Raw genomic sequence first — 56,458 nt, 5'->3', positions numbered from 1 at the left:
TCGTCGGTGAGCAGGATCTCGCCGTACGAACTACGGGCAGCGGCGGCGGCGTCGGAGACGTAGATACGAGGGTCGTCCTCGCCGTCCACGCGCACCACGCCGAACCACGCGTCCTCCTGCTCGATCAGGACGAGCACCGTGTCGTCGTCGGCCGAGGCTTCCCGGGCCAGGTCGGCCAGGTCGGCCAGCGTCTCCACATCGTCGAGCTCTGTGTCGCTCGCTTCCCACCCGTCTTCGGTGCGCGCGAGCAGTGCGGCGAAGTACACCGTGACTCTCCCACTGGTCATAGGCGTGCCGGTTGGGGGTCCCCCCGGCGGAGGTTCTGGGCGGGGGAGCTGGGCTCCGAGCCCCACCCACTCGGAATCGTGGCAGAAACAAGGCCTTCAGGGGACGTCTTCGGCTCCCTGTGTCCGGCAGTTTTGATCGCACACCGGTAAAGGACTCACCAGCGCACACGTTGCCGCCACCAGCGGATCGTACGCGGCTTTCCCCCGACGGCCACGCACACCCACCGTCGGAGACGTCCGTGCGGGTGCAGCTCTGCTCCCGTGTGCCTTCCGCGCGTGTCTGTCTTGCGTGTGTCCAGCCCCGCGCCTTCCCCGGGGTCCTCGCCGGGGTCTCGGCGGGAGCCTTCCGCGACCCGCGCCCATGGACCGAGTGCGTGACCCGGCGCGCGGCGGGGGTTCTACGTGTCCCGATGGCGCCCGTGTCCCGATGGTGTCCGTGTCCCGATGGTGTCCGTGTCCCGGTAGGTGTCCTACCAGCGGAACGTGCGCATGCGCATGGCGTGCCGCAGCCGGGCGGTCTTGGCGCGCCGGGGCTGGACGCGGTCGCGCAGGGCCCGGGCCTCGGCGAGATCGCGCAAGAACCGGGCCCGGCGGCGGCGCCGTTCGGCGTCGGCGTCGGCGTCCGCCGCGCCGGCCGTCCCCGGGAGGTCCGCCGTGTCCCGCCGCACGCGCGGCGACGGGTCCTTGTCAGGTTCCCGTTCCCGATCAGGCATCGGCTCACCACCCCAGTCCGTCACTCCCACTTTCCCCCGGATGCCGGGTTTGATGCCACAACAGCGCACGCCGGCGGGGGTGCGGCCGGGCCGCCCGCCGACGGGACAGCGGGCGGGCGGGCCGGATCGGGGCCCGGTTACTGTTGGCCCATGCGTCTCCACGTCGTCGACCACCCGCTGGTCGCTCACAAGCTCACCACGCTGCGCGACCGCCGCACCGACTCCCCGACCTTCCGCCGGCTCGCCGACGAACTGGTCACCCTGCTCGCCTACGAGGCGACCCGCGACGTGCGCACCGAACAGGTCGACATCAACACGCCGGTCGCCCCGACCACCGGCGTCAAGCTCTCCCACCCGCGGCCCCTGGTGGTGCCGATCCTGCGGGCCGGCCTCGGCATGCTGGACGGCATGGTGCGGCTGCTGCCGACCGCCGAGGTGGGCTTCCTGGGCATGATCCGCAACGAGGAGACGCTGCAGGCCTCCACGTACGCCACGCGCATGCCGGAGGACCTCTCCGGCCGCCAGGTCTACGTCCTTGACCCGATGCTCGCCACCGGCGGCACGCTGGTCGCGGCCATCCAGGAGCTGATCAAGCGTGGCGCCGACGACGTGACCGCGGTCGTCCTGCTGGCCGCCCCCGAGGGCGTCGCCGTGATGGAGCGCGACCTGGCGGGCACCCCGGTGACCGTCGTGACGGCCTCGGTCGACGAGCACCTCAACGAGCACGGCTACATCGTCCCGGGCCTCGGAGACGCGGGCGACCGGATGTACGGCGCCGCCGAGTAGTACCGGCCACCGACTGACGCCTCTCCAGCCGCCCCGCGGGGCGGCTGGACCCGGCTGCGGAGCCTCAGCAGCCCTTCTTCGGGGCGGTTGCCGAGGGCTGGGGGGCGGTCAGGGCGGTCAGGGCCTGATCGGCGGCCGTCTGCTGGGTCAGCGCCTTGAAGCCCGTGCCGATGATCAGGTCCACGTCGGTGCCCTTGCGGGTGTCCGTGCGGCTCTCCGCCCCGGCGAGCTGGGTGGCGAGGACGGGCAGCGAGGTGTTCAGCGACGAGGCCGGGCCGAGGAGCAGCCCGGCGCCCTTGACCTTCTTGTCGAACTGCCCGGTCGCGTTGCCCACCTGACCGATGCGGAAGCCGCGCTTCTTCAGCTCGTCGGCGGTCTGCTTGGCCAGGCCGCTGCGGGGCGTGGCGTTCAGGACGTTGACCGTGATCTGGCCCGGCTTGGGCAGCGCCCGGGCCGCGCTCGTCGCCGACGGGCTCGCCGCGGGCGACACCTTGGCCTGGCAGTCCCCGCCGGTGCCGGCCGCCGAGGCCTTCCGGCCGCCGGTGAAGACGTCGATGAGCTGCCACGTGCCCCAGCCGATCACGCCAAGGACCGTGACGGAGGCGACGGCGAGGAACACGAGCCTGCCGCGCCGCCGGGGCTTGCGCATCCGCGGGTATCTGTTCCCCGTGATCCGGTACTTCCCGCCCATGCCGGGGGGAGTCAGCATGCTCATGAGCGCAGCGTAGTGGGCATGAGCGGTGATTCCTACCAGATGATCATCGGAGCGGCTCAGCAGAACCCGAAAGGTCCAAGCCGTGACCGAACGGCGGGTCCGGACGGCTCAACTCCCGGTTCACGGTCCCGGCTCGGTGCCCTGGCTCAGGGGCGCGGCTTCAGCGGCGTGGGCCCGCGGCCCGGATGCTCAGTCCAGCTCCAGCACGCGCGCGTGCAGCACCTGGCGCTGCTGGAGCGCCGCCCGCACCGCGCGGTGGAGGCCGTCCTCCAGATACAGGTCGCCCTGCCACTTCACGACGTGCGCGAAGAGGTCGCCGTAGAAGGTCGAGTCCTCCGCGAGGAGGGTCTCCAGGTCGAGCTGCTGCTTGGTGGTCACGAGCTGATCGAGGCGGACCGGGCGCGGCGCGACGTCCGCCCACTGCCGGGTGCTTTCCCGGCCGTGGTCGGGGTACGGCCGGCCGTTTCCGATGCGCTTGAAGATCACACGGAGAGCCTACCGGCCCAGACCTTCCGGGCGCAGCCCGGCCGCTGGAGTGCGGCGCTGGAAATGCCGCAGCAAAACCGGGCGAACCGGGAACGGGGGCTTGAGATCGGCGACAGCGGGTCCGTGCCCGGACCGCGGGGTGCGGGAGTTCCCGCCGCACGCCCGTTGTGCACAGGCTGTGGACAACGGGTCACACGATGCGGGGGGCGCGTTCGGCGTGCCCGCGGATACGGAAGGCGGTGACGATCTCGAAGATGCCGACCACCACCAGCCACCAGCCGCCGAGCACGATGAGCACCGCGGCCGACCGGAGCGGGGCGTCGATCAGCACGACGCCGGCGACGAAGGTGAGGATGCCGAGGAAGATCTGCCAGCCGCGCGCGGGCGCGCCGCGGTCGTGGACGGCGGCGATGGTCAGGGTGATGCCGCGGATCAGCCAGCCGATGCCGATCCACAGCGCGAGCAGCAGGATCGACTGCGTGGCGCCGCGGAAGCACAGCAGGCCCAGCAGGATCGACAGGGTGCCGCTGATGAAGGCCAGCACGCGCAACGAGGTCGTCTTGTGGGTGCCGAACGCGGAGACCAGCTGGAGCACGCCACTGACCAGCAGGTAGATCCCGAAGAGGATTCCGGCGGCCAGCAGGGAGGCGCCCGGCCAGAGCAGTACCAGGATGCCGAGGACCAGGGCGGCCGCACCGGTGGCGAGGACCGCCTGCCAGGCAGCGTGGGACAGAAGGTGCAGGGGCCCTTCCAGCGGCGGTTCGTACTGCGGGGGCGGCGATGTCCGCGGCTCCCGTGGGTCACGTAGGGCGTGGACGCGGCGATCGTCGTACGCCGGGCCTGCGGGGCCGCTGCTCGGTGGCTCGGTCATGGTCCATGCTGGGAGCGGGCGCGCGCGTACCGCCACCTGGGACCGGCCGTTCGGCTGACGTGCGCCGCACGGCCCGTCCGGGCGGCACCGCCGTCCCGGTCACTTCCCGGAGGACTTCGTCCCCTTGCCCGCTTTGGCTGCTTTGGCCGCCGCCTTCAGCTCCTGCTTGTGCGCCCGCACTCTGGCCTGCGACTCGGGCCCGGTGATGTCCGCGACGGACCGGAAGGAGTCCGGCTCGCCGTACGCTCCCGCCGCCTCCCGCCACCCCGTGGGCCGCACACCGAGCTGCTTGCCGAGCAGCGCCAGGAAGATCCGTGCCTTCTGCTTGCCGAAACCGGGCAGCTCCTCGAGGCGTCGCAGCAGTTCGCGCCCGCTGCCGACATCCCGCCAGATGGTCTCGGGGTCGCCGTCGTAGTGTTCGACGAGGTACTGGCACAGCTGCTGGATCCGCTTGGCCATCGACGCCGGGTATCGGTGTACGGCCGGCTTGTCCGACAGGAGCCGGGCGAACGTCTCCGGCTCGAAGGCCACGATCTCGTGGGCGTCCAGGTCGTCGGTGCCCATGCGCCCGGCGATCGTCGCCGGCCCGGTGAACGCCCACTCCATCGGGATCTGCTGGTCCAGCAGCATGCCGATCAGCGCGGCGAGCGGACTGCGGCCGAGGAGCGCGTCGGCCTCGGGGTCCTGGGCGAGGTGGAGGGTGACGTCCATGTCCCGATGGTCGCCCGCCGGACGGCGTGACGCAGCCGGAGGACGGCCTTCCCGCGGGACCCTGGTTGAGCAAAGTGCCGTCTTCGCCCGTACCCATCCAGAAGCCGGCGAGTTCCAAGACGGAGAAGTGACGTGACCGGACGGCGGGGCGAAGGTCGGGAGGGCGCTGTGCGCCGTGGACGCGTACGGCGGCGACGACTTGGGAAACTGACGCTGCTCGGCGCGGTACTGGTCCTGTTCCTCCTCGGCGGCGCCGGACCCGCCTCCGCCCACGCCGCCCTGCGGGGCGCGGACCCCGCCGACGGAACCGTCGTCGAGACGGCGCCCGGCACGATCACTCTGGCCTTCACCGAGTCCGTCAGCCTGCTCGACGACTCCTTCCGCCTGTTCGACCCCGAAGGGCGGAGGGTGCGCACGGGCGAGCCGCAGCACGCGCCCGGACGACCGGACACGGCCCGGGTGGCCTTCCCGGAGGGGCTGGGCGAAGGCACGTTCACCGTGGCGTGGCGAGTGGTGTCGGCCGACAGTCACCCCGTCTCCGGCGCCTTCACCTTCTCCGTGGGCAAGCCGTCCCCGACGCTGGCCGTGATCGACACCGGCCCGTCCGAGAACCCCACGACCCGCGGCCTCTACGACCTCGCCCGCTACACCGCCTACGGCGCCGCGGCCCTGCTCATCGGTACGGCGGTCTTCGCGCTGCTGTGCCGCCCGCCGAACGCGAGCCCGCTGCGCAAGCCGCTGGTGGCGGGCTGGTGGGCACTGCTGGCCTCCACGCTCGCCCTGCTCGTGCTGCGGGCGCCCTACGAGACCGGGACCGGTCCGGTGTCGGCCTTCGACCCCGCGGCCGTCTCCCGCACCCTGACCGGCCGTCCCGGTCTGATGCTGCTGGCCCGCCTGGCCCTGCTCGCGCCGGCGGCCGTCCTCCTCGTACGGCTGTCCCGGCGCCGGCCGGAGGAGAAGCCCTCGCGCGCGATCCTGGCGGCGGGCGCCGCGCTGGCCCTCGCCCTGGCGCTGACGTGGGCGGGGTCCGAGCACGCCTCGGCCGGCATCCAGGTTCCGGTGGCGATGACCTCGTCGGTGCTGCATCTGCTGGCGATGGCGGTCTGGCTGGGCGGCCTGACGGCCCTCCTGACCATCCTTCAGCACGTCACGCCGGACGAGCCGGAGCCGGGGCACGGCGAGACGGAGCCGGGGCCGAGGTCACGGGCGGCAGTCGCGGTCGCCCCCGAAGGCGGTGGTGACCGTACAGCGGTCGCGGTCCCGGTCGCCGAGGCAACCAGCGCGGTGGCGCCTTCCGCCGACGGTCCCGCGCTGACCGCGGCGGTGGCGCGCTTCTCCCGGATCGCCTTCGGCGCCGTCACCGTCCTCGTCGTCACCGGGGTCTACCAGTCCTGGCGAGGCCTCGGCTCCTGGGCCACGCTCACCGGCACGGCGTACGGCCGGTTGCTGCTGGTCAAACTCGTCGTGGTGGCGCTGCTGCTGGCCGTGGCGTCCCGTTCCCGGCGCTGGACGGCACGGCTGGTGACGGCGGACGCGGAGCCGGACGTACGAGACGGGAAGGCGCCGGCGGTACCCGAGGGGGAGGCACGAGCGGAGGACCCCGGGACGAAGGCACCCGCACCCGCACCCGCGCCCGCCCCCGACGCCTGCCGCCGTGCCCTGCGCCGCTCGGTCCTGGCCGAGGTCGCCGTGGGCGTCGCGGTCCTGGTCTTCACCACGGTGCTGGCCGGCACCCTGCCGGGCCGCGCGGCAGCCGAGGCGGCCCAGGCAGCGCCCGAGGCCGGGGTTCCGGGAGCCTCCGTCACGATCATTCCGTTCGATGTCGGCACCCCGGGCGGTCACGGCAAGGTGCAGATCACCCTGGAACCGGGCCGCGTCGGCCAGAACGCCGTGGAGGCCGTCGTCTACGGCCCGGACGGCGGCCTGACCACCGTCCCCGAACTGCGCCTGTCCCTGTCCCTGCCCGCGCAGAGGATCGGACCCATCGACGCCGGGCTCACCAACAGGGGCGGCTACTGGGGCACCGACTCCCTCAACCTCCCGATCCCCGGCACCTGGGCCGTGAAGGCGACGGTACGGGTGTCGGAGATCGACCAGGTGAGCGTGGAACGGAAGGTGCGGATCCTGCGCTAGCGGCTGCGGGACGCCGGCCGGTGCGCGGGTGCGGAAGGCGGCGGGTCGACATCATTGACATGCGCCTCCGGGGACGTGTCGTCGACGTGCCGCACGCCGAACGGCGGATCACCGGCCCATGCCCGTCTCTTCATTTGTACGGATGAGACATCCCATCGCACATTTAGGGCTGATCAGGGAATTCCTTCACCCATTTGCCGCGCATCCGGGGAAAGTCGGACGGCGTTAGTCGGGACATGACTAAGGCAACCAGGGAAGGGTACTGGGGTCTGTTCGGGGGTCAGGAGCGAGAGGGCCTGGTCGCCGCACACGCGGTGGCGCTGGGTCCCTACACCTACCTTCCCGCCCCGGTGCACTCGTCGGCCACTGTCAACGGCACCCTGACCAGGGGAGGTTTTCCGGTCGCGCTCAAGGTGACGGAACCCCTGCTGCGGGATTTCCTGGAGGCGATGAGCACACTGGAAGCCGACCTCGCGCGCCGCTGGCTCGGTTCGGAAGGCCGGTCCCGTTTCTCGGGAGCGGAATAGCTGCCCGTTATGTACGACGAACGTATCGATCATCGTTCCGGCCATTCGGCTGACTATTCGGATTATCCCGGTTACCCGAGCCATACGGGTGGATACCAGGGGGCGGGCACCGGCCGGCACCGGGGCTCGGCGGAGTTCTTCACGTCTCCCCTGGAGCCGCCGGACGCGGCCTGGGACCCCGCCGAGGAACTGGCCTTCATGCTCCAGGACGCGATGGAGGAGCACCGGGGGCCGGACATTCTCGTCGCCCGGGACGAGGCACCAGTCACCGAGCCCGCTCCGAACACCGGCACGCCTCTGGAGAACCTCGAGGCGATCACGGCGGAACCGCCTCCGCTGAAGGCGGACGCCCGACGCCATCGAAAGGTCCGGGAACGCAAGCGTCCGAACGTCCTGCGGACCGCCAGTCACGTCATCGCCGCGCTGACCGCGGTGATCGCTTCCTCGGTGAGTTTCTTCGGCGGAATGGTTGCCTACGATCCCCTTCGCGTCGTGGCCGTGGCACGGATGCAGGACGGCATCGCGTCCTGGTGGCCGCTGCTGGTCTACGGTCCCTGGCTGGTCGCCTCGCTGTCCGTGCTGCGGTCCGCGCTGCACCAGCGCCGCGCCGTCCACTCCTGGAGCGTGGTGCTGACCTTCTCGTGCATCGCGATGCTTCTGTGCGTGGTGCAGGCACCCAGGACGATCGTGGACATCGCCGCGGCCGCCCTGCCGGGCCTGGCCTCCCTGGCCTGCTTCCAGCAGTTCGTGCGCCAGATCACCCTGACCCGCCCGCCACGGCGCACGTCGCCCCGCCATCGCCAGCCCCGCACTCCCCATGCCGAGACCTCGTCCGCGTCCACCGTCCGCGACACCCGCCGCACCACGACGACGGCGCGACCGGCCGGAGGCACGGCACGCAAGCGGGCCTGAGCCGATCGTTTCCCGGAGCCGGGGCCCCGCGGACGCCACGGACGCCACGGACGCGGTCGCGGGGCCACCATGGAGGTGGACGGAGTGTGGCGGACGCGAAGGAGGCCGCCATGGCAGCCGCGCATCTCCCGGCGTCGCCCCTGGTGGTCCGGGCGACCGACGGCCGACGGGCCGAACTGGCACTCGCCGGGGACATCGGGGCGCAAGCCCTGTGGCCACTGGAGGAACGACTCGGAGCCCCGCCGCTGAGCGAGGCCGACGAGTGGATCGTGGACATGAGCGAGGCCACCCACCTCGACCTCGCGTGCGCCTACGCCCTGCTGAGGGTCGCCACGCGGTGGCCGGCGACCGCGCTCACCATCCGCGGAGCCCGGCGCACCGTGCACCGGACCCTGCACCACGTTGGGCTCGACACGGTCGCGGTGATGGAGGACTTAGGGGTGGCGGAGGGCTGAGAGGACGGCGGCTCAGCGGCGACGGAGGGCAGGCGGCGGAGGGAGGGTGACGGAGGGCAGGTGACGACGGGGGGAGGATCAGACGGATCCCGAATATTTCGGTGACCGATGTAATCTGGAGTCATGGCTTCGGATACGACGCACAGCCCGTCCCGTCCGCGCTGGCCCGCCGTGCTCACCGCGGAGCGGGCCCGCCCGGAGGTGATCCGGTCACGACCGAACGCCTGGTGGCTGGCCGTGGCCACGGTGTGCTTCGGGGCGTTCATGGGTCAGCTGGACGCGAGCATTGTGACGCTGACCTACGGCAGCCTGCGCACCGAGTTCCACGCCTCGCTCGCCGCGGTGGAATGGGTGTCGCTGGCGTATCTGCTGGCCCTGGTGGCGCTGCTGGTGCCGGCCGGGCGGCTGGCGGACGCGCACGGCCGCAAGCTGCTGTACCTGTACGGGTTCGCCGTCTTCACGCTGGCGTCCGCCGCCTGCGGGCTGGCGCCCTCCTTGGTGGCGCTGGTGGGCTTCCGGGTGGTGCAGGCGGCCGGGGCGGCGCTGATGCAGGCCAACAGCGTCGCGCTGGTGACCACCAGCGCACCCCGCGGGCGGATGCGCACCGCGCTCGGCGTGCAGGCCGCCGCACAGGCGCTGGGGCTCGCCCTGGGGCCCACCGTGGGTGGCGCACTGGTTTCCACCCTGGGCTGGCGCTGGGTGTTCTGGGTGAACGTGCCGGTCGGGGTGGTCGCGCTGGTGAGCGGGCACTATCTGCTGCCGCGCACCAGGGCCCGTACGAAGGTCGCCCGCTTCGACTGGGCCGGACTGGCGCTGCTGGCCGTGGCGACGACCTGCGCGCTGCTCGGCGTGTCCGCGGCCTCCGGTCTGCCGGTGCCGGCCTGGGGTGTGGTCCTGCTGTTCGGGGTGGCGGCTCTGGCCGGCTGGGGCTTCGCCCGCCGTCAGCGGCGGACCGCCGCGCCCTTGCTCGATCTCGCTCTGCTGCGGGTGCGCGCGGTCGCGTTCGGGCTGGTCGGGGCGCTCAGCGGATACCTCGTGCTGTTCGGCCCGCTGGTGCTGGTGCCGGTCGTGCTGACCGCGCGGGGGGCCTCGGAGCTGACCGCGGGACTGGTGCTGACCGCGTTGCCCGCCGGGTTCGCCCTCGGTGCCACCGGCGGCGACCGGCTGCTGCCGCGCTCCCTGACCGACCGTGGCCGGTGCCTGGCCGGAGCCGGCGTATTCCTCCTCGCCACGGCCGCGCTTCTGGCCGTTCCCCTCACCATCGCCTGGCTGGTGCCGCTGCTGGCCCTGGTCGGCGTGGGCCTGGGGACGTTCACCCCGGCCAACAATGCCCTGATCATGGGCGCGATCCCGGCCCGTTCCTCCGGCACCGGTGGTGGCCTGGTCAACATGACCCGCGGTCTGGGCACCGCCCTGGGCGTGGCGCTGGTCACCCTCGCCCTGCATCTGGCGGCCGGCGGCGGAACCGAGGCCGGCGCGCGGTGGTCCGCGTCGATTCTGGTGGCGGTGTCGGCCGTCGCCGTCGTCTCGGCCTGGCTGGGGCCGGACCGGGGCGACCACCGTCGGACCCTTCCGGGACTCGGGGCGTGAGAACGATGCGTGAGCCGGTGGACAACCCGCACGAGCCCGTGGACGACTCGCGCGAGCCGGTGGGCAACTCGCGCGAGCCGGTGGACAACCCGGCGGCGGTACGAGCAGAAGGGCGCGCGCGGGGGCCCGGCTACCCTTGCCGCATGTCCGCGCAGCCCCGCTCCGAGCTTCCCCTGCCCGGCCCCGCCATCGAGGCGCCGGACGCCCGGCTGCTCACCGAGGCTGTCACCCGCCTGCGCCGCGCCCTGCGGGCCTCGATCCGCACCGACTATCCATGGGAGAAGCTGCCCATGGCCCAGGTCGAGCTGCTCCAGGTGCTCGGTGAGCACTCGCCCGCCCGGATCAGCGACCTCGCCGCCCGCCAGCGTCTCGCGCCGAGCACCGTCAGCGGACTGATCGGCCAGATGATCACCACGGGCCTGGTCGCGCGCGAGGTCGACTCCGCGGACCGCCGCGCCTCCGTCGTCACCCTCACCGACGCCGGGCGGGACCAGCTCGCCGCGTGGACCACCGCCCACGAACGCCGCATGGACGCCGCGCTGGCCTCCCTGGACGGCGCAGATCGGGCCGCCGTCGCCGCCGCCCTGCCCGCTCTCTTCCAACTCGCCGAACAACTCGGTCAGTTGGACGACGGCGGGGCCGCGGGCTGACACGACGAGGGCTCCCACCGGAATCCGGTCGGAGCCCTCGCCCGTCCTGCTGGGTGCCCTTTCGTCGTGGTGGGTGCCCTTCGGTGTCAGGCGGTCGCGCAGACGGCCTCGACGAAGTGGCCCACCTCCGTCTCCGGCAGAGTGCGTGAGAGGTCCGACTCGCTGATCATGCCGACCAGGCGGTGGTTCTCGATGACGGGCAGCCTGCGGATCCGGTGTTCCTCCATGGTCCGCAGGACACTGCCGCTGTCGGCGTTCGCGTCGATCGTGATCGGCTTGCCCTGCTCCAGCTCACCCGCCGTCATGGTCCGGGGGTCCCTCCCCTTGGCGAGGCACTGCACCACGATGTCGCGGTCAGTGATGATCCCGTGGAGGCGGTCGTCGGGCCCGCAGATCGGCAGGGCTCCGACGTCCATCTCCCTCATCCGGCGCGCCGCGTCCTCCAGCGTCTCGCTCTCCTGGACGCATGTGGCACCGGTGTGCATGATCTCCCGTGCGGTGGTCATGACCGTCTCCTTCGAGCTTCGGTGGCCGGCACGGAGAGAGCCAAGGTGCTGGCCCGCCCCGGCCAGTTCGGCTTACCACCAGTGTCGGTTCTCCGCAGGCCCGCCGCATGCCGTGGAGGCCCGGCTCCGGCTGAGACTCCGGTCCACTCCAGGTGAGGCGTTTGCATGCGTTTGTGGTGATTCAATACCGTTGGTCGCGGGGGCAACCGACGTTCGGGCAGGGCAGAGCGATGACCTTCAGTCCGTCTTCGCCACGGCCGGCCGCACACCTGGAGCGGGCGCCCGTCCATCTGTCGTCTCTGGTGAAGCGCCCCGTGGTGGACCGGGGCGACCGGTCGCTCGGCCGGCTCTCCGACGTGATCGTCCGGCTGCGTGGCGCCGACTACCCGGTGGTGACCGGGCTCGTGGTCGGCGTGGGCGGCCGTGAGCTGTTCGTCCCCGTGGAGCAGGTGGCCGCGCTCGACGCCGAGGGCCTGGTGGAGCTCGAAAGCGCCCGGCTGGACCTGCGGCCGTTCGAACGCCGCGAGGGCGAGGTGCTGCTCCGGGCGGACGTGCTGGGCCACCGGCTGATCGATGTCGGCGAGGCACGCCTGGTCCGCGCGCAGGACGTCGAACTGGCCGAACGGGACGGCCAGTGGCTGCTGTCGGGCGTGGACACGCACCGGCCGCACCGGCTGCTGGGGATCTTCGGGGACCGATCGACGGGGCACGCGTGCCGGGACTGGAAGGCGTTCGAGCCGCTGATCGGGCACAGCCGCAGCGCGCTGGTCCGCCGCCCCACGGCCCGGATCCGGCGCCTGCGGCCGGCGGAGATCGCCGATCTGCTCGAGGACGCCTCCCGGGACGAGGAACGCGAGATCCTCGGCGATGTCCGGCAGGACCCGGAGCTGGAGGCGGACGTCTTCGAGGAGTTGGAGGAGGACCGGGCCTCCCGGTTGCTCAACGCCCGCACCGACGAGGAGATCGCCGCCGTACTGGCGCGGATGCGGGCGGACGACGCGGCCGACGCCATCGACGATCTGCGGCAGGGCCGTCGCCGTACCGTGCTGGAACTGCTGCCCGCCGGACAGCGCGCCAAGGTGCTGACTCTGATGGGCTTCAACCCCGACAGCGCCGGGGGCCTGATGGGGATGGACTTCCTGGCCCTGCCCCCGGACACGTCGGCGAGCGAGGCCGAGGCGGCGGTCCGGCGGGCGAGCCGGCTCCAGCCGGAGGCGCTGACCAGCGTCTACACCGCCGACGAGGACGGACGACTGCTCGGCTGGGTCCGGCTGGTCACCGTCCTGCAGAGCGATCCCGCGGTACGGCTGGGCGAGGTGAGCGAGGCGGATCCCGTGCGCGTCGGCCCGGACACGGACCTGGTGGACGTTGCCCTGCTGATGACGGACTACAACCTGATCACCCTGCCGGTCGTGGACGACGAAGGGGTCCTGCTCGGCGTGATCACGGTCGACGACGTGCTGGAGGCGACACTGCCGGAGGACTGGCGGCGCCGGGAGGTGGCTCCGCCACCAGACGCCCACCGGACGGCCGAGGCCGGCAGCACCACGGGCGTTGGCGGCACCACGGGGCCTGGTGGCATCACTGAGGTCGGCAGCACCACGGGGGCCGGCGGCACCGCTGACGCCGGCGGCGCGACGGGCCTGGAGGAGCGTGAGGAGCCCTCACCATGAGCGGGGCCCGGCCCGACCGGCGCCCACCGCAGCAGCCGCCGCCCGGCGCACGCCCGGATGACGGTCGGGGCGGGTCGGGCGCGCGCCCGGATGAGGGTCCGCCCCGGCCCAGCGCCCGTCCGGATGATGGTCGGTCCGGGTCCGGCGCACGTCCGGAGGATCGTCCGCGTACGTCCGGTCCGCCCCCGCCCCCGGCCGGGCGCGGGGGTGCGGGCCGGTCCACGCCCGGCCCGCACCCGCACCCGCAGCCGCAAGGCGGTGCCCACACCGTGGCCCCGGGCACGCCACCGGTCGGCGGCCCCGGCGCTCCGGAGCGCGCCACGACGCCCGGACACGACGGCGCCCGCGCACCAAGGCCAACCGGCCACCCTCACCCTCACCCCCACCCCCGTCCCCGTCCCACAGCGGTGCTGGACGATGCCCACCTCGGCGACATCGAAGGTGCCCTGGGACGTATCCGGCTGGAGGAGGCGGACTCCAGCCGCAGCCTGAAGCGGCGGCTGCTGACGTTCCTGGCGATCGTCGGCCCCGGCCTCATCGTGATGGTCGGCGACAACGACGCCGGCGGGATCTCCACGTACGCCCAGGCGGGCCAGAACTACGGCTACAGCCTGCTGTGGGTGCTCCTGCTCCTCATCCCCGTCCTCATCGTCAACCAGGAGATGGTGGTCCGGCTCGGCGCCGTCACCGGTGTCGGGCACGCCCGGCTGATCAACGAGCGCTTCGGCAGGTTCTGGGGCTGGTTCAGCGTCGGCGACCTGTTCGTGCTGAACTTCCTGACGATCGTCACCGAGTTCATCGGAGTCTCGCTCGCCCTGAGTTACCTCGGCGTCGACAAGTACGTCGCCGTGCCCGTCGCCGCCCTGGCCCTGGTCGCGATCACCGCCACGGGCAGCTTCCGGCGCTGGGAACGCGCGATGCTCGCCTTCATCGCCGTCAGCCTGCTGCTGGTGCCGCTGGCGCTGATGAGCCACCCGCGCTACGGAGCGGCCGTCCACCACCTGGTGGTCCCTGGCGTGCGAGGCGGGGTCACCTCCGAGGCCGTCCTGCTGATCATCGCGATCGTGGGTACGACCGTCGCACCCTGGCAGCTGTTCTTCCAGCAGTCCAACATCATCGACAAGCGCATCACACCGCGGTTCGTGGGACATGAGCGCGCGGACACCGTGCTGGGGTCCCTCGTCGTGATCGGCGGTGCCGTCGCGATCGTCGTCGTGGCCGACTACGCCGTGAGCGGTATGGGCGCGGCCGGGCACTTCACCGACGCGCTGGGCGTCGCCGAGGCCCTGGGCGGGCACAGCCGCGTGCTGGGAGTGATGTTCGCCGTCGTGCTCCTGGACGCGTCGATCATCGGCGCCGCGGCCGTCACCCTGGCCACCAGCTACGCCTTCGGCGACGTGTTCAACCTGCGCCACTCCCTGCACCGCAGCTTCCGCGAGGCCAAGGCGTTCTACGGGACCTACGCCGGGATGGTCCTGCTCGCCGCCGCCATCGTGCTCATCCCCGGTGCGCCCCTCGGACTGATCACGACCGCCGTTCAGGCCCTGGCGGGACTGCTCCTCCCCTCCGCTTCGGTCTTCCTCCTGCTGCTGTGCAACGACCGGGCGGTCCTCGGCCCCTGGGTCAATCCGCGCTGGCTCAACGTGGTGGCCTCGACCATCATCGCGGTGCTCCTGATGCTGTCCGGAATCCTCGTCGCGACGACCCTGTTCCCGACGCTGGACACCGCCCGGGTCGCCCTGTGGCTCACCGGGGTGCTGGTCGTGGGGCTGCTGGGCGCGGCCGTGGGACTGCGCGTCGTCCGCGTCCGCCGGGGCACGGCCCTGCCTCCGCCTCCGAGGATCCCCCGCCCCGAACGCGAGAGCTGGCGCATGCCTCCCCTGGCGCTGCTGGAGCCGGTCGTCTGGTCCCCCGGACTCAAACTCGGAATGAGTCTGCTGCGGGGCTACCTGGTGATCGCCGCGCTGCTGCTGGTGGTCAAGGCCATCCAGATCGGCTGAGCCGGGTCGGGGAGGGGCCTGGCCGAGGACCGGAGGCGGAGTGAGGATGGAGGTGTGAGGGAGGCCCTGCGGTGATCCTGTCCTACCCGCACCACGGCGATCGCGTGATGGCCTATCTGCTGCCGGTGTGGACGAGGCTCCCCGCCGCCGATCGGATGGGCGTGGCCGCTGCCGTGCTGGCCGTGGCGTTCGTCATGCTCATCGTCGGCACGAGGGTGCGGCAGGCCCGTCCCCGTCCGTTCAGGCGCCCACGGGCCCGGGCCGCCGAGCCGGTCGACACCTCCTGGTTCACCGCCCACACCCTGGACGGCTTCCCGGAGGAGGCGCTCCGCGCCACCCTGAGGACCCCGGCCGCGCCCTCCCGCGAACGCCTCTACGCCGCCTGGGTCCTCGCCACCCACACCCAGGGCACGGACGCCGTATGGCTGGAGAAGAACCTGGCCCTCCCCGCCGACGCGGCCCACCTGATCGCCGAAGCCGCCGAAACCAGACGCCGCGAGGCGTCGGCTCGCGAGAACCACGACACGGGGGCCGCGAAGGCGACCGCCGTGAGCGGCGACGAGGAAGACCCGCCCGCACGGCCATGAACGGGGGCGTGTCCGAGGCGGAAAAGGGACGGGTCAACGCCAGAGGGCCGGACCACGAAAGTGGTCCGGCCCTCTGGGCTGGCGGGGAGGATACGAGCTTCGAACTCGTGAGGGGGTTGCCCCGAGCTGCGTGCGGAGGTCGAGGCGGCGCGAACGCTCGCCGGAGTGGACGACAAGTAGGGGGTGAGACCGCCGTCGGGCGGTCGGAGACGGAGACTCCGTGAACCCAAGATCACGACGCCGCGACAGCGACAGCGACGCCCAGTTGACACGCGCGGCGAGCGACGCGACGGCGTTCACGCCACCGGTGGAGAAGTATTCGCCCGCGCTGCACGGCTACTTCGCCCGGCGCGTCCCCGGCGCCGCCGACGACCTGCTGGCCGAGGCGTGGCTGCAGGCGTTCGCCGCGCGGCGCACCTTCGACGCCTCACGCGGCTCGGCCCGAGGGTGGCTCTTCGGGGTGGCCCGGAACGTACTGGCCGGGCACGTCCGACGCACCGGGCGGGACACGACCGCGCCGGCCCCCGCCGCCAGCGACCCCTGGCAGGCAGTGGACCAGCGGCTGGACGCCCCGCCGCGATGGCTCCCGCGCTGCGTAAAGCGCTCGCCGATCTGCCCGCCGAGGAACGGGAGTTGATGCTGCTCGTCGCGTGGGAGCAGCTGACGCCGACCGAAGCCGCCGCCGCTGTCGGCATCCCCGCCGGCACCGCCCGCTCCCGCCTGCACCGCGCACGGGGTCGGCTCCGCGAACGCCTCGCGCCACCCCGTCCGGCATCGCGGCAGCTCACGGTGACCGGAGACCTGACATGACCAGGAGCACCCCCAACACGTGCGATCCGAAAGGGACCGGCATGACCGAGCGGCAGGATCTTCTTGACTTCCTCGGCACCGAGGCGCTCCAGGCCGCGGGTCACGTAGAGCCCCCCTCCCGCAGGCGCTCGCCCGGGCCATGGCGGCGGTCCGCGCGGCCGCGCAGGACGAGGCCGTGGTGACCCCGCTCCGTCGCCGCCGCCTCGCGTCCGGCCGGCGGATCGTGGCGACGGTCCTCGTGGCGGCCGCCTGCGCGGCCGGCGTCGTGGTGTACACGAACCAGGGCGCGGGATCGCCGGCCGCACACGCCCCGCAACAGGCCGACGCCACCAGTGCCGCGACCTTCCTGACCGACACCGCCGCAGTGGCCGCAGCCAGGCCGGTGTCGTCCGGGCAGTACTGGAAGGTGCACATGAAGGTGACGTACGGGAAGTCCAGCACGTGGCACGGCAAGTCCAGCACGTTCGACGAGTACATCTCGCGATCCGGGTACACCGTCGTGGACGGCGGCCGGACCTTCAAGAAGCCCAATTCCGGCTGGCGCCTCGGGCCGAAGACGTTCGACTGGAACGGCCTGGACCAGCTGCCCACGGACCCGGCGAAGCTGCTGGAGATCATGGACAGTTCGAAGGAGTACGCAGGCCAGAGCGCCTTCCTCCAGGTGAGCCACCTGCTCGGGGAGTCACCGGCGAGCCCGCAGCTGCGCGCCGCCCTGTTGAAGGTGCTGGCCGGGATGAACGGAGTCAAGCTCGTCGGCAATGTCAAGGACAGCGCCGGTCGCGAGGGTACGGAGCTGGCGTTCGACGGGATCCCGAGCAGCGACCGAATGATCGTCGGCCCCAGGACGAGTCTGCTCCTGGAGGCGACGCAGACTTCGACCAAGGGGCACCTCGGCCTGATCGATCGCCGGACATACCTGTCCGTGGGGCCGGCCGAGAAGATCGGCTGACCGTACACGGGGCAGCTGCCCCGGCGCCGCCAGGGCACCGGGGCGGCTGCTCGGCGCCCGGCGGAAAGCCGGCGCCACCTGGCGCCGAAGACGGCCCGGCGGATGGCCGAGCCGTCTCGTGGGTGGTGTGACTTCTGTTCCGTAGCTCTACAGAGAGCGGTCAAGGCGGTCGCTACCTGGCCGAAGCCGAGGCCAGCTGCAGCTGTCCACGGCCGGGTGTCCCGGGGCGTTTCACATGTATCGCGACGGACGTCCGCAGTCAGCCATCGTCGGCCGACCCACGGCGGCCGTGGAAGTCCTCCCATGCTTGCCGCTGGATCTCCTCGGCGTCCGCGAGGAGCTTCTCCAGGGGTTCCGCGGCCTCTGAAGGGGCAGGGGGCACCCGCGTGAGCTTGTCGTAGAGGTACTCGCAGGCTTCGGCTTCGGTGCCGAAACGCCGCATGACGCTGTCCTGGGAGCGTTGACGCAGGCCGACGGTCCACGCATCCGCCTCACGGCGCAGAAAGAAGTAGGCGTCCGGCTGGACGGGGACGTCGTGGACGCCGGCGATCTCGTAGAACGCCTCCGGCACGTCCGCATCGCGGAGTCTTTCGACGAGCTCTGCACTGTCCACCAGGAACGTCCCGTCACCCGGATCGAGGTGTGCTCCGAGGCGTGGATCCGAGACCGCCCCGGGCCTTGCGGGTCAGGCTACGGGCAACGCGTCCAGATACTTCGCGTTGACGAGGTCGGAGACCGACGACTTCGTCACGTACTGGAGACCGAGGCCGGGCTGGCCGAACCAGGGCCTGATCGGGCCCGCCTCGACGGTGAAGGGCTTGCGGACCCGGTAGAGATGGTAACTGTACGGAAAGTTGTTGACGTAGGTGACGAGATTGCTCGGCGGAATCGCACGCTTGGCGAACGGCGTGCCCGCGGGCGCGAGGAAGTTGCCGAAACCGCTGCCGAAGAGGTCGACCAACTGGCCCTTGTGGAGCGTCAGGGGACGCTCGACCGGCTTGCCGTTCTTCAACACGAAACCGTTGTTGTCCGGATACCACCAACCCGACTTCCCCGTCTGCGGATCCGTCTGCCAGTAGCACCCGAGGAACCAGTACGCCGAGGTGTGGTCGGTGCGCTGATAGCCCCTCAGCATCCGGCCGAGGGCCCCGCTCTGGGGGAGGTACCTCGGTCCCAGGCGCCAGTCGTTGAGGTAGTAACGCTGGTATTCCGTCTGCGGGGCGGTGTTGGTTCCACGGCTGCGATGCGTAGTCGGACAGTGTGCGGCGTTCCTGTCCCGGAGTTGGCCGGCCTGGGCCGTGGCCGGTGAGATGCCGACAAGCAGGAGGAGCGATGCGAGGGCGCTCCCCACGAAGGCGCGCAGTACGCGCATGCGGTGTCCCTTCTCTTCCGGCGCCAACCAGGCGCCGCGTGAGGACAGGCAGCCAGTTCGGGTGACCGGCCGCCGGCCTGATCGTGATACAGGGCTCATTTCATGCGCGGTATGTGCTTCCCGGGCGCGAAGACATCGCAGATGGTCACCCGAACCGATGAGCTCAAGCCCTCGGATAGCCGAAGGCAGGAGACGACCGCCCGGTCCGCGAGGGACTCCTGGATGACAGCACCGCTCTACTGCGGCCTCGTCAGACTGGCCGGCCGTACTGGGAGAACCGTCACGGCCGCCGATACCTGACCAACTGTTGGACGATCGGGTGACAACGGACGATGGGCAGGCGAGCTCGGTCGTGGCCCACGACGCATGGCAGCAGTTCAGCGAGGCCGTTTCGAGGGTGGTTGCCGCCGGCCCTTGGCCAGTGGTTGAGGCGGCCGACTCCCTGCGGCATCGAACCGGTGCTCCCTGGCGCGATGTCCCCGAGCGGTACGGCCCGTGGGGCCGGGCCTACGACCTGTTCCGGCGCCGGCAAAAGGAGCGGCCCGGCGGCATCGCCGCCGGGCCGGCCGACCACGGACTCGGATTTCGGCCTCGGACGGCCCAGAGGCGGCCCGGACCGCGGCTCGACTGGAGCCGTGCAGGCCGCCCGTTCTCACCGCGACGGACGCCTCGGAGGAACCGGTCCTGGGATCACGTCCTCGAGGAAGTACAGGACCGGGAGTGGATCGCGGCCGGTGCGGACCGGGAGGGCAAGGGGTGCGTCTTCGCCTCGCCGATCGGCGGGCCGCTGAGCCCGAAAACGGACTTTCACGTCCGGAAGCGGCTTCTCCGGGACGCGGGTGTACGGGACGGCCGCCTCCATGACGCTCGCCACACCGCTGCGACCGTCCTCCTGATTCTCGGGGTCCCGGACGTCGTGATCGGGGGGATCACAGGTTGGGAGCCTGGGGGAGCGGCGCGGATGCCCGCCCGGAAAAAATCCGACTGAGACGGAAACCGGGACGGACAACGTCGAAGGGCCCCCTGTTTCCAGGGGGCCCTTCGACATCGTGCCCGGTGAGGCACTGGCGGAGGATACGAGATTCGAACTCGTGAGGGGTTGCCCCCAACACGCTTTCCAAGCGTGCGCCCTAGGCCTCTAGGCGAATCCTCCGCCGGAAACATTACATGACTCGGAGGAGTGCTCGCGAACTCGTTGTCGGTCCCCGGGATCGGGTACTCTTTGCGGAGCCCCTCACGCGGCGCTATCTGACTGAACTCCCCCAGGGCCGGAAGGCAGCAAGGGTAGGTCGGCTCTGGCGGGTGCGTGGGGGGCGCTTGCGTCCGCGGCCGGACACGTTGTCGGTGGGCGCCTATAACCTCGTATGCGTGTCGTCTCTCGCGCTGTACCGCCGCTATCGCCCGGAGTCGTTCGCCGAGGTCATCGGGCAGGAGCATGTCACCGACCCGTTGCAGCAGGCGCTGCGGAACAACCGGGTCAATCACGCGTACCTGTTCAGCGGTCCGCGCGGGTGCGGCAAGACGACCAGCGCGCGGATCCTCGCCCGCTGCCTGAACTGCGAGAAGGGGCCGACGCCGACCCCCTGCGGGGAGTGCGATTCCTGCCGTGACCTGGCCAGGAACGGCCCGGGGTCCATCGACGTCATCGAGATCGACGCCGCTTCGCACGGTGGTGTGGACGACGCCCGTGACCTGCGCGAGAAGGCCTTCTTCGGTCCCGCCCGCAGCCGGTACAAGATCTACATCATCGACGAGGCCCACATGGTCACGTCGGCCGGTTTCAACGCGCTGCTCAAGGTCGTCGAGGAGCCGCCGGAGCACCTGAAGTTCATCTTCGCCACGACCGAGCCCGAGAAGGTCATCGGGACCATCCGGTCGCGCACCCATCACTACCCCTTCCGCCTGGTGCCGCCGGGCACCCTGCGGGAGTACCTCGGCGAGGTCTGCCAGAAGGAGGGCATTCCCGTCGAGGACGGGGTGCTGCCCCTCGTCGTGCGGGCCGGCGCCGGGTCCGTGCGTGACTCCATGTCCGTCATGGACCAGCTGCTCGCCGGTGCGAGGGAGGAGGGTGTGACGTATGCCATGGCCACCTCGCTCCTCGGGTACACCGACGGCTCGCTGCTCGACTCCGTCGTGGAGGCCTTCGCCTCCGGTGACGGCTCCGGCGCCTTCGAGGTCGTCGACCGAGTGATCGAGGGCGGCAACGATCCCCGTCGGTTCGTGGCCGACCTGCTGGAGCGGCTGCGGGACCTGGTGATCCTCGCCGCCGTGCCGGACGCCGCCGAGAAGGGGCTCATCGACGCCCCGGCCGACGTCGTCGAGCGGATGCAGGCCCAGGCCCGTTCCTTCGGCGCCGCCGAACTGAGCCGCGCCGCCGACCTCGTCAACGAGGGGCTGACCGAGATGCGCGGCGCCACCTCGCCCCGCCTCCAGCTCGAACTGATCTGCGCCCGCGTACTGCTGCCCGCCGCCTACGGCGACGAGCGGTCCGTGATGGCCCGCCTCGACCGGATCGAGCGCGGTGTCAGCTTCTCCACGGGCGGGGGTGCGCCCGCGATGGGGTACGTGCCCGGACCCGACGTGCACGGGGGAGCGCCGACCGCGGCGGGAGGTCCCGCGCCCGCGGCGCCGGTATCTCCGGCTCCTCCTGTTCCTCCTGTTCCGCCGGGCGGTGGGCCCGCCGCGGCTCGGGCGGCCGTGCGGGGCACGGGGGCCCCTGACGCGCCTCCGGCGCCCCCCGCGCCCCCCGTACCTCCCGCGCGCGCCGTGAGCGACCGTCCCCAGGAGGCGGCTCCGCCCGCCCCGCCGGCCGCTCCCGCTCCCGCTGCCGCCCCGCCGGCCGCTCCCGCTGCCGCCCCGCCGGCCGCTCCCGCTGCCGCCCCGCCGGCCGCTCCCGCTGCCGCCCCGCCGGCCGCCGCTCCCGCCGCGCCCGGTGCCTGGCCCACCGCGGCGACCGCGGGCGGTGGCCGCCGGCCGGGCGGCTGGCCCACCGCGGCAGCCCCGGGCGGCGGGCAGGCACCGGGCGCGGAGGGAGCGCCCAGCGCCCCGGCGCCCGCACAGCAGGCACCCGCGGCGAGGCCTGCCGCCGCACCGGTGTCCCCCGCCCCGCCGGCCCCGGCGGGCGGCGGGCTCGACCCCCGCGTCCTCTGGCCGAACGTCCTCGAAGCGGTGAAGAACCGCCGTCGCTTCACCTGGATCCTGCTCAGCCAGAACGCCCAGGTCTCCGGTTTCGACGGCACCACCCTCCAGATCGGCTTCGTCAACGCCGGCGCCCGCGACAACTTCGCGAGCAGCGGCAGCGAGGACGTGCTGCGCCAGGCACTGGCCGAGCAGTTCAACGTCCAGTGGAAGATCGAGGCGATCGTCGACCCGACGGGAGGCGGCGGCTCCGGGGCCCCACCCGTGGGCGGCGGCTACGGCGCGGGCCCCGGAGGCGGTGGCTACGGCAGCACAGGTGGCGGCGGCTACGGCGGCGGGGGAGGCGCGGCGGCGCAGCGTACGGCGGCTCCCCAGCCCACGGCTCCGGCGGCGCCCGCTCCCGCCTCGTCCTCGAGCCGGCCGCCGTCCGCGGCGGCACCCGCGCCCGCCCAGGCACCCCGGCCCTCCGCCCCCGAGCCGGCTCCCGTCGCCCCCGAGGACGACATCCCCGAGGACGACGACCCTGACCTCGACGAGTCGGCCCTGTCCGGTCACGAACTGATCGTGCGGGAGCTGGGCGCGACGGTGGTCGAGGAGTATTCGACGGAGTAGCGGCGTAACAGACGTGCGGAGCGGCGCAGTGGGGCCTCGGTGCGGTTCCGGCCCGGCTCCGCTCGGAGGAACCTACGAGCGCCCCGCCGCCGTCCTCTCGGCGGCCCGCACAAAGGGTGCCGCGCCGCTGCCGTTAGGCTGACCTCGTGAAGGTCCTCGTCATCGGCAGCGGCGCCCGCGAGCACGCCCTGTGCCGTTCCCTGTCCCTCGACCCCGCCGTCACCGCGTTGCACTGCGCGCCCGGCAACGCCGGCATCGCCGAGGTCGCCGAGCTGCACCAGGTCGACGCCCTCGACGGCGCGGCCGTGTCCGCGCTGGCCGCCGAGCTGGGTGCCGACCTCGTGGTCGTCGGCCCCGAGGCCCCGCTGGTCGCCGGGGTCGCCGACGCCCTGCGCGAGGCGGGCGTCCCGGTGTTCGGCCCCTCCAAGGAGGCCGCGCGGCTGGAGGGCTCCAAGGCCTTCGCCAAGGACGTGATGGCCGGGGCGGGCGTACCCACGGCCCGTTCGTACGTCTGCACGACGGCCGAGGAGGTCGACGCGGCCCTCAACGCCTTCGGCGCCCCCTACGTCGTCAAGGACGACGGGCTCGCCGCCGGCAAGGGCGTCGTCGTCACCGACGACATCGAGGCGGCCAGGGCGCACTCGGCGGCCTGTGACCGTGTGGTGATCGAGGAGTACCTCGACGGACCCGAGGTCTCCCTCTTCGCCGTCACCGACGGCGAGACGGTCCTGCCGCTCCAGCCCGCCCAGGACTTCAAGCGGGCGCTCGACAACGACGAGGGCCCGAACACCGGCGGCATGGGCGCGTACTCGCCGCTGCCCTGGGCCGACCCCAAGCTCGTGGACGACGTGCTGCACAGCGTCCTTCAGCCCACCGTCGACGAGATGCGCCGCCGCGGCACGCCGTTCTCCGGCCTGCTCTACGCGGGGCTCGCCATCACCAGCCGCGGCATCCGCGTGATCGAGTTCAACGCCCGTTTCGGCGACCCCGAGACCCAGGTGGTCCTCGCCCGCCTCCAGACCCCGCTGGCGGGTGTCCTGATGGCCGCCGCCACCGGTGACCTCGCCCATCTGGAGCCGCTGCGCTGGAGCGACGACGCGGCCGTCACGGTGGTCGTCGCCTCGCACAACTACCCCGGCACCCCGCGCACCGGCGACCCGATCACCGGCCTCGACGAGGTGGCCGCCCAGGACGCCCCGCACGCGTACGTGCTGCACGCAGGCACCCGGCGCGAGGGCGATGCCGTTCTGAGCGCGGGTGGCCGCGTCCTGTCCGTCACGGCGACCGGCAAGGACCTGACGGAGGCGCGCGACCGCGCGTACACAGCCGTCGCCCGGGTCCGTCTCGACGGCTCCCAGCACCGCTCGGACATCGCGGCGCGGGCCGCGGCGGACGCGTAGCGCGGCGACCCCGCCCCTTTGCCCGCACCGGTTCTCCTCACCGGCTCCGTTCCTCGCCGGCAGGCCCCGGCTCCACGAGCCGGGGCCTGCTCAATGCGCTCTGTCGTTCGGCTCTGACCAAAGCCATTCCATCGAGTGACCAATGCTCCATCCGGCTGACGCGGGCCGGGGGTCCAACTAGGGTGCGCGCAGGCATTCCGGCACTTGGCCCACCGGCATTGCGATGTCAGTCATGGGTGCCACAGTGGGGGAATGAGCAACGCCAGGACAGTCGGGAGGGGGTGACGGGCGGTCGTGACCGGTATGGGTGTGGAGGTCGCTGTGCAGGCCGCACGCTCCAGGGCCCTGGCCGTGCTGCGCGTACGCAGCCGGGCGCTGGCCCTCGCCCTGCTGCCCGCCGCCCTCGCCGTGATCCTGCTCGCCGGCGGCTCGGCAGGGCACCTCGTGGGCCACGGCTGGGACGTCGCCCGCTGGGTGGTCGGCGCCGTCGCGGTCGTCGTCCTGCTCCTGGCCGCGGGCATCGGGCTGGTCGTGGCCCGTGCCCGCCCCGCGATGAGCCCGACCGTCCCGATAACCGAGGAGTCGGCCCCGGACCTGTACCGCCTGGTGCACGATCTGGCCGACCGCCTCGGCGTCCCCGCCCCGTCGGCCATAGAGCTCACCCCGGACTGCGACAGCTGGCTGGAGGACCGTACGCACCCGGCCCACGGCCTTCCACCGGGGGATGATCACCTCCACGGCGAGCCGGACGCCCAGCGCGGACTCTCCCCGGCCCGCCCGCGTCGTACGGCGGCGACGCCCGTCCTCGTCATCGGCTCCCCGTTCCTGTGGTGGATGCGCGTCGGCGAGCTGCGGGCCGTGCTCGCCCCGGTCGTCGCCGGTACGGGACCCTCGGCGCACCCGGACATAGCCGCCGCCCGGCGTTTCGTCCGCGGTCTGGACGCGGCGGCGGCAGTCGCCTCGGCACCCGGCCGCGGTCCCCTGATCCGCCCGGTGTGCGCCGGACTCGGCTGGGTGGTCCGGCTGCTGCTGCGCGGCTGCCGGGAGCACGCGGCCCAGATGGAGCGCGGCGTGGCGGCCGCGGCGGCGGAACGCGCACAGGCTGTGGACTACGGGCTCAGAATCGTCGCCCAGGAGCAGGTGGGCCTGGCGTACGCGGGCTGGGACCGGTTGCTGACCCGGGTCGCGCTCCCCGCCTGGCGCATGGGCCGCTGGCCCTCCCGGCTCGACGCAGGTGTCGTCGCGGCCCTCACCGAACTGTCCCGCCGCGACCGCCTGGCCGAGGGTTTCGCCTCCCGGCTCGGCGAGCGCCCGGCCTGCGATCTGCTGGAGGAGCCCGGCGCCATCGACGAGGCCGCCTCGCTGCTGGCCGCGCGCCTCTTCCACGGCGGCCCGGCCGAGCGGGGCCCGCACTGGTGTCCGGTGGACTGGCAGGAGTACCCGGACGAGGTCGTCGACCGCAAATGGCGTGCCGACGCCGCTCGCCTCCACCGTGTCCTGGACGCCCTGGGCGTCCGCCGCTCCCCCGGCTCCGCCGCCGATCCGCACGGACCGACCCTGGCCCGGGTCCTGGAGCACCTGTCCGCACCGTCCCCCTCCGGCAAGCTCTCCGAGCGGAGGGGACTCCCGGCCGACGACGTCCGGCCGGCTCACGGCGGCGGCGCGTACCACCCGTACGGCGAGTTCGGCGGGCACGACGACAACCAGGGTCACGGCGACTACCGAGATCCGGCAGAACACGTAGATCACGTAGACCACGTAGATCATGCAGACCGCGACCGGCACGGAAGTCCGGAGAACCACGCCGCCGCCCCCGGAGTGCCCGCCCCGCCGGACGAGGACCCCGGACTCGGCAGCGAGCGCGGCGCCGCACTCGCGGCCGGCATCAGCGCCGAGCTGGCCCGCGAGGAGGCGTCGGCGCCACCGGCGTGCACGGTGTCGGCGGGAGCCGAGCAGCTCGGCGGCACACCCCTCCGGAACGAGGACTCGCTGCCCCTCTTCCCGCTCGAACCGCCCCGCACCGGCCGCGAACTCCTCGCCGACCACGTCACCGCGATGGTGTGCTGCGCCGCGATGGACACCGCCGACGCCTCCCCGGGCCTCGACTGGCTCGACGGCCCCGCCCTCCTGATCAACGGCGAGAGGGCCGCCGACCTCAGCCCCAGGGTCCTCGCGCTGGTCGAGTACGGCGACCCGGTCCCGCTGCGGACCTGGCTGGTCGACTCGGGCATACGTCCGGAGAAGCCCGTACGGCTGGTCTGACCTGGGGCGACGCCGTCCCGGCAGCCGCGTTAGCGGATCCCCCTCTTCCACTTTCGGCCAATTCACAACGAATAGTGACAGGATGCGCGCGTTATGTGATGTGCTGGGACCGATAGCGCACGTGGCAAGCGCGTGCGACATACGACAGCCACAGCCGGACACGCCGACCGTCACACGCCGACCCGACGCGTCGGTCACCGCGGCCACCGACAGACCCGCACCGCCGCATGAGACCACGGGGGCACGAGGGAGGGGATCGGGCATGGGATCGGAGCAGATTCGCCGCTGGGAGTCGGGAGCTCTCGCGCACGCCGTGACGGACCCCTTCGGCCTGGGCCCCGTCCCCTGGCTGCGCGGCAGCGAGACGTACTTCGACGACACCGGCCACGTCGTGCCCTGGTACGTCGACCCGTCCCCGCAGACGCCGTCCGGCGGCCCCCGTGTCCCCGCCCCCCGCACCTCCGGCGTCGGCCCCCGTTCCGCCGACGACGTCCACCGGCAGATCAAGGGCTTCGTCTCGCCCGGCGCCGTCACCCCCGGCGAGGCGATCGACTTCCACATCACCGTCGACCCGCCCCAGCAGTTCGGCGTGGACGTCTACCGCATCGGGCACTACGGCGGCGACGGCGCCGCCAAGATCACCACCAGCCCGCGCCTGTCCGGCATCGTCCAGCCCCCGCCGCTGACCGCCGACCGCACGGTCTCCTGCCACCACTGGTGGCTGTCCTGGCGGTTGCAGGTGCCGTCCTACTGGAGCGTCGGCGCGTACGCGGCCGTGCTCACCACCGCCGACGGATACCGCTCCCACATCCCGTTCACCGTCCGCGACAACCGTCCCGCGGACCTGCTGCTGCTCCTGCCCGACATCACCTGGCAGGCCTACAACCTCTACCCGGAGGACGGCCACACCGGCGCCAGCCTCTACCACGCCTGGGACGAGCACGGCCGACTGCTCGGCGAGGCCGACGCCGCGACCACCGTCTCCTTCGACCGCCCCTACGCGGGCGCGGGCCTGCCCCTGCACGTGGGCCACGCCTACGACGTCATCCGCTGGGCCGAGCGCTACGGCTACGACCTCGCCTACGCCGACGCCCGCGACCTGCACGCCGGCCGCGTCGACCCCAGCCGCTACCGGGGCCTGGTCTTCCCCGGCCACGACGAGTACTGGTCGGCCGGTATGCGCCGCACCGTCGAACTCGCCCGCGAGCACGGCACGTCCCTGGTGTTCCTGTCGGCCAACAGCATGTACTGGCAGGTCGAACTGGGCCCCTCCCCGTCCGGCGTCCCCGACCGCCTGCTGACCTGCCGCAAACGCAAGGGCCCCGGCCGGCCGGTGCTGTGGCGGGAGATCGACCGGCCCGAGCAGCAGCTGGTCGGCATCCAGTACGCCGGGCGCGTCCCCGAGCCGCATCCGCTGATCGTCCGCAACGCCGACCACTGGCTGTGGGAGGCGACCGGGGCCGAGGAGGGCGAGGAGATCACGGGCCTGGTCGCGGGCGAGGCCGACCGCTACTTCCCGCGCACTGCGCTGCCCGAGTACCAGGACCGCATCCTGCTCGCCCACTCCCCGTACACGGACGGTGAGGGCGTGACCCGCCACCAGGAGACGTCCCTGTACCGGGCCCCGTCCGGCGCCCTGGTCTTCGCCGCCGGGACGTTCGCCTGGTCCCCGGCCCTGGACCGCCCCGGTCACGTCGACGCCCGGGTCCAGCGCGCCACCGTCAACCTCCTGGATCGCATCTGCAAGCGCGACTGAGCGCCACCGCGGAGCCACCCCAGCCCGGAACCGATCCCTCCCATACGGGAGAATCGAGCCATTGGACAGAACCACGGGGAGGAACCGTGTCCGGATTCGTCGAAAAGCCCGAGCCGATCCAGGTTCCGGGCCTGGTGCATCTGCACACCGGCAAGGTGCGCGACCTGTACCAGAACGAGGCGGGTGACCTCGTCATGGTCGCCAGCGACCGCATGTCCGCCTACGACTGGGTGCTGCCGACCGAGATCCCCGACAAGGGCCGCATCCTCACGCAGCTCTCCCTGTGGTGGTTCGACCGGCTCGCCGACCTGGCCCCGAACCACGTCCTGGGCACCGAGGTGCCCGAGGGCGCTCCCGCCGACTGGGCGGGCCGCACCCTGATCTGCAAGTCCCTGCGGATGGTCCCCGTGGAGTGCGTGGCCCGCGGCTACCTCACCGGTTCGGGCCTGGCCGAGTACGAGCAGACCCGCACGGTCTGCGGCCTCGCCCTGCCCGAGGGCCTGACCGACGGCTCCGAGCTGCCCGCCCCGATCTTCACCCCGGCCACCAAGGCCGAGGTCGGCGAGCACGACGAGAACGTCTCCTACGAGGAGGTGGCCCGCCAGGTCGGCGCGGAGACGGCCGCCCAGCTGCGCCAGGCGACGCTCGCCGTCTACGGCCGGGCCCGGGACATCGCCCGCGACCGCGGGATCATCCTCGCCGACACCAAGTTCGAGTTCGGCTTCGACAGGGACACGCTCGTCCTCGCCGACGAGGTCCTCACCCCGGACTCCTCCCGCTTCTGGCCGGCCGACCAGTGGCAGCCGGGCCGCGCGCAGCCCTCGTACGACAAGCAGTTCGTCCGCGACTGGCTGACGTCCGCCGAGTCCGGCTGGGACCGCGGGAGCGAGCAGCCCCCGCCGCCGCTGCCGGAGCCGGTCGTGGAGGCGACCCGGGCGAAGTACGTGGAGGCGTACGAGCGGCTGACGGGGACGAGCTGGTCGTAGCAGACGAAAAGACCCCGGTCCGATGGACCGGGGTCTTTTTCCCGAGCGGACGACGAGGCTCGAACTCGCGACCTCAACCTTGGCAAGGTTGCGCTCTACCAACTGAGCTACGTCCGCATTGCGCCGTGGCGCTAGGCCAACTATACCCAACCTCGCTCCCGTGCGAGCCGTACTGCCGCATGTCGATTCTCCGCGCCCAGTTTGGTCACGGCCGACGACAGGTAGTTCCGTACGGTCCCCGGTGACAGCGCGGCCCGCTCGGCGATCTCCGTGACCGGTGCCCCGTCGGCGGCGAACTCCAGCACCTCGGCCTCCCGCGTGGTCAGCGGCGAGTCCCCGGCGGAGATCGCGTCGGCGGCCAACTCCGGGTCGACGTAGCGGTTTCCGGCGTGCACGGTGCGGATGATCTCGGCGAGCCGCTGGGCGCTGACGGTCTTCGGGACGAACCCGCGCACACCCGCGGCAAGCGCCCGCTTCAGGTGTCCGGGCCGTCCGTGACCGGTCACGATCAGCACCCGGCAGTCCGGCAGCTCGGTCCGCAGGGATGTGGCGACCTTCACACCGTCCGCGCCCGGCATCTGCAGATCCAGCACGGCCACGTCGGGCACGTGCGCCCGCGCCATGGCCAGTGCCTCCGGTCCGCTCGCCGCCTCCGCGACGACCAGCAGGTCGTCCTCCAGCGAGAGCAGGGCGGCGAGCGCGCCGCGGATCAGGTGCTCGTCGTCGGCCAGCAGCAGCCGTACGGGCACGGGGGACGTCGTCATCGGGTGGCCTCGCTCAACGGACGGGCGGTCTCGGGATCGGCGGCGGGCGGCGGCAACGGCACCTCGGCGGTCAGCCGGAACCGGTCGCGCCCCAAGGGACCCGCCCGCAGGGTGCCGTCGAGTTCCGACAGCCGTTCCCGCAGACCGGCGAGCCCGGAGCCCGGCCGGTCACCGGCGGGGGACTCGGGCATCCCGTCGTTCTCGACGCACAGCTCGGCCCGGCCGTCGGCGACGCGCAGGGACACGGTGCACCGCTGGGCGTCTCCGTGCCGGAGCACGTTCGTGGCGGCCTCCCGGACGACCCAGCCGAGCGCGGACTGCACCGGCGCGGGCAGACCGGCCGGCGAGCCGGTGACCGCGCACTCGATGCCGGCCGCCGCCAGGACGCCCTGGGCGCCGGCGAGTTCCGCGGCGAGGTCGGCCTCCCGGTAGCCGCGGACCACGGCACGGACCTCGCGCTGCGACTCCTGGGCCAGCCGCTGCACCTCGATCATCTGCTCCACCGCCTCGGGCCGGCCGCGCCGGCCCAGTTGCACGGCCAGCTCCGCCTTCAGCGCGATCACCGCGAGGTTGCGCCCCAGCACGTCGTGCAGATCCCGCCCGAACCGCAGCCGCTCCTCGGCGACCGCCAGCCGGGCGCGGGTCTCCCGGGCCTCGTCGAGCGCGTAGACGGCGTTCAGCAGCCAGACGGAGAAGACGGAGGTGAAGGCGACGAACGCGCCGCCGACCAGCACCGCGCCCGCCGTGGCCAGCGCGGCGACGCCGGGGATGCCCAGCGGGAAGGTGTAGAGACCGGAGCCGGCCGCGAAGCCCAGCACGATCGCGACCACACGCCGCCGGTTGCGCACGCCGAGCGCGATGATGCCGGCGCCCATGACCAGCACGCCCCCGAAGACGGCGCCGGCCGCGGTGGCGACGTCGTCGGCCTTCGGGCCGTGCGCGCGCTCCGACACCGCCATCGCCACGGTGGCGGTCACCGCGGTGACAGCGGCCAGCGTCCACAGCATCCGCACGGGCTGTGGACGGCTGCCGCGCGTCCAGTCCAGTGCCCTGGCCGCGGTCACCGCACAGGTCAAGGCGTGTCCGCACACCAGAAGCAGCAGCCAGGTCCCCGGGTTCGGCCCCGCCTCCCGGAAGGCCGAGAGGCCAAAGGCGACCGCCTCGATCAGTGCGAAGAAGTGGAACGACCACCGTGTGTACGTCTCGACCTTCGCCGGCGTGCTCTTGCTGCGCCACCAGCCCACGGGCCCGCCCACGGCCTGTCCGCCCACCTCTCCCCCCACCTCTCAGCGCCTCGGCTCCCAGCGGAACCGGCGCCGTACAGCAAACACCGCGATCGCGATCCAGGCCAGCGCGACGGCCAGGGCCCGCAGGATGTCGTGGACGCCCAGGTCTCCGGTCCAGCCGCCGCGCACCAGCGTGATCACCGGAGTCAGCGGCAGCAGCTCGCAGAACCGGGCCAGCCGCTCGGGGAGCAGCTCCAGCGGCACGGCCAGCCCGGAGCCCACCATCGAGACCATCAGCAGCGGGAGCGAGGTGACCTGGGAGCTCTCGGTGGTCCGGGTGAAGCCCGCGGTGACGGCCGCCAGCAGCACGCCGAGCAGCAGACCCAACAGCAGTCCGGCGACGGCGAGGTGGGGCGCGCGCGGGGCGTGGACGTGGAGCAGTGCGGTGCACGCGCCGGTCAGCAGCAGGCACTGGACGAGGCCGGTGGCGACGGCCGGCAGCGCGGCCCCGGTGAGGATCTCGGCGTCCCGCAGCTCGCCCGTGCGCAGCCGCTTGAGCACCAGTTGCTCGCGCCGGGAGACGAACACGCCGACCAGGGTGGAGTACACGGCGAACAGCAGGGAGAAGCCGATCGCGGCGGGCAGGATGACCAGCCCGATGGTCAGCCCGGCGTCCTTCAGGTTCATCTGGGCGGCCGCCGACCGCACGCTGAACGGCAGCACCAGCGGCAGGAGCACACCTGCCACCAGGGCGCTCCGGCTGCGGGCCAGCAGGGCCAGCTCGGCGCGCGCGAGCGCGGCCATCCGGCCGGCGGGGGTGGTGACGGTGGCGCTCATGCCGCGTACTCCTTGTGCTCCCTGTACCGGGTCGTCCGAGGCGCTGCGGCGTCCCGCGCGATACCGAGGAAGGCCTCCTCCAATGAGGCCGACCGCACGTCGAGGCCGCGCAGTTCGACTCGGGCCCGCCGGGCCCACAGCAGCAGTTCCGTGGCGGTCCGCTGGAGTTCGCGGGTGCGCAGCCGTACGGCGCGGCCGTCCATCTCGTGATCGCACACGCCCAGTTCGGCGAGCGGGGGCAGGTCGCCCAGGAAGAAGCCCATGGGGAGTTCGAAGGAGATCCGGGACGGCTGCGCGGCGGTCACCTCGGCCGGGGTCCCGGCGGCCGCGACGCGTCCCTCGTGCAGGATCGCGATCCGGTCGGCGAGCCCTTCGGCCTCCTCCAGGTAGTGCGTGGTGAGCAGCACGGTCGTCCCGCCGTCGCGCAGCGCCCGCACCAACTCCCAGGTGTCCCGGCGTCCTTCGGCGTCCAGCCCGGTCGTCGGCTCGTCCAGGAACAGCACCTCGGGCTCGCCGAGCAACGCGAGCGCCAGGTCCAGGCGGCGCCGTTCGCCGCCGGACAGCTGCTTGACCCGTACGTCCGTCCGCCGCTCGAGTCCGACCAGCGCCAGCACCTCGCGGGGCGGGCGGGCCCCGCTGACGCAGCCCGCCCACATCCGCGCGGTCTCGGCGACGGTCAGCTCGGAGGGGAATCCGCCCTCCTGGAGCATCACCCCGGTGCGCGGCCGTACCAGCGCCCTCTCCGCGTACGGGTCGTGTCCGAGCACCCGTACGCGCCCCGAGGTCGGCGCCGCCAGGCCCTCCAGGAGCTCGACCGTCGAGGTCTTGCCGGCGCCGTTGGTGCCCAGCAGCGCGAAGATCTCCCCCGGGGCCACGTGGAAGGAGATACCGCGCACCGCCTCGAATCCGCCCTCGTACACCCGCTGGAGGCCGGTCACCTCAATCACGTGCTCGTCCGTGTCCATGCATCCAGCGTCCCGGCGGCCGGGGGACCGCAGCAGTGCGCGGTGTCATCACCGGGCATGACAAATGTCAGAGCGGACCGGGGGACAACGAAAAGACCCCGGTCCGATGGACCGGGGTCTTTTTCCCGAGCGGACGACGAGGCTCGAACTCGCGACCTCAACCTTGGCAAGGTTGCGCTCTACCAACTGAGCTACGTCCGCATTGCCTCCGACCGGCTCCCACCGATCGGCGCGAGCACCAGCCTACCTGATCCACAGGAGTGGTCGAGACCGGCGGTGCAGAGCGGGTGACAGGAATTGCACACTGCGCCTTCCCCCTGGAAGGGGGATGTTCTACTACTGAACTACACCCGCATGGACTCCGTGGGTCTCGGCCTTCCGGCCTCGCCCCTCGGCGTGCTCCAGACATTAGCTGATCAACGGGGGGTGTGCGCAAGTCGGTTGTCCCCAGGGCCCGCTGACGGGCCCTGGATCACGGCCCGGGCGCTCCGGGAGCGACCCGTCACTGGGCCGCGCTGAACGCCTCGTAGACCTTCTTGGGGATGCGGCCGCGGGCCGGCACGTCCATTTTGTGGGCCTGCGCCCAGGCGCGGACGGCGGCGGGATCGGGGGCGACCTCCGTCTGCCGGTAGGTCTTGCCCGACTTCGACCGTTTGCGGCCTGCTTCCACGTACGGCGCGAGCGCCTTACGCAGTTTCTTGGCATTGGCTTGGTTCAGGTCGATCTCGTAGAACTTGCCGTCCAGTCCGAAGGCGATCGTCTCCGCCGCTTCCGAGCCGTCGATGTCGTCAAAGAGAGTGACCACGACACGCTGCGCCACGAATATCGGTCCCTTCGTGCGGCATCTCTGCGGCTCACCGGCTCCGCCATGCCGATGCATGACGTGCGGAGATGTTCGGAGATGTCGACTGTCCGCCTGTTATCGGGAAAAGTATCGGCTGTTGCCAATTCATTTGTACAGTGCCGGGCATTGCAATGGGAAGCCCGACTAAATCTGTCCGCGTGTCCCGGCTCAATACCGGATCGGTCGCCGAACGCCGAACTTTCCCAGAACTTTTCACGAAGACCGCCCATCGGTGGGAGGCCGTGACGGACGTCACGTAGATTCCTACGAGTCTACTCGCGTAGAAATTTTGTGCGGGTAGTCTGAAGGAACCTGCTCAGCACCACACACCGGGAGTGCCAGTGGCACGCGTCGTAGTCGACGTCATGCTCAAGCCGGAGATCCTCGACCCCCAGGGCCAGGCGGTGCAGCGCGCACTGCCGCGGCTGGGTTTCGAAGGCATCTCCGACGTCCGTCAGGGAAAGCGATTCGAACTGGAAGTGGACGGGCCCGTCGATGAGGCCGCGCTCGCCCGCATTCACGATCTTGCCGAATCCTTCCTCGCCAACACCGTGATCGAGGACTTCACCGTCAAGGTCGAGGACACGGCGGAAGTCGCGGAGGCCGCGAAGTGACCGCTCGTATTGGCGTCGTCACTTTCCCCGGCAGTCTCGACGACCGGGACACCCGGCGCGCGATCGGCCGCGCGGGCGCCGAACCGGTCGCCCTCTGGCACCGGGACAAGGACCTCAAGCAGGTCGACGCGGTCGTCCTGCCGGGCGGTTTCTCCTACGGCGACTATCTGCGGGCCGGCGCCATCTCCCGCTTCTCGCCGGTGATGGAGAGCGTCATCGAGCAGGCGAGGGCCGGCCTGCCGGTGCTTGGCATCTGCAACGGCTTCCAGGTCCTCACCGAGGCCCATCTCCTCCCGGGCGCGATGCTCGGCAACGACCACCTGCACTTCATCTGCCGCGACCAGAAGCTGCGGGTGGAGAACGCGTCGACCGCCTGGACGAGCGACTACACCGCCGGCCAGGAGATCCACATCCCGCTGAAGAACATGGACGGCCGGTACGTCGCCGACACGTACACGCTGGACAAGCTGGAGGCGGAGGGCCGCGTCGCCTTCCGGTACGTGGACGGCAACCCCAACGGCTCGCTGCGGGACATCGCCGGCATCACCAACGAGGCCGGCAACGTCGTGGGCCTCATGCCGCACCCCGAGCACGCCACCGAGCCGCTGATCGGTACGGGACGTACCGACGGCCTGCCCTTCTTCACCTCGATCCTCAAGAAGCTGGTCACCGCATGAGCAGGACGCCTCTGGACACGGTCGAGCACGCGGCCGCGACCCCCGACGTCGAGCTGCCCTGGGCCGAACTCGGCCTGAAGAAGGACGAGTACGAGCGGGTCGTGGAGATCCTGGGCCGCCGCCCGACCGGCGCCGAGCTCGCCATGTACTCCGTCATGTGGTCCGAGCACTGCTCGTACAAGTCCTCCAAGGTGCACCTGCGCCAGTTCGGCGAGAAGGCCCCCGAGAACGACGCCCTGCTCGTCGGCATCGGCGAGAACGCCGGTGTCGTGGACGTCGGCCAGGGCTACGCGGTCACCTTCAAGGTCGAGTCGCACAACCACCCCTCCTACGTCGAGCCCTACCAGGGCGCGGCCACGGGCGTCGGCGGCATCGTGCGCGACATCATCGCGATGGGCGCGCGCCCGGTCGCCGTCGTCGACCCGCTGCGCTTCGGCGCCGCCGACCACCCCGACACCAAGCGGGTGCTCCCCGGCGTGGTGGCGGGCATCGGCGGCTACGGCAACTGCCTGGGCCTGCCCAACATCGGCGGCGAGGTCGTCTTCGACGCCTGCTACCAGGGCAACCCGCTGGTCAACGCGGGCTGCGTCGGCGTGATGCGGCACGAGGACATCCACCTGGCCAAGGCCTCGGGCACGGGCAACAAGGTCATCCTGTACGGCGCCCGCACGGGCGGCGACGGCATCGGCGGCGCGTCGATCCTCGCCTCGGAGACCTTCGACGACGCCAAGCCGTCCAAGCGCCCCGCGGTCCAGGTCGGCGACCCCTTCCAGGAGAAGCTGCTCATCGAGTGCACCCTGGAGGCCTTCGCCGAGAAGCTGGTCGTCGGCATCCAGGACCTCGGCGCGGCCGGACTGTCCTGCGCGACGAGCGAGCTGGCCTCCAACGGCTCCGGCGGCATGCGCGTCATCCTGGACGACGTCCCCCTGCGCGACTCCACGCTCTCGCCCGAGGAGATCCTCATGAGCGAGTCGCAGGAGCGCATGTGCGCGGTCGTCGAACCGGAGAAGGTCGACCGCTTCCTGGAGATCTGCGAGAAGTGGGACGTCATCGCCACCGTCATCGGTGAGGTGACCGACGGCGACCGGCTGGAGATCTACTGGCACGGCGGCAAGATCGTCGATGTCGACCCGCGCACGGTCGCCCACGAGGGCCCGGTCTACGAGCGCCCGTACGCGCGCCCCCACTGGCAGGACGCCCTCCAGGCCGACGACGCGAACAAGCTGCCGCGCCCGCGGACGGCCGAGGAGCTGAAGGACCAGGTCCTGAAGCTGGTGGCGTCCCCGAACCAGGCGTCCAAGAAGTGGATCACCCAGCAGTACGACCACTTCGTGCAGGGCAACACCGTGCTGGCCATGCCCGAGGACTCCGGCATGATCCGGATCGACGAGGAGACCGGCCTCGGCGTCGCCCTCGCCACCGACGGCAACGGCCGTTACGCCAAGCTCGACCCGTACACCGGCGCCCAGCTCGCGCTGGCGGAGGCGTACCGCAACGTCGCCACCACGGGTGCGAAGCCGCTGGCGGTCTCCGACTGCCTGAACTTCGGCTCGCCCGAGGACCCGGCCGTGATGTGGCAGTTCGCGGAGGCCGTGCGCGGTCTGGCGGACGGCTGCAAGCAGCTGGGCACCCCGGTGACCGGCGGCAACGTCTCGCTCTACAACCAGACGGGCGAGGCCGCCATCCACCCGACCCCGGTGGTCGCCGTCCTCGGCGTGATCGACGACGTGTCCCGCCGCACCCCGGTCGCCTTCCAGGAGGAGGGCCAGCTGCTGTACCTCCTCGGCGACACGCGCGAGGAGTTCGGCGGCTCGGCCTGGTCGCAGGTGGTCCACGACCACCTCGGCGGCCTGCCCCCGAAGGTCGACCTGGAGCGTGAGCGGCTGCTGGCCGAGATCCTGATCTCCGCCTCCCGCGACGGCATGATCGACTCCGCGCACGACCTGTCCGACGGCGGCCTGGTGCAGGCGGTCGTGGAGTCCGCCCTCCTGGGCGGCAAGGGCGCGCGTCTGGTCGTACCCGACGGCCTGGACGCGTTCACCTTCCTGCTGTCGGAGTCGGCCGGCCGCGCGATCGTCGCGGTGCCGCGCTCCGAGGAGGTCCGCTTCAACGACATGTGCGGCGCGCGGGGCCTGCCCGTCACCCGCATCGGTGTCGTGGACGGCGACTCGATCGAGGTCCAGGGCGAGTTCGAGCTGCCCCTGACCGAGCTGCGCGAGGCCCACGAGGGAACGATCCCGGCGCTGCTGGCGTAAGTCCCCTCGGCAGACGCGGTGCGGGCCCCGTCCGGTTCAGGGCGGGGCCCGCCTGTGCGTTCCCCGGGGACGCGGTCGCCGGTCACAGGCCGGGGCGGTCGAGCCGTGAAGGCATAGGCTCGCCGCCATGCCCCCGGTCAAGAAGCGCACCCGGACCTACGACCCCGGCAGGACCCGTGCCGCCGTGCTGGCGCAGTTCGGCCATGTGCGGGACGCCGTACGCACGCTGTCCCCCGAACAGCTCGCGCTGCCCACGCGGCTCGGTGACTGGACCGTGCGGGATCTGGTCGCCCACGTCGGCATGACCCTGTCGGCCGTCGGCCGGCTGCTCGACCGGCCCGAGCCGGCCCGGCAGGACGGCGCACTGCTCGACTGGCCGTCGGCCATCGGCGCCGAGGCCCCGGCCATCGCGGCACACGCCCGCGAACTCGCCGAGCGCAACCCCGACCTCGTCACCTACCTCGACGCCGCCGAACGGAACTTCACGGCCGCTCTCGCCGGCCACCCCGGCACCCGGCTGCTCGACACCAGCGCGGGCGCCCTGCCGCTGGCCGACTACGTCGTCACCCGCGCCGTCGAACTCGTCGTCCACACCGACGACCTGAACGCCGCCGTGCCGGGCCTGGACATCCCCTACGACCGTCAGGCGCTGGCCGCCGCCACACGGCTGCTGGCCGACGCGCTCGCCGCCCGCGCGCCCGGCGGATCGACCGAAGTGCGCATCCCGCCGTACGCCGTCGTGCAGTGCGTGCAGGGACCCCGGCACACCCGCGGCACCCCGCCCAACGTCGTCGAGACGGACCCGCTGACCTGGGTCCGGCTGGCCGCCGGCCGACTGGCGTGGCAGGACGCCGTGGCGGCCGCCGAGGTCAGCGCGAGCGGGGAGCGGGCCGATCTCGGCGGGCTGCTTCCGCTCCTGGCCTGAACCCGCTCCCCACGGTGTCCACGGCCCGAATGATGTGCGACACCTCACTCATGTCCACCCCGGAAAAGTACGCAGCGACTTCCCGGCGGCACCGTCGTCAGCGGATGGATCATCGATGCAGCGCTCTGACCTGCTGAAACGGCGACGGTGCTCGGGAAAAGGGGCGAGAGCGGCCCCGGACCGGCGCGCATCCCCCAATTCGGAACAGTGGTCGACCTCGCCTACACTCGGAGCCGTGCCACGTGGTGACGGACGACTCAACCACGACCTGCTCCCCGGTGAGAAGGGCCCCCAGGACGCGTGCGGCGTCTTCGGTGTCTGGGCTCCGGGTGAAGAGGTCGCAAAGCTCACGTACTTCGGGCTGTACGCCCTCCAGCATCGGGGCCAGGAATCCGCGGGTATCGCGGTCAGCAACGGCTCCCAGATCCTCGTCTTCAAGGACATGGGACTGGTCTCCCAGGTCTTCGACGAGACCTCGCTCGGCTCCCTCCAAGGTCATATCGCGGTCGGACACGCCCGCTACTCGACCACCGGCGCCTCCGTCTGGGAGAACGCCCAGCCGACGTTCCGCGCCACCGCGCACGGATCGATCGCTCTCGGCCACAACGGGAACCTGGTCAACACCGCCCGGCTCGCCGAGCTGGTCGCCGACCTGCCGAAGGACAACAACGGGCGCTCCACCCGCGTCGCGGCCACCAACGACACCGACCTCCTCACGGCCCTGCTGGCCGCCCAGGTCGACGCCGACGGCAAGCCGCTGACCATCGAGCAGGCGGCCCACACCGTCCTGCCGCAGGTCAAGGGCGCCTTCAGTCTCGTCTTCATGGACGAGCACACCCTCTACGCCGCCCGTGACCCGCAGGGCATCCGCCCGCTGGTCCTGGGCCGCCTGGAGCGCGGCTGGGTCGTCGCCTCGGAGACCGCAGCGCTGGACATCACCGGTGCCAGCTTCGTCCGGGAGATAGAGCCCGGCGAGTTCGTCGCCATCGACGAGAACGGTCTGCGCACGTCCCGATTCGCGGAAGCGAAGCCCAAGGGCTGTGTCTTCGAGTACGTGTACCTGGCCCGCCCGGACACCGACATCGCCGGCCGGAACGTCTACCTCTCCCGCGTCGAGATGGGCCGCCGCCTGGCGAAGGAGGCCCCCGTCGACGCCGACCTCGTCATAGCGACCCCGGAGTCCGGCACCCCCGCCGCCATCGGCTACGCGGAGGCGTCCGGCATCCCCTTCGGCAGCGGACTGGTGAAGAACGCCTACGTCGGCCGCACCTTCATCCAGCCCTCGCAGACCATCCGCCAGATCGGCATCCGCCTGAAGCTGAACCCGCTGAAGGAAGTCATCAAGGGCAAGCGCCTGGTCGTCGTCGACGACTCGATCGTGCGCGGCAACACCCAGCGGGCCCTGGTGCGGATGCTGCGCGAGGCCGGCGCCGCCGAGGTGCACATCCGGATCTCCTCGCCGCCGGTGAAGTGGCCCTGCTTCTTCGGCATCGACTTCGCCACCCGGGCCGAGCTCATCGCCAACGGCATGAGCATCGACGAGATCGGCACCTCGCTGGGCGCCGACTCGCTGGCGTACATCTCCATCGACGGCATGATCGAGGCGACCACCATCGCCAAGCCGAACCTGTGCCGCGCCTGCTTCGACGGCGAGTACCCGATGGAGCTGCCCGACCCCGAGCTGCTCGGCAAGCAGCTGCTGGAGTCCGAGCTGGCCGCCGGGCCGGCCGCCACGGCCGCGGCCGACGCGATCCGCCGCCCGTAAGCACGCAAGACGACACGAAGGTTCCCAAGGTCATGTCTTCCGAGACCACTGGCGCCAGCTACGCGAGCGCGGGCGTCGACATCGAGGCGGGCGACCGCGCCGTAGAGCTCATGAAGGAGTGGGTGAAGAAGACCCGCCGCCCCGAGGTGCTCGGTGGCCTCGGCGGCTTCGCCGGCCTCTTCGACGCCTCCGCCCTCAAGCGCTACGAACGCCCGCTGCTGGCCTCCGCCACCGACGGCGTCGGCACCAAGGTCGACATCGCCCGCCGGCTCGGCGTGTACGACACCATCGGCCACGACCTGGTCGCCATGGTCATGGACGACATCGTGGTGTGCGGCGCCGAGCCGCTGTTCATGACCGACTACATCTGCGTCGGCAAGGTCCACCCCGAGCGGGTCGCCGCCATCGTCAAGGGCATCGCCGAGGGCTGTGTCCTGGCCGGCTGCGCGCTGATCGGCGGCGAGACGGCGGAACACCCGGGACTGCTCGGCGCGGACGACTTCGACGTCGCCGGCGCCGGTACGGGCGTCGTGGAGGCGGACCGGCTGCTCGGCCCGGATCGCATCCGTAAGGGTGACGCGGTGATCGCCATGGCGGCTTCCGGGCTTCACTCCAACGGGTACTCCCTGGTCAGGCATGTGCTGCTGGACCGGGCCGGTCTGCCGCTGGAGGCGCATGTCGAGGACCTCGGCCGCACCCTCGGCGAGGAGCTGCTGGAGCCGACCAGGATCTACTCGCTGGACTGCCTGGCGCTGATCCGCACCACCGAGGTGCACGCCTTCAGCCACGTCACCGGCGGCGGACTCGCCGCCAACCTGGCCCGGGTGATCCCGGACGGCCTGCACGCCGTGGTCGACCGCTCCACCTGGACCCCGGCCCCCGTCTTCGACCTGGTCGCCAAGACCGGCGACGTCGAGCGGCTGGAGCTGGAGAAGACCCTCAACATGGGCGTGGGCATGATCGGGATCGTGCCCGAGGAGTCGGTCGACGTGGCCCTCGCCACCCTGGCCGACCGCGGGCTCGACGCCTGGGTGGCCGGCGAGATCACCGACCGCGGCGAGCACCCCACGGGCGCGGCCCTGGTGGGCGACCACGCGTGAACCGCACCCGTGACCGGCACGCTCCGGCAGCCGGCGCCCGGTGGGCGCCGGCGGGCGCACGAAACCCGGTCCGGTGTGTGAGCCCCGGACCGGGTGAGATGCGATGCCTACGGCACGCTGGAAACGGCTGAGCCGCCGCGGGCGCTATGCGCCGCGACGGTGCTGCCGCGAGGAGTTGTCGTCCTCGTCCTCGTCGTCGTCCTCGTACAGATCGGCGTACCGTGCGTACGGGTCGTCGTCGTGCTCATCGTCCTCGAAACGGTCGCCGTTCGGTGACTGATTCGACGTCGATGCGCCCAGCTCCTCGGCCAGGCGTGAGAGGTCCGTCCCACCGCTGTTGTACTTCAGCTGGCGGGCGACCTTCGTCTGCTTGGCCTTGGCCCGGCCGCGCCCCATGGCTCGACCCCCTCAACGACGGGGCTCAACGGCCCCAGAGTCTGACACGCGTTCATGATCCGGAACGGGCTCTCCGTGGAGAGACCGGTCCGTAGGGCTTCCACGGTACCTGAGCCCGCGCCCATACGGTACGTCGCCCACCGGACGCGCGTGTGCACAGGACCGTCGAGGAAGCCTGTCCTTGCTGGTCAGTGGCGATTTTAACCACTTATCCGCAGACGACCCGCCGGTGGAAGTGAGAGTTCTCTCCAACTGTCCACCGGCAGGTACCGCGCGGACGCGCGACGTCCGCCGTGCCGTCAGCCCGCGGCCCGGGCGCTCCTGGCTTCCGACATCCGCTGCTCGGCGATCCGGTCGGCCGCCGCGGCCGGCGGAATCCCGTCATCCTTCGCACGTGCGAATATGGCCAGGGTGGTGTCGAAGATCTCCGACGCCTTCGCCTTGCACCGGTCGAAGTCGAAGCCGTTCAGCTCGTCGGCGACCTGGATGACACCGCCGGCGTTCACCACGTAGTCCGGCGCGTAGAGGATCGAGCGGTCGGCCAGATCCTTCTCGACACCCGGGTGGGCGAGCTGGTTGTTGGCCGCGCCGCACACCACCTTGGCGGTCAGCACCGGCACGGTGTCGTCGTTCAGGGCGCCGCCGAGCGCGCAGGGGGCGTAGACGTCCAGCCCCTCGGTGCGGATCAGCGCGTCGGTGTCGGCCGCCACCTGGACGGCGGGGTGCTTGTCGACGATGCGCCGCACGGCGTCCTGCCGGACGTCCGTGATCACGACCTGGGCGCCCTCCTTGAGCAGGTGCTCGACGAGGTGGTGCCCGACCTTGCCGACGCCCGCGATGCCGACCTTGCGGTCGCGCAGCGACGGGTCGCCCCACAGGTGCTGGGCGGAGGCGCGCATGCCCTGGTAGACGCCGAAGGAGGTCAGCACCGAGGAGTCGCCGGCGCCGCCGTTCTCGGGCGAACGGCCGGTGGTCCAGCGGCACTCGCGCGCCACGACGTCCATGTCGGCCACGTACGTGCCGACGTCGCAGGCGGTGACGTAACGCCCGCCGAGCGAGGCCACGAACCGCCCGTAGGCGAGCAGCAGTTCCTCGGTCTTGATCTGCTCCGGGTCACCGATGATCACGGCCTTGCCGCCGCCGTGGCGGAGGCCGGCCATGGCGTTCTTGTACGACATGCCGCGCGCGAGGTTCAGCGCGTCGGCGACGGCCTGCTCCTCGTTCGCGTACGGGTAGAAGCGCGTACCGCCGAGCGCGGGGCCCAGGGCGGTGGAGTGGATGGCGATGACGGCCTTGAGGCCGCTGGCGCGGTCCTGACAGAGCACGACTTGCTCATGACCCCCCTGCTCCGAGTGGAACAGGGTGTGCAGGACGCCGTTGGTCACGTCGGTCACGGTGGTGACTCCCGGGGAAGTAGCGGCGAGCGGGGACTGGCCCTCCGAGGACCCCCGCGCGTTGTGGTGGCGGAGACGGGAGGAGGGGTGGTGTGCGGCGGCCGGTGGGCCGCTCAGCAGGAGATTAGACCCTGACCCCGCCTTCCATGACCCTGGTGGTGGGGATCACCCTCCCCCGGAGTACGCCGCCACCCGGGCGTGGGACGATTTGCAGTGGTTTTCCGTCCACCCGGGTGCGGGCCGGGCGGGTTTCGGGTCCGGTCCGGTGGGGAGGGAGCAGGCGTGCCCAAGGTGTCCTCCGTGGTCGTTCCGTACGCGACCTACTTGCGCGTCTACGAGCCGCTGGCCGCCTTCCCGGAGCCGGAGCGCAGCCACTGGGCGCGCTATGCCCGCCGCCCCGACCGCCCCTCCTACCAGGACGAACTGCGCCGCTCGCTGGCCGACCTGCTGCCCACTCCGCCGGTGCCGGTTCCGGTGCACGAGAGCGCGGACGCGTTCGTGCTCGACGTCGACGGGGTGGTCTGCGTCTGCCCCTGGCGCACCCGGCTGCGCGGCTGGCAGGCCCTGGGCGACCTCGCCGAGGAGTTCCCGGTGGCCGTGCTGGACGCGGTCCTGCCGCCGGTGGTGCGCCGCCAGGCCACCCAGGACTACGAGCGCTGGCTGGCCGACAACCCCGACGCCCGCCCCTGGATCCGCACCGCGACCTGGCAGGTGCCGCTGAACTGGTTCGTGCTGGTCTCGGACGAGGAACGGGAGTACGCCAAGGGCTCCGGTGGGGCCGGGGACCCCGGCTTCGGCGGCGACGTGCCGGTGCTGCGCTACCGCACACCGATGGTGCAGGCGCGGCGGCGGGTGGCGCGCGGGCTGCGGGCGCTGAAGGACGCCATCGACGAGGGGCCGCTGATCGACGGCCTGGTGGACGTCGGACGCTGGCTGGAGGAGTTCCATCCGCGCTCGCTGGTGGAGCTCGACTACGGCGGGCTGGTGCATGCGCTGCCGGCCGGCGAGCTGGAGGGCGACCACTCGGCCGCCGATGTGGCCGAGGGTATCGAGGCGCTGCGCCGGGGCGACGGGGCGGCCGCGGGAGAGGCGTACGGGCGGCTCGTGGAGCGCTGGCGGGCGGTGCGCGACCGGCGCTCCGCGAACTGACGCCGCACCAGGAACGGCCGGTCGACCCCGCGCGACCCCGTGCGAGCCCGTGCGAGCCCCTGTCCGGGGTGACCCAGATCACGGTTGAACAGGTTGTGAACGGCGTACCGTCGAGGACGTTTCCGGGAGCTGACGGGACGTAGGTTCCGATCCGGGCGTTTGCATCAAGGGTGACGGACGGCACTTACCCGACCCTTGCGCCGCTTGCCACTCCTCGTGCCAAAATAGGACAAGGAGTCCGGGGAGGGCTCCATCCGTCCAACTGTGCTCCACTGTGGGCGGAATCTCCGTATTGCACTCTTTGGGGGGTCTGGCGACTCCTGATCGTGCTGTGACTGATCGTCACAGTGGCGTGACTGTCCGCTATGGCATGGTCCATCGGCTTCCGTCGCTGATGAACACCTGGGAGGGCAATTCCATCGGTTTGGCCGACGCGGCTGGACAGATGGTGTAGTTGTAGTGCCGAGGACAAGCCGTTCGTCCTATAACCGACTCGACTCGCGTCCGCCATTTCGGGCAACGCGGGTCAAGGTGCAGAATTTAGAGGAAAGAACCGAGAAGGTTCGGTTCTCCCGAGGAGGCCGCTCATGACCGCTCGCACCCCTGATGCCGAGCCGCTGCTGACCCCGGCTGAGGTCGCCACCATGTTCCGCGTCGACCCCAAGACGGTCACGCGCTGGGCGAAGGCCGGCAAGCTCACGTCGATCCGCACGCTCGGCGGGCACCGCCGATACCGCGAGGCTGAGGTCCGCGCACTGCTCGCGGGTATTCCGCAGCAGCGCAGCGAGGCCTGAACAACCGAATAACCGGACGAACCGGCTGGTCCCCCACTGGCCGAGGCGCCCGGAGCCACAGCTCCAAGCGACGCGGGTCCTGCCCCAACAGGCCCCACGCCCAAGCCGTCAGAGCTCCGTAGGCAAGTGAACAAGGGTGCGTCGTCGATCGCGCTGGACTCCGCCGGGTCCAGCGCGATCTTTTTTGTGTGCCTTCCGGAGCCCGCGGGGTGGCTCTGTGAGCGGGCTTGTCGGAGTCTGGGGAGGCTCGGCGGATCATCTGTGGAGCAACCCGCAGGGCAGTGCAATTGCACATATTAAATTGACCCTGTGTAGGGCGGGTGTAAGTACCGCACTTTCAGAAACTCATTCGGTGACACCCGTCACATGCCGAGGCGCTTGTTGCCGACCGTGTCTCTGCGCTAGTGGAGGCTCCGGTTCCATCGCCCCACGCCTGCAAGGGAGTTCGGGATTCGAGGTGCGCCCCGGCGCGGTTCACGCCGTCGAGGGGCTGTCGCCCTCCTCCGGCTCCTCCGGGGCGCCGGAGGCCGTCCGAGGGGCGCCGGCCATCTCCAGTCGCAGCAGGTGGTGGCAGACGGCGCAGCGACGGGTGAGATGGCGGTACGACGAGGCTGCCGCGAGATGTGCGCGGAGCAGCGCCCGCGTCTCGTGCCTGGCCGATGCCGCCATACGCCACCTCCAGTGGACCGCGGGGGAGCCGAGCCTGCTCCCTGGGTACCGAGGGAATGTGACGCCGTCAAGACACGGCGGCGCGCCACAGGCCGCCACAGGGCCCCTCCGCACCTCCGGAAGGGGCCGTGCGGACGGGGTGCGCGAGCGCACGGGAAGAGGGCCCGTCCCCCTCGGGGGGACGGGCCCTCTTGACAAAGCGGTCCTGACGGGATTTGAACCCGCGGCCTCCACCTTGACAGGGTGGCGAGCACTCCAAACTGCTCCACAGGACCTCGTTTTGCGGCGCCATTCGTGCGTTGCGCTGCGAGAAGAGACTGTACAGGAGCGGGGGCCCGGGGTCGAACTCACTTAGCGTGCACGTGTCATCACGGGACGGCCGCGTCGATCGCCTTCACGATCCGCTTGTCCGAGACCGGGTACGCCGTGCCCAGCGCGTGCGCGAAGTAGCTCACCCGCAGCTCCTCGATCATCCAGCGGATGTCCAGGACCGAGGACGGCACCGGCCGGCCCTTCGGCATCTGCTCGAGCAGCCACGCGTACTCGTCCCGCATCTCGTGGACCTTCTCCATGCGCGTGGTGTCCCGCTGGACGTTCGTCGGCATCTGCTGGAGGCGGCGGTCGGCGGCCACCAGATAGCGCATCAGGTCCGGCAGACGCCGTACCCCGGACGCCGTGACGAAACCGGGCTTCACCAGGCCGTCCAGCTGAGCCCGCAGGTCCGCCAGGTTCGGCAGCAGCGCGGGGCTGCGTACGGCCTTCAGGCGGCGCTCACAGGCCTGCCAGGCGGCCAGTACCTGCTGCACCTGGCCCACCGTCCGCACGGTCGTGTCCACGATGTCGGCACGCACCTTGTCGTACAGCTTCCGGTACGACTCCTCGTCCCAGACCGGCCCGCCGAAGTCCGCGATCAGCCGGTCCGCCGCCGCCGTCGCGCAGTCGTCGAACAGCGCCTGGACCGAGCCGTGCGGGTTCGCCGAGAGGGCGAGCTTCTGCTGGTTGCTCAGCTTTTCGGACGCGAACTTCGCCGGGTTGACCGGGATGTTGCGCAGGATCAGCCGCCGCGTGCCCCGCCACATCGCCTCGGCCTGCTCGGCCTCGGTGTCGAAGAGCCGTACGGACACGGTGTCGCCATCGTCGACGAGCGCCGGGTAGGCCTTCACCGGCTGGCCGGCCCGGCGGGTCTCGAAGACCCGGGTGAGCGTGCCGATGCTCCAGTCGGTCAGACCCTTGCGCTCCAGGGACTCCCCGCCCTGTCGCTCCGCGGTCGCCGCGGCGGCCTGGGACAGGGCCTTGCGCGCCCTGGGCTTCAGCGTCAGCTTCAGCGCCTGGAGATCCTTGTCCTCGGCCAGCTTGCGGCGCCGCTCGTCGACGATCCGGAAGGTGATCTTCAGATGGTCGGGGATCCTGGACCAGTCGAAGTCCTCGGCCTCGAAGGGCACACCGACCATCCGCTTCAGCTCACGCGCCATGGTGGTGGTCAGCGGCTCCTGCAACGGCACCGCGGACTCCAGGAACGCCTTCGCGTAGTTCGGCGCCGGCACGTAGTGGCGGCGGATGGGCTTGGGCAGGGAGCGGATCAGCTCGGTGACGACCTCCTCGCGCAGCCCCGGGATCTGCCAGTCGAAGCCCTCGTCCGTGACCTGGTTCAGCACCTGCAACGGGATGTGGACGGTCACGCCGTCCGCGTCCGCGCCCGGCTCGAACTGGTACGTCACCCGGAACTTGAGGTTCCCCTGCCGCCAGGAGTCCGGATAGTCGGCCTTGGTGACCGCCTCCGCCGACTCCCGGATGAGCATCTCCCGCTCGAAGTCCAGGAAGTCCGGCTGCTCGTGCCGCTTCCGCTTCCACCAGGAGTCGAAGTGCGCCCCGGAGACGACGTGTTCGGGCACCCGCCGGTCGTAGAAGTCGAACAGCGTCTCGTCGTCCACGACGATGTCCCGGCGCCGGGCCCGGTGCTCCAGCTCCTCCACCTCGCTGAGGAGCCTGCGGTTGTCGGCGAAGAACTTGTGGTGCGTGCGCCAGTCGCCCTCGACGAGCGCGTTGCGGATGAACAGCTCCCGGCTGAGCTCCGCGTCGATCCGCCCGTAGTTCACCTTCCGCTGGGCGACGATCGGAACGCCGTACAGCGTGACCTTCTCGTACGCCATCACCGCCGCCTGGTCCTTCTCCCAGTGCGGTTCGCTGTAGGTCCGCTTCAGCAGGTGCCCGGCCAGCGGCTCGACCCACTCCGGTTCGATCCTCGCGTTGACGCGAGCCCACAGACGGGAGGTCTCGACGAGCTCGGCGGACATCACGAAGCGCGGCGGCTTCTTGAACAGCGCCGAGCCGGGGAAGATCGCGAACTTGGCGTTGCGGGCGCCCAGGTACTCGTTCCGGCCGCCGTCCTTGCGTGCGCCGGCCCCGGAGTCCTTGGACTCCTTCACGTCCTTCATGCCGATGTGCGAGAGCAGACCGGCCAGCAGCGAGACGTGGATCCGGTCGGCGGGCGCGTCCTGGTCGTCGAGGTGGATGCCCATCTGCTTGGCGACCGTGCGCAACTGGCTGTAGATGTCCTGCCATTCGCGGATACGCAGGAAGTTCAGGAACTCCTGCTTGCACATGCGCCGGAACGACGAGGAGCCCCGCTCCTTCTGCTGCTCGCGGATGTAGCGCCACAGATTGAGGTAGGCGAGGAAGTCGCTGGTCTCGTCCCGGAAGCGGGCGTGCTGCTGATCGGCCTGGGTCTGCTTCTCGGCGGGACGCTCGCGCGGGTCCTGGATGGACAGCGCGGCGGCGATCACCATGACCTCGCGGACGCAGCCGTTGCGGTCGGCCTCCAGCACCATGCGGGCCAGGCGCGGGTCGACCGGCAGCTGGGCGAGCTTGCGGCCGGTCTCCGTGAGTCGTTTGCGGGGGTCCTTCTGCGCCGGGTCCAGCGCGCCCAGCTCCTGGAGCAGCTGCACGCCGTCCCGGATGTTGCGGTGGTCCGGCGGGTCGATGAACGGGAACTTCTCGATGTCGCCGAGGCCGGCCGCGGTCATCTGGAGGATGACGGAGGCGAGGTTGGTGCGCAGGATCTCCGCGTCCGTGAACTCCGGACGGGTGAGGAAGTCGTCCTCGCCGTAGAGCCGGATGCAGATGCCGTCGGACGTACGCCCGCAGCGGCCCTTGCGCTGGTTGGCGCTGGCCTGCGAGACCGGCTCGATCGGCAGCCGCTGCACCTTGGTGCGGTGGCTGTACCGGGAGATACGGGCGAAGCCGGGGTCGATGACGTACTTGATGCCCGGGACGGTCAGGGAGGTCTCGGCGACGTTGGTCGCCAGGACGATCCTGCGGCCGGTGTGCGGCTGGAAGACCCGGTGCTGCTCGGCGTGCGACAGCCGGGCGTACAGCGGCAGCACCTCGGTGCTCTGCCGGTCAGCGCTTCCGGCGCGGGAGTAGTTCTTGTTGAGCGCGTCGGCCGTGTCACGGATCTCCCGCTCCCCGGAGAGGAAGACGAGGATGTCCCCGGGCCCCTCGGCCATGAGCTCGTCCACCGCGTCCGTGATCGCGGTGATCTGGTCCCGGTCGGCGTCGTCGGAGTCCTCCTCCAGCAGCGGCCGGTAGCGCACCTCCACGGGGTACGTCCGCCCGCTGACCTCGACGATCGGGGCGTCGCCGAAGTGCCGGGAGAAGCGCTCGGGATCGATGGTGGCCGAGGTGATGACGACCTTGAGGTCCGGCCGCCGCGGCAGCAGCTGAGCGAGATAGCCCAGCAGGAAGTCGATGTTGAGGGACCGCTCGTGGGCCTCGTCGATGATGATCGTGTCGTAGGCCCGCAGCTCACGGTCGGTCTGGATCTCGGCGAGCAGGATGCCGTCCGTCATCAGCTTGACGAACGTGGCGTCGGGATCCACCTGGTCGGTGAACCGCACCTTCCAGCCGACGGCCGCACCGAGCGGGGTGTCCAGCTCCTCCGCCACACGCTCGGCGACGGTACGGGCGGCGATCCGGCGGGGCTGGGTGTGCCCGATCATGCCGCGTACACCCCGGCCCAGCTCCATGCAGATCTTCGGGATCTGCGTGGTCTTCCCGGACCCCGTCTCACCGGCGACGATGACGACCTGGTGAGCGCGGATCGCGTCGGCGATCTCGTCCTTCTTCTGGCTGACCGGCAACTGCTCGGGGTAGCTGACCGCCGGCACCCGGGATCGCCGGGCGGACATGCGCTCCTCGGCCTTGCCGACCTCGCCCTCGACCTCGGCGAGGACGGCGGCACGCGCCTCCGGCTTGCGAATCTTGCGCGCGCCTTCGAGCCTGCGGCCGAGCCGGTGCGCGTCACGCAGCGACAACTCGTTCAGGCGGGAGGCGAGGGCGCCGAGGGCGGGGGCGGGATGCGTAGACATACGGGACCCAGGATCTCATCCCCGAGAAAATCCTGGCGAACGGTTTTGCCGCGGGCCGCGGGCCGCCGACGGTGGCACCCCGGTGGGCGCGTCCGTCCTCGGCCGGTGCCATGCCCGCTCCGGGGCCGAAGGTCTGCGACTGCCTGCCGGCGGTGCCGGCGAAACAAAGAAGATCCCGCCCGAGGGGCGGGATCTTTCCCTGTGGCTGGGGCCGGGGTCGAACCGGCGACCTATCGCTTTTCAGGCGATCGCTCGTACCAACTGAGCTACCCAGCCGTTGAGGTTTCACGTGAAACCTCAGCGGTCCTGACGGGATTTGAACCCGCGGCCTCCACCTTGACAGGGTGGCGAGCACTCCAAACTGCTCCACAGGACCATGGTTGTGTGCGAACCAACGAACGTAAGTGTCGCACACCGTACTGCGTGCCCCCAACGGGATTCGAACCCGTGCTACCGCCTTGAAAGGGCGGCGTCCTAGGCCGCTAGACGATGAGGGCTATCGGCCCGCCTGGGCGCTTCTCAGCGCGTCGGGGACGTGAAAAGCATAGGGGATGGCCGGGGGTATCGCCAAAACCGTTTACGAGCCGGAGGGGGAGGGCGTGGCCGGGGAGGCCGTGGAGGGGGAGGGCGCGGTCGGTGAGGGGGTGGCGCCCGGCTTGTTCTCCTCGGGCAGATGGCGGCTGACCTCGGCCGTCGTCAGTCCCAGGCCGCCCAGCCTGATCGCGTCCCAGGCCTGGAGGCGGCGGCTGTCCCGGTCGAGGTAGAGGATCGACGCCTCGATCGGGGCCGGGTGCTTCCCCTCGACCGCGCGCAGCCCGCTGCCGCCCGTGGACCCCTCCATGCGCAGCCGCGTGCCGTACCTGAGGACCTCCGTCCCCTGGTGGTGGAGATGGCCGCACAGCACCAGCGGCACGGTGCCGTCGGTCTCGCGGGCCGCGGACGGTTCGTGGGCGATGGCGATGTCGACGGGGGTGCCCTTGGCCCGCTGGTCGCGCAGGGCCGAGGCCAGACGGGCGCCGGCCAGTTCCTCGGACGCGTCGGCGCCCGGCGCGCCGGAGCGGTCGGGGGTGAACTGGGGGTCGCCGATACCGGCGAAGCGCAGGCCGGCGACGGTCTCGGCGCGGCCGTCGTCCAGGACGTGCGTGTTCTTCATGCGCTCCAGGTAGCGCTGGGTGACCTTCGAGTCGTGGTTGCCGCGCACCCAGACATAGGGGACGCCCAGGTCCCCGATCGGGTCCAGGAAGCCGTTCTCCGCCGCGGTGCCGTGGTCCATCGTGTCGCCGGAGTCGACGATCACGTCCACCTTGTACTGCTCCACCAGCGAGGCGATGATCTTCCAGCTCGCCGGATTGAGATGGATGTCGGAGACGTGCAGGACCCGGATGGTCGTCGGGTCCGGCTGGTAGGCGGGGAGCGTGGAGGTGACGTCGTAGAGCTTGGTCACGTTCGTCACCAGGCGTGCCAGCTCCTTCTGGTAGACGTCGAACTCGGTGACGATGCTGCGCGCGTTGCCGACCACCGAGGGTGCCGAGGACAGCAGTCCGGAGAACTTCGGCTCCAGCACCGACTTGGGATTCCAGGTGGCGTACGCCGTCGCCCCGGACGCCGCGAGCAGGGTGAGGGCCAGGCCGCCGGCCGCCAGGGCGCGGCGCGGGCGGCGGTAGACCGCGAGGCCGAGCGCGGTGGCGCCGGAGACGACGGCCACACAGGACCGCAGGGCCAGGTCGAGGGTGCCGTGCTCGACGTCGTGCGCCACCTCGTCCTGGAGGCCGGAGAGGCGTTCCGGGTGGTCGACCAGGGCCTGGGAGCGGGCCGGGTCGAGCTGGTCGACGTTCACGTCGAGGCGGACGGGGGCGATATGGCTGTCCAGTTCCAGGGAGCCCAGCGGAGAGACGTTGATCTTCGTGCCGCCGGTCAGGGACGGGCGCAGGGTCATCGTGGTGTTCATGGGGCCGACCGGTGCCCGTACGTTGCCGACGACGAGCAGCCCCAGCCAGGCGCCGACCAGGACGACGGCCACCAGTCCGGCGGCGCGTGCCCAGGGGCGCGGCTCCTGCGCCAGGGAGAGGTCCGGCCGTTGACGGGTCGATCGGCGGCGGAGTGCGACGGTGTGCACCGCCCTCCGTATGCCTCGGAAGGGGTGCGGGCGGTTCGGGTCTGGGAGGGGGACGCGGGGCATTGGGCGCGTATGCCCATGCCCGACACCCGATATGCCCGTGCGCGGCATGGTCGTGCGGGTGGTGCCGGACAATGACCGTGTGCTGGAGATGACGCGCGAGGAGTTCGAGGAGCTGGTGGCCGAGGCCCTCGACCGGATTCCGCCGGAGCTGACACGGCTGATGGACAACGTCGCGGTGTTCGTCGAGGACGAGCCGCCCGCCGATGATCCCGAGCTGCTCGGGCTGTACGAGGGGACCCCGCTGACGGAGCGCGGCGAGTGGTACGCGGGGGTGCTGCCGGACCGGATCACGATCTACCGCGGGCCGACGCTGCGCATGTGCGAGACACGTGAGGACGTCGTCGCGGAGACGGAGGTGACGGTCGTTCACGAGATCGCCCACCACTTCGGGATCGACGACGAACGTCTGCACGCGCTGGGGTACGGCTGACGCTCGCCGGACGCGGTCGCGTGTCCTCCAGCGGGTGAACGGAGTTGGACAGGGTGACTTCTTCTCCCGGAGGTGGCTGCCCGTGCGCCCCTTGTTCGTATCCGTCCGCCTCGCCGCCGTGGTCGCGGCCGTCACCGCCGCCGCCGGCTGCGTGAGCGTGGGGGAGGACGCCGGCTCGGTCAGGCCGTCGCACTCCGCCGGGGACCGGGGCGGCCGGGCCCCGGGCGGGGTGGACGCGGTGTCCCGCGGTGACGCGGGCCGCGCGGGTGGCGGCGGGGACGGCAAGCGTGGTCACGGGGGGAAGGGGAAGCCCGGCGAGTCGCCGTCCGCGCCGGTGTCGCCGTCGGACGAGCCCGGCGCGTCGGCGGCGCCGGGCACGGGCGGGTCGCCGCCGAAGGCGGGCGAGCCGACGCCGACCGAGGCGGTGCCGGCGCCCCCGCAGACGTCCGCCACGCCCGAACAGCCGCCGGCCTCGCCGCCCGCTCCGCCGGCGTCTTCGGATCCGCCGTCGGCCGAGCCGTCGCCCTCGGCGCACGATGGCACGGGGTCGCAGCTGGAGAAGAGGGAACGCCCGTACAAGCCGGGCAGGCATCCGCGCCGGACGAGCGGCTGACCTGCGGCGGCGGCGCCGGTTTGCCTTCGGGGGGGCAAGGTGCGTATGGTGGTAGATCGTTTGATCCCATTTGCCCGGCGCCCACGCAGAGCGCGCCGTGTGGCGCGTACTCTCCTTTGCCGTGGCGGACCGCATCGAGGCGGTCGTGGCGCGAAATCACGGAGTTGACGGGCGCGTGCCGACGAGACTCCGGAAGGTTTCGCATTCGCATGTCCATTTCCACTGATCACGTCGTCGTGCCCGAGAACGCCGACGACGCTCCCGAGAACCACGAGGCCCCGGAGATCACCTTCGCGGACCTCGGCCTGCCCGAGGGCGTCGTCCGCAAGCTCGCGCAGAACGGCGTGACCACGCCTTTCCCGATCCAGGCCGCGACCATCCCGGACGCCCTGGCCCGGAAGGACATCCTGGGCCGGGGCCGCACCGGCTCCGGCAAGACCCTCTCCTTCGGTCTGCCGACCCTGGCCACGCTGGCCGGCGGCCACACCGAGCGGAAGCGGCCGCGGGCCGTCATCCTCACCCCGACCCGTGAGCTGGCCATGCAGGTGGCCGACGCCCTCCAGCCCTACGGCGACGTCGTCGGCCTGAGGATGAAGGTCGTCTGCGGCGGCACCTCCATGGGCAACCAGATCTACGCCCTGGAGAAGGGCGTCGACATCCTGGTCGCCACGCCGGGCCGTCTGCGCGACATCATCAACCGCGGCGCCTGCTCCCTGGAGGATGTGCAGATCGCGGTCCTGGACGAGGCCGACCAGATGTCCGACCTGGGCTTCCTGCCCGAGGTCACCGAGCTGCTGGACCAGGTTCCGGCGGGCGGTCAGCGGATGCTGTTCTCCGCGACGATGGAGAACGAGATCAAGACCCTCGTCGACCGCTACCTGACCGACCCGGTCAGCCACGAGGTCGACGCGGCGCAGGGCGCGGTGACGACCATGTCCCACCACATCCTGATCGTGAAGCCCAAGGACAAGGCGCCGGTCACCGCTGCCATCGCCTCCCGCAAGGGCCGCACCATCATCTTCGTGCGCACCCAGCTGGGCGCCGACCGCGTGGCCGAGCAGCTGCGCGAGGCCGGTGCGAAGGCCGAGGCGCTGCACGGTGGCATGACCCAGGGCGCCCGCACCCGCACCCTGGCCGACTTCAAGGACGGTTACGTCAACGTCCTGGTCGCCACCGACGTCGCCGCCCGCGGTATCCACGTCGACGGCATCGACCTGGTGCTGAACGTCGACCCGGCCGGCGACCACAAGGACTACCTGCACCGGGCCGGCCGTACGGCCCGCGCGGGCCGTACGGGCACGGTGGTCTCGCTGTCCCTGCCGCACCAGCGGCGTCAGATCTTCCGCCTCATGGAGGACGCGGGCGTCGACGCCTCGCGCCACATCATCCAGGGCGGCGCGGCCTTCGACCCGGAGGTCGCCGAGATCACCGGCGCCCGGTCGATGACCGAGGTGCAGGCCGAGTCCGCGGGCACCGCGGCCCAGCTGGCCGAGCGCGAGGTCACCCACCTCGCCAAGCAGCTGGAGCGCGCGCAGCGGCGTGCGGCCGAGCTGCGCGAGGAGGCCGACCGGCTGGTCGCCCGGCTCGCCCGCGAGCGCGGCGAGACCGTGACCTCCGAGGGCTCGGCCGCGGAGACCGAGGAGCAGGCGGTGGCCGAGGTGTCGGTGCCGGAGCAGCCGGCGGCCCGGGACATCGAACGCATCGACCGGGAAGAGGGCGCGGAGCGTGAGGAGCGTACGGCGGCCCCGTCGTCGTACGACCGGCGTGAGCGGCGCGAGGACCGTGGTGGTTTCCAGCGCGACCGGGACCGTGCGCCCCGTTCCTTCGACCGTCGTGACGACCGTGGCTCGTTCGACCGCCGTGACGACCGCGGCGGCTTCAACCGGGACCGTGACCGGGACCGCGGTGACCGTGGCGGCTTCCGCCGTGACGACCGGGGCGACCGCGGCGACCGCGGTGGCCGTTCCTTCGACCGTCGTGACGACCGTGGCTCGTTCGACCGTCGTGACGACCGCGGCGGCTTCCGCCGCGACGACCGCCGTGACGACCGCGGCGACCGTGGCGGCCGTTCCTTCGAGCGGCGCGACGACCGTGGTGGTTTCCACCGCGACCGGGACCGCGCGCCCCGTTCCTTCGACCGTCGTGACGACCGTGGCTCGTTCGACCGCCGTGACGACCGTGGCGGCTTCCGCCGCGACGACCGCCCGGCCCGGCGCGACGAGCGTGGCGGGCACCGCGGCAGCGACCGCCCGTTCAACCGTGACCGCCAGGGCGACCGCCCCGGCTTCCGCTCCGGTGGCCACGAGCGCCCCTACGGCCGCCGTGACGACCACCGCGGCGGCGGCGGCGGTTCCTTCGGCCGTCGCGACGACAAGCCGCGCTGGAAGCGCAACGGCTGACGCAGGCTGAACCCACCCCGCGGGGCCCGTACGACTCCTGTCGTACGGGCCCCGCGGCTTTGACCCCCATGCCTCGCCGACCACGGCGGGTCCGGCGCCGGCCACCGTTGCGACCCCCGTCCGGACGGACGGTGTGCGGGGCGGTCACCGCCGATCACGCCGAACTTCCGGCCGGGCACCCCGGATACCCGATCGGCGACGGGCCCTCCTCCCGCTATGCTCGGGTAGGCAACATCGCCTGGGCCCTTAGCTCAATTGGCAGAGCAGTGGACTTTTAATCCATTGGTTGTGGGTTCGAGTCCCACAGGGCCTACGGCCGCGGGAGGAGGGCAGTCCCCTCCGACCTGCTTCGCGGCGCCCGGTTCGGCTTCGGCCGGGCCGGGCGCCGCGGCGTTTTCGCGGCCCGGGGCGCGGCGTCGGTCATGCTGTGGGCCTTGGGGTTCTCCAGGTGGTCTGGAGTGCGCCCACTTGGTCGGCCAGGGTGACGGCGACCAGGCGCGCCTCCAGCGGCGGGGTGTGACCGGGGGTCGGGCGGAGGAGGAAGCGGCCGTGGAAGTGGCCGCCCGCGAGGACGCGCAGTTCGATGTCCTGGTCGGGCATGCCGAGTCGGTCGACGTCCCACGTTCTGCGCCCGACGGTGAGGGAGCCGTCGGCTTCCAGGCGGGGGCGTGGCCGAGCAGGGTGCCGTACTCGAAGCGGCAGCCGCTCAGGTGGAGCAGACCGACGAGTTGCGTGCGCACGGCCTCCACCACCGCGTCGGGTGAGGTCGCCTTCCTGGCCGGCCGGTCCGCGCGGTGGATCTGGGCAAGGTGGTCGGCGTCGGTGATGATGACGACTTCCAGGCGCCGCGCGCGGACCGCCAGGGTGCTGCACAGCCGCACCCGTTCCCTGCCCCGGCCCTTCGTCGATCATCTGCGCGCGCTGGCCGCCCAGGAGCGGCAGGACCGGATCGTGGTCCTCATCCCGGAGATGCACCTCCCCAGGCCCTGGCAGCGGCTTCTGCAGAACCAGCGCGGTGCCGTCCTGGACCGCGCCGTCCGCGGCTTCTGCAGAACCAGCGCGGTGCCGTCCTGGACCGCGCCGTCCGCGGCTTCTGCAGAACCAGCGCGGTGCTGTCCTGGACCGCGCCGTCCGCGGCTTCTGCAGAACCAGCGCGGTGCTGTCCTGGACCGCGCCGTCCGCGGCTTCTGCAGAACCAGCGCGGTGCTG

49 protein-coding genes, 9 tRNA genes, 1 other RNA gene and 1 pseudogene (1 of these 60 cut by a window edge) are annotated in these 56,458 nt (G+C 71.7%); 31 read left to right on the top strand and 29 right to left on the bottom strand.

Annotated features, from left to right (window positions below; all coding sequences use genetic code 11):
• Together ACWC91_RS30645 and ACWC91_RS30640 are read right to left on the bottom strand one after the other, a co-directional pair.
• On the bottom strand, window positions 1–266 hold the 5' end (the start) of the coding sequence (locus ACWC91_RS30645) for a tRNA adenosine deaminase-associated protein (RefSeq protein ID WP_141366473.1). The gene continues 271 nt to the left of window position 1, outside the view; only the first 266 of its 537 coding nucleotides appear in the window; its start codon is at window positions 264–266; the stop codon falls past the left edge of the window.
• Between the two features lie 491 nt (window positions 267–757).
• Window positions 758–1,000, bottom strand: coding sequence for a hypothetical protein (locus tag ACWC91_RS30640; RefSeq protein ID WP_281156831.1), 243 nt, complete (start codon window positions 998–1,000; stop codon window positions 758–760).
• Between the two features lie 150 nt (window positions 1,001–1,150).
• Between ACWC91_RS30640 and upp the strand changes: the two genes are divergently transcribed.
• The gene (gene upp / locus ACWC91_RS30635; protein ID WP_141359975.1) at window positions 1,151–1,786 is read left to right on the top strand and encodes a uracil phosphoribosyltransferase; all 636 of its coding nucleotides are present in this window, start codon (window positions 1,151–1,153) and stop codon (window positions 1,784–1,786) included.
• A gap of 64 nt (window positions 1,787–1,850) precedes the next feature.
• Here upp and ACWC91_RS30630 read toward each other — a convergent pair whose 3' ends face one another.
• The 4 genes from ACWC91_RS30630 to ACWC91_RS30615 all read right to left on the bottom strand — a co-directional run bounded on the left by ACWC91_RS30630 (window position 1,851) and on the right by ACWC91_RS30615 (window position 4,569).
• Window positions 1,851–2,477: a LytR C-terminal domain-containing protein gene (locus tag ACWC91_RS30630; RefSeq protein WP_450644255.1), complete on the bottom strand. Its 627-nt coding sequence runs from the start codon at window positions 2,475–2,477 to the stop codon at window positions 1,851–1,853.
• A 213-nt stretch (window positions 2,478–2,690) separates the two neighbouring features.
• Entirely contained in the window at window positions 2,691–2,987 is a 297-nt protein-coding gene (locus ACWC91_RS30625; RefSeq protein WP_004943146.1) for a type II toxin-antitoxin system VapB family antitoxin, read from the bottom strand.
• A 190-nt stretch (window positions 2,988–3,177) separates the two neighbouring features.
• Window positions 3,178–3,858: an HdeD family acid-resistance protein gene (locus ACWC91_RS30620; RefSeq protein WP_450644244.1), complete on the bottom strand. Its 681-nt coding sequence runs from the start codon at window positions 3,856–3,858 to the stop codon at window positions 3,178–3,180.
• 99 nt (window positions 3,859–3,957) lie between these two features.
• Window positions 3,958–4,569: an HhH-GPD-type base excision DNA repair protein gene (locus tag ACWC91_RS30615; RefSeq protein ID WP_450644246.1), complete on the bottom strand. Its 612-nt coding sequence runs from the start codon at window positions 4,567–4,569 to the stop codon at window positions 3,958–3,960.
• Between the two features lie 168 nt (window positions 4,570–4,737).
• Here ACWC91_RS30615 and ACWC91_RS30610 point away from each other — a divergent pair, with 168 nt between their 5' ends.
• The 6 genes from ACWC91_RS30610 (at window position 4,738) to ACWC91_RS30585 (ending at window position 10,836) form a co-directional block, all read left to right on the top strand.
• On the top strand, window positions 4,738–6,702 hold the full coding sequence (locus ACWC91_RS30610) for a copper resistance protein CopC (RefSeq protein WP_450644248.1): 1,965 nt from the start codon (window positions 4,738–4,740) through the stop codon (window positions 6,700–6,702).
• Between the two features lie 236 nt (window positions 6,703–6,938).
• Window positions 6,939–7,229: a hypothetical protein gene (locus ACWC91_RS30605; RefSeq protein ID WP_225076356.1), complete on the top strand. Its 291-nt coding sequence runs from the start codon at window positions 6,939–6,941 to the stop codon at window positions 7,227–7,229.
• Between the two features lie 9 nt (window positions 7,230–7,238).
• A complete protein-coding gene (locus tag ACWC91_RS30600) occupies window positions 7,239–8,141 on the top strand; it encodes a DUF2637 domain-containing protein (protein ID WP_376501316.1) in 903 nt (300 codons plus the stop codon).
• Window positions 8,142–8,251: 110 nt separating this feature from the next.
• Window positions 8,252–8,596, top strand: a complete 345-nt coding sequence (locus ACWC91_RS30595) for an STAS domain-containing protein (RefSeq protein ID WP_225076354.1) — start codon at window positions 8,252–8,254, stop codon at window positions 8,594–8,596.
• A 123-nt stretch (window positions 8,597–8,719) separates the two neighbouring features.
• The gene (locus tag ACWC91_RS30590; RefSeq protein WP_450644251.1) at window positions 8,720–10,186 is read left to right on the top strand and encodes an MFS transporter; all 1,467 of its coding nucleotides are present in this window, start codon (window positions 8,720–8,722) and stop codon (window positions 10,184–10,186) included.
• A gap of 143 nt (window positions 10,187–10,329) precedes the next feature.
• Window positions 10,330–10,836, top strand: coding sequence for a MarR family winged helix-turn-helix transcriptional regulator (locus ACWC91_RS30585; protein WP_376501319.1), 507 nt, complete (start codon window positions 10,330–10,332; stop codon window positions 10,834–10,836).
• An 86-nt stretch (window positions 10,837–10,922) separates the two neighbouring features.
• Here ACWC91_RS30585 and ACWC91_RS30580 read toward each other — a convergent pair whose 3' ends face one another.
• Window positions 10,923–11,342 (bottom strand): CBS domain-containing protein, encoded by a 420-nt coding sequence (locus ACWC91_RS30580; protein ID WP_225076351.1) that lies wholly within the window; start codon window positions 11,340–11,342, stop codon window positions 10,923–10,925.
• Between the two features lie 230 nt (window positions 11,343–11,572).
• Between ACWC91_RS30580 and ACWC91_RS30575 the strand changes: the two genes are divergently transcribed.
• From ACWC91_RS30575 to ACWC91_RS30550, 6 genes and pseudogenes are all read left to right on the top strand, one after another.
• Window positions 11,573–13,015, top strand: a complete 1,443-nt coding sequence (locus ACWC91_RS30575; protein ID WP_450644253.1) for a magnesium transporter MgtE N-terminal domain-containing protein — start codon at window positions 11,573–11,575, stop codon at window positions 13,013–13,015.
• Window positions 13,016–13,422: 407 nt separating this feature from the next.
• Complete coding sequence (locus tag ACWC91_RS30570; protein ID WP_225076349.1) at window positions 13,423–15,015, top strand: NRAMP family divalent metal transporter; 1,593 nt, start codon at window positions 13,423–13,425, stop codon at window positions 15,013–15,015.
• 71 nt (window positions 15,016–15,086) lie between these two features.
• Window positions 15,087–15,602, top strand: coding sequence for a hypothetical protein (locus tag ACWC91_RS30565; protein WP_225076348.1), 516 nt, complete (start codon window positions 15,087–15,089; stop codon window positions 15,600–15,602).
• Window positions 15,603–15,822: 220 nt separating this feature from the next.
• Window positions 15,823–16,239: an RNA polymerase sigma factor gene (locus ACWC91_RS30560; RefSeq protein ID WP_450644640.1), complete on the top strand. Its 417-nt coding sequence runs from the start codon at window positions 15,823–15,825 to the stop codon at window positions 16,237–16,239.
• Window positions 16,239–16,412 carry an RNA polymerase sigma factor gene (locus tag ACWC91_RS30555; RefSeq protein WP_450644638.1) on the top strand — a complete coding sequence of 58 codons (174 nt, stop codon included), beginning with the start codon at window positions 16,239–16,241 and terminating at the stop codon, window positions 16,410–16,412. Before ACWC91_RS30560 ends, ACWC91_RS30555 begins: the two co-directional genes overlap by 1 nt.
• 118 nt (window positions 16,413–16,530) lie before the next feature.
• A pseudogene (locus ACWC91_RS30550) lies at window positions 16,531–17,361 on the top strand (CU044_5270 family protein); the annotation flags it as partial.
• A 259-nt stretch (window positions 17,362–17,620) separates the two neighbouring features.
• Here the strand turns inward: ACWC91_RS30550 and ACWC91_RS30545 are convergent.
• The 3 genes from ACWC91_RS30545 to ACWC91_RS30535 form a co-directional block, all read right to left on the bottom strand.
• Window positions 17,621–17,974, bottom strand: coding sequence for a hypothetical protein (locus ACWC91_RS30545; RefSeq protein WP_225076345.1), 354 nt, complete (start codon window positions 17,972–17,974; stop codon window positions 17,621–17,623).
• 72 nt (window positions 17,975–18,046) lie between these two features.
• The gene (locus tag ACWC91_RS30540) at window positions 18,047–18,733 is read right to left on the bottom strand and encodes a TNT domain-containing protein (RefSeq protein ID WP_225076344.1); all 687 of its coding nucleotides are present in this window, start codon (window positions 18,731–18,733) and stop codon (window positions 18,047–18,049) included.
• A 1,065-nt stretch (window positions 18,734–19,798) separates the two neighbouring features.
• Window positions 19,799–19,886 (bottom strand) — tRNA-Ser (locus tag ACWC91_RS30535).
• Between the two features lie 73 nt (window positions 19,887–19,959).
• Between ACWC91_RS30535 and ffs the strand changes: the two genes are divergently transcribed.
• From ffs to ACWC91_RS30505, 6 genes are all read left to right on the top strand, one after another.
• An RNA gene (gene ffs / locus ACWC91_RS30530) (signal recognition particle sRNA small type) lies at window positions 19,960–20,054 on the top strand.
• A gap of 47 nt (window positions 20,055–20,101) precedes the next feature.
• Window positions 20,102–22,483: a DNA polymerase III subunit gamma and tau gene (locus tag ACWC91_RS30525; RefSeq protein WP_450726116.1), complete on the top strand. Its 2,382-nt coding sequence runs from the start codon at window positions 20,102–20,104 to the stop codon at window positions 22,481–22,483.
• A gap of 146 nt (window positions 22,484–22,629) precedes the next feature.
• Window positions 22,630–23,883, top strand: a complete 1,254-nt coding sequence (gene purD / locus ACWC91_RS30520; RefSeq protein ID WP_402593859.1) for a phosphoribosylamine--glycine ligase — start codon at window positions 22,630–22,632, stop codon at window positions 23,881–23,883.
• A 294-nt stretch (window positions 23,884–24,177) separates the two neighbouring features.
• Window positions 24,178–26,145, top strand: a complete 1,968-nt coding sequence (locus ACWC91_RS30515; RefSeq protein WP_450643154.1) for a hypothetical protein — start codon at window positions 24,178–24,180, stop codon at window positions 26,143–26,145.
• Window positions 26,146–26,407: 262 nt separating this feature from the next.
• Window positions 26,408–27,901, top strand: coding sequence for a N,N-dimethylformamidase beta subunit family domain-containing protein (locus tag ACWC91_RS30510; RefSeq protein ID WP_450643156.1), 1,494 nt, complete (start codon window positions 26,408–26,410; stop codon window positions 27,899–27,901).
• Between the two features lie 86 nt (window positions 27,902–27,987).
• Window positions 27,988–28,887 (top strand): phosphoribosylaminoimidazolesuccinocarboxamide synthase, encoded by a 900-nt coding sequence (locus ACWC91_RS30505; protein WP_225076339.1) that lies wholly within the window; start codon window positions 27,988–27,990, stop codon window positions 28,885–28,887.
• Window positions 28,888–28,931: 44 nt separating this feature from the next.
• Here ACWC91_RS30505 and ACWC91_RS30500 read toward each other — a convergent pair.
• The 8 genes from ACWC91_RS30500 to ACWC91_RS30465 form a co-directional block, all read right to left on the bottom strand.
• Window positions 28,932–29,004 (bottom strand) — tRNA-Gly (locus ACWC91_RS30500).
• 23 nt (window positions 29,005–29,027) lie between these two features.
• Entirely contained in the window at window positions 29,028–29,651 is a 624-nt protein-coding gene (locus ACWC91_RS30495; protein WP_141359990.1) for a response regulator transcription factor, read from the bottom strand.
• On the bottom strand, window positions 29,648–30,907 hold the full coding sequence (locus ACWC91_RS30490) for a sensor histidine kinase (protein ID WP_450643167.1): 1,260 nt from the start codon (window positions 30,905–30,907) through the stop codon (window positions 29,648–29,650). Before ACWC91_RS30490 ends, ACWC91_RS30495 begins: the two co-directional genes overlap by 4 nt.
• 30 nt (window positions 30,908–30,937) lie before the next feature.
• Complete coding sequence (locus ACWC91_RS30485; protein ID WP_450643159.1) at window positions 30,938–31,714, bottom strand: ABC transporter permease; 777 nt, start codon at window positions 31,712–31,714, stop codon at window positions 30,938–30,940.
• Window positions 31,711–32,679 carry an ABC transporter ATP-binding protein gene (locus ACWC91_RS30480; protein WP_450643161.1) on the bottom strand — a complete coding sequence of 323 codons (969 nt, stop codon included), beginning with the start codon at window positions 32,677–32,679 and terminating at the stop codon, window positions 31,711–31,713. The genes ACWC91_RS30485 and ACWC91_RS30480 overlap by 4 nt, the downstream gene beginning before the upstream one ends.
• A gap of 128 nt (window positions 32,680–32,807) precedes the next feature.
• Window positions 32,808–32,880: transfer RNA gene (locus ACWC91_RS30475), tRNA-Gly, on the bottom strand.
• 81 nt (window positions 32,881–32,961) lie between these two features.
• Window positions 32,962–33,033 (bottom strand) — tRNA-Gly (locus ACWC91_RS30470).
• 148 nt (window positions 33,034–33,181) lie between these two features.
• On the bottom strand, window positions 33,182–33,499 hold the full coding sequence (locus tag ACWC91_RS30465; protein ID WP_141359994.1) for a histone-like nucleoid-structuring protein Lsr2: 318 nt from the start codon (window positions 33,497–33,499) through the stop codon (window positions 33,182–33,184).
• 365 nt (window positions 33,500–33,864) lie between these two features.
• Here ACWC91_RS30465 and purS point away from each other — a divergent pair, with 365 nt between their 5' ends.
• The 6 genes from purS to purM all read left to right on the top strand — a co-directional run bounded on the left by purS (window position 33,865) and on the right by purM (window position 40,859).
• On the top strand, window positions 33,865–34,137 hold the full coding sequence (gene purS / locus ACWC91_RS30460) for a phosphoribosylformylglycinamidine synthase subunit PurS (protein ID WP_225076334.1): 273 nt from the start codon (window positions 33,865–33,867) through the stop codon (window positions 34,135–34,137).
• Window positions 34,134–34,814, top strand: a complete 681-nt coding sequence (purQ, locus tag ACWC91_RS30455) for a phosphoribosylformylglycinamidine synthase subunit PurQ (RefSeq protein WP_450643163.1) — start codon at window positions 34,134–34,136, stop codon at window positions 34,812–34,814. The genes purS and purQ overlap by 4 nt, the downstream gene beginning before the upstream one ends.
• Window positions 34,811–37,069, top strand: coding sequence for a phosphoribosylformylglycinamidine synthase subunit PurL (gene purL, locus ACWC91_RS30450; protein ID WP_225076332.1), 2,259 nt, complete (start codon window positions 34,811–34,813; stop codon window positions 37,067–37,069). The genes purQ and purL overlap by 4 nt, the downstream gene beginning before the upstream one ends.
• Window positions 37,070–37,196: 127 nt before the next feature.
• Entirely contained in the window at window positions 37,197–37,994 is a 798-nt protein-coding gene (locus tag ACWC91_RS30445) for a sterol carrier family protein (RefSeq protein WP_225076331.1), read from the top strand.
• 235 nt (window positions 37,995–38,229) lie between these two features.
• The gene (purF, locus tag ACWC91_RS30440) at window positions 38,230–39,759 is read left to right on the top strand and encodes an amidophosphoribosyltransferase (RefSeq protein WP_225076330.1); all 1,530 of its coding nucleotides are present in this window, start codon (window positions 38,230–38,232) and stop codon (window positions 39,757–39,759) included.
• A 32-nt stretch (window positions 39,760–39,791) separates the two neighbouring features.
• On the top strand, window positions 39,792–40,859 hold the full coding sequence (gene purM, locus ACWC91_RS30435) for a phosphoribosylformylglycinamidine cyclo-ligase (protein ID WP_225076329.1): 1,068 nt from the start codon (window positions 39,792–39,794) through the stop codon (window positions 40,857–40,859).
• Between the two features lie 144 nt (window positions 40,860–41,003).
• Here the strand turns inward: purM and ACWC91_RS30430 are convergent, their stop codons facing one another.
• Window positions 41,004–41,255 (bottom strand): DUF3073 domain-containing protein, encoded by a 252-nt coding sequence (locus tag ACWC91_RS30430; RefSeq protein WP_141360001.1) that lies wholly within the window; start codon window positions 41,253–41,255, stop codon window positions 41,004–41,006.
• A 299-nt stretch (window positions 41,256–41,554) separates the two neighbouring features.
• The gene (locus tag ACWC91_RS30425) at window positions 41,555–42,649 is read right to left on the bottom strand and encodes a Leu/Phe/Val dehydrogenase (protein WP_225076328.1); all 1,095 of its coding nucleotides are present in this window, start codon (window positions 42,647–42,649) and stop codon (window positions 41,555–41,557) included.
• Window positions 42,650–42,931: 282 nt separating this feature from the next.
• On the opposite strand from ACWC91_RS30425, the gene ACWC91_RS30420 reads away from it, so the two are divergent.
• Window positions 42,932–43,798, top strand: coding sequence for a hypothetical protein (locus tag ACWC91_RS30420; RefSeq protein ID WP_225076327.1), 867 nt, complete (start codon window positions 42,932–42,934; stop codon window positions 43,796–43,798).
• 587 nt (window positions 43,799–44,385) lie between these two features.
• Window positions 44,386–44,592, top strand: a complete 207-nt coding sequence (gene bldC / locus ACWC91_RS30415) for a developmental transcriptional regulator BldC (protein WP_003949541.1) — start codon at window positions 44,386–44,388, stop codon at window positions 44,590–44,592.
• Between the two features lie 474 nt (window positions 44,593–45,066).
• On the opposite strand, the gene ACWC91_RS30410 is transcribed toward bldC, so the two are convergent.
• The 7 genes from ACWC91_RS30410 to ACWC91_RS30380 form a co-directional block, all read right to left on the bottom strand.
• Window positions 45,067–45,261, bottom strand: coding sequence for a DUF6274 family protein (locus ACWC91_RS30410; protein WP_225076326.1), 195 nt, complete (start codon window positions 45,259–45,261; stop codon window positions 45,067–45,069).
• Between the two features lie 200 nt (window positions 45,262–45,461).
• Window positions 45,462–45,536, bottom strand: a tRNA-Asp gene (locus ACWC91_RS30405).
• Between the two features lie 93 nt (window positions 45,537–45,629).
• Window positions 45,630–49,628 carry an ATP-dependent RNA helicase HrpA gene (hrpA, locus tag ACWC91_RS30400; protein ID WP_450643165.1) on the bottom strand — a complete coding sequence of 1,333 codons (3,999 nt, stop codon included), beginning with the start codon at window positions 49,626–49,628 and terminating at the stop codon, window positions 45,630–45,632.
• A gap of 202 nt (window positions 49,629–49,830) precedes the next feature.
• Window positions 49,831–49,904: transfer RNA gene (locus ACWC91_RS30395), tRNA-Phe, on the bottom strand.
• Between the two features lie 25 nt (window positions 49,905–49,929).
• Window positions 49,930–50,004, bottom strand: a tRNA-Asp gene (locus tag ACWC91_RS30390).
• Between the two features lie 48 nt (window positions 50,005–50,052).
• Window positions 50,053–50,125, bottom strand: a tRNA-Glu gene (locus ACWC91_RS30385).
• Between the two features lie 80 nt (window positions 50,126–50,205).
• Window positions 50,206–51,807 (bottom strand): metallophosphoesterase family protein, encoded by a 1,602-nt coding sequence (locus ACWC91_RS30380; protein WP_225076324.1) that lies wholly within the window; start codon window positions 51,805–51,807, stop codon window positions 50,206–50,208.
• Between the two features lie 79 nt (window positions 51,808–51,886).
• Here ACWC91_RS30380 and ACWC91_RS30375 point away from each other — a divergent pair, with 79 nt between their 5' ends.
• A complete protein-coding gene (locus ACWC91_RS30375) occupies window positions 51,887–52,237 on the top strand; it encodes a metallopeptidase family protein (protein ID WP_225076323.1) in 351 nt (116 codons plus the stop codon).
• Window positions 52,238–52,528: 291 nt separating this feature from the next.
• On the opposite strand, the gene ACWC91_RS30370 is transcribed toward ACWC91_RS30375, so the two are convergent.
• Window positions 52,529–52,816 (bottom strand): hypothetical protein, encoded by a 288-nt coding sequence (locus ACWC91_RS30370; protein WP_376504923.1) that lies wholly within the window; start codon window positions 52,814–52,816, stop codon window positions 52,529–52,531.
• A gap of 243 nt (window positions 52,817–53,059) precedes the next feature.
• Here ACWC91_RS30370 and ACWC91_RS30365 point away from each other — a divergent pair, with 243 nt between their 5' ends.
• Entirely contained in the window at window positions 53,060–55,249 is a 2,190-nt protein-coding gene (locus ACWC91_RS30365; protein ID WP_450645009.1) for a DEAD/DEAH box helicase, read from the top strand.
• Window positions 55,250–55,489: 240 nt separating this feature from the next.
• A tRNA-Lys gene (locus ACWC91_RS30360) sits at window positions 55,490–55,562 on the top strand.
• A gap of 107 nt (window positions 55,563–55,669) precedes the next feature.
• Here ACWC91_RS30360 and ACWC91_RS30355 read toward each other — a convergent pair.
• Window positions 55,670–55,849 (bottom strand): hypothetical protein, encoded by a 180-nt coding sequence (locus ACWC91_RS30355; protein ID WP_450643715.1) that lies wholly within the window; start codon window positions 55,847–55,849, stop codon window positions 55,670–55,672.
• Window positions 55,850–56,074: 225 nt separating this feature from the next.
• Here ACWC91_RS30355 and ACWC91_RS30350 point away from each other — a divergent pair.
• The coding region (locus tag ACWC91_RS30350; RefSeq protein ID WP_450726113.1) for a hypothetical protein at window positions 56,075–56,458 on the top strand (384 nt) is incomplete at its 3' end.

It is taken from the genome of Streptomyces sp. NPDC001204 (genome assembly GCF_053598035.1).
The sequence above is the reverse complement of the archived record's forward strand: the minus strand, read 5'-3'. Positions and strand labels throughout refer to the sequence as shown.

Excerpts from the sequence above, each read along its gene's own strand:
- ACWC91_RS30640 (WP_281156831.1), bottom strand. The coding sequence starts at position 1,000 with ATGCCTGATCGGGAACGGGAACCTGACAAGGACCCGTCGCCGCGCGTG.
- upp (WP_141359975.1), top strand. The coding sequence starts at position 1,151 with ATGCGTCTCCACGTCGTCGACCACCCGCTGGTCGCTCACAAGCTCACC.
- ACWC91_RS30630 (WP_450644255.1), bottom strand. The coding sequence starts at position 2,477 with ATGGGCGGGAAGTACCGGATCACGGGGAACAGATACCCGCGGATGCGC.
- ACWC91_RS30620 (WP_450644244.1), bottom strand. The coding sequence starts at position 3,858 with ATGACCGAGCCACCGAGCAGCGGCCCCGCAGGCCCGGCGTACGACGAT.
- ACWC91_RS30615 (WP_450644246.1), bottom strand. The coding sequence starts at position 4,569 with ATGGACGTCACCCTCCACCTCGCCCAGGACCCCGAGGCCGACGCGCTC.
- ACWC91_RS30605 (WP_225076356.1), top strand. The coding sequence starts at position 6,939 with ATGACTAAGGCAACCAGGGAAGGGTACTGGGGTCTGTTCGGGGGTCAG.
- ACWC91_RS30600 (WP_376501316.1), top strand. The coding sequence starts at position 7,239 with ATGTACGACGAACGTATCGATCATCGTTCCGGCCATTCGGCTGACTAT.
- ACWC91_RS30595 (WP_225076354.1), top strand. The coding sequence starts at position 8,252 with ATGGCAGCCGCGCATCTCCCGGCGTCGCCCCTGGTGGTCCGGGCGACC.
- ACWC91_RS30590 (WP_450644251.1), top strand. The coding sequence starts at position 8,720 with ATGGCTTCGGATACGACGCACAGCCCGTCCCGTCCGCGCTGGCCCGCC.
- ACWC91_RS30585 (WP_376501319.1), top strand. The coding sequence starts at position 10,330 with ATGTCCGCGCAGCCCCGCTCCGAGCTTCCCCTGCCCGGCCCCGCCATC.
- ACWC91_RS30580 (WP_225076351.1), bottom strand. The coding sequence starts at position 11,342 with ATGACCACCGCACGGGAGATCATGCACACCGGTGCCACATGCGTCCAG.
- ACWC91_RS30575 (WP_450644253.1), top strand. The coding sequence starts at position 11,573 with ATGACCTTCAGTCCGTCTTCGCCACGGCCGGCCGCACACCTGGAGCGG.
- ACWC91_RS30555 (WP_450644638.1), top strand. The coding sequence starts at position 16,239 with ATGCTGCTCGTCGCGTGGGAGCAGCTGACGCCGACCGAAGCCGCCGCC.
- ACWC91_RS30540 (WP_225076344.1), bottom strand. The coding sequence starts at position 18,733 with ATGCGCGTACTGCGCGCCTTCGTGGGGAGCGCCCTCGCATCGCTCCTC.
- ACWC91_RS30510 (WP_450643156.1), top strand. The coding sequence starts at position 26,408 with ATGGGATCGGAGCAGATTCGCCGCTGGGAGTCGGGAGCTCTCGCGCAC.
- ACWC91_RS30495 (WP_141359990.1), bottom strand. The coding sequence starts at position 29,651 with ATGACGACGTCCCCCGTGCCCGTACGGCTGCTGCTGGCCGACGACGAG.
- ACWC91_RS30485 (WP_450643159.1), bottom strand. The coding sequence starts at position 31,714 with ATGAGCGCCACCGTCACCACCCCCGCCGGCCGGATGGCCGCGCTCGCG.
- ACWC91_RS30480 (WP_450643161.1), bottom strand. The coding sequence starts at position 32,679 with ATGGACACGGACGAGCACGTGATTGAGGTGACCGGCCTCCAGCGGGTG.
- purL (WP_225076332.1), top strand. The coding sequence starts at position 34,811 with ATGAGCAGGACGCCTCTGGACACGGTCGAGCACGCGGCCGCGACCCCC.
- ACWC91_RS30445 (WP_225076331.1), top strand. The coding sequence starts at position 37,197 with ATGCCCCCGGTCAAGAAGCGCACCCGGACCTACGACCCCGGCAGGACC.
- purM (WP_225076329.1), top strand. The coding sequence starts at position 39,792 with ATGTCTTCCGAGACCACTGGCGCCAGCTACGCGAGCGCGGGCGTCGAC.
- ACWC91_RS30430 (WP_141360001.1), bottom strand. The coding sequence starts at position 41,255 with ATGGGGCGCGGCCGGGCCAAGGCCAAGCAGACGAAGGTCGCCCGCCAG.
- bldC (WP_003949541.1), top strand. The coding sequence starts at position 44,386 with ATGACCGCTCGCACCCCTGATGCCGAGCCGCTGCTGACCCCGGCTGAG.
- ACWC91_RS30410 (WP_225076326.1), bottom strand. The coding sequence starts at position 45,261 with ATGGCGGCATCGGCCAGGCACGAGACGCGGGCGCTGCTCCGCGCACAT.
- hrpA (WP_450643165.1), bottom strand. The coding sequence starts at position 49,628 with ATGTCTACGCATCCCGCCCCCGCCCTCGGCGCCCTCGCCTCCCGCCTG.
- ACWC91_RS30380 (WP_225076324.1), bottom strand. The coding sequence starts at position 51,807 with ATGCCCCGCGTCCCCCTCCCAGACCCGAACCGCCCGCACCCCTTCCGA.
- ACWC91_RS30365 (WP_450645009.1), top strand. The coding sequence starts at position 53,060 with ATGTCCATTTCCACTGATCACGTCGTCGTGCCCGAGAACGCCGACGAC.
- ACWC91_RS30355 (WP_450643715.1), bottom strand. The coding sequence starts at position 55,849 with ATGCCCGACCAGGACATCGAACTGCGCGTCCTCGCGGGCGGCCACTTC.